At 45.2% G+C, this 57,671-nt stretch carries 35 protein-coding genes (1 of these 35 running past the window's edge); 5 read left to right on the top strand and 30 right to left on the bottom strand.

Going from position 1 to position 57,671, the window contains the following annotated elements:
- The 5 genes from A8708_RS02435 to A8708_RS02415 form a co-directional block, all read right to left on the bottom strand.
- Nucleotides 1-1,721 carry the 5' portion of an AraC family transcriptional regulator gene (locus tag A8708_RS02435; RefSeq protein ID WP_068661925.1) on the bottom strand. It extends 553 nt beyond the left edge of the window, so the window shows 1,721 of its 2,274 coding nt (coding positions 1-1,721); the start codon lies at nt 1,719-1,721; the stop codon falls past the left edge of the window.
- A gap of 117 nt (nt 1,722-1,838) precedes the next feature.
- Complete coding sequence (locus A8708_RS02430; RefSeq protein WP_068661924.1) at nt 1,839-3,350, bottom strand: ABC transporter substrate-binding protein; 1,512 nt, start codon at nt 3,348-3,350, stop codon at nt 1,839-1,841.
- 343 nt (nt 3,351-3,693) lie between these two features.
- Entirely contained in the window at nt 3,694-4,776 is a 1,083-nt protein-coding gene (locus A8708_RS02425; RefSeq protein WP_068661923.1) for an alpha/beta hydrolase family protein, read from the bottom strand.
- Between the two features lie 20 nt (nt 4,777-4,796).
- Nucleotides 4,797-8,885, bottom strand: coding sequence for a right-handed parallel beta-helix repeat-containing protein (locus A8708_RS02420; protein ID WP_068661922.1), 4,089 nt, complete (start codon nt 8,883-8,885; stop codon nt 4,797-4,799).
- A 216-nt stretch (nt 8,886-9,101) separates the two neighbouring features.
- On the bottom strand, nt 9,102-9,935 hold the full coding sequence (locus A8708_RS02415; protein ID WP_068661921.1) for an AraC family transcriptional regulator: 834 nt from the start codon (nt 9,933-9,935) through the stop codon (nt 9,102-9,104).
- Between the two features lie 171 nt (nt 9,936-10,106).
- Here A8708_RS02415 and A8708_RS02410 point away from each other — a divergent pair, with 171 nt between their 5' ends.
- Nucleotides 10,107-11,543 (top strand): family 4 glycosyl hydrolase, encoded by a 1,437-nt coding sequence (locus A8708_RS02410; RefSeq protein ID WP_068661920.1) that lies wholly within the window; start codon nt 10,107-10,109, stop codon nt 11,541-11,543.
- A gap of 56 nt (nt 11,544-11,599) precedes the next feature.
- Here A8708_RS02410 and A8708_RS02405 read toward each other — a convergent pair whose 3' ends face one another.
- The 17 genes from A8708_RS02405 to A8708_RS02325 all read right to left on the bottom strand — a co-directional run bounded on the left by A8708_RS02405 (nt 11,600) and on the right by A8708_RS02325 (nt 44,738).
- Nucleotides 11,600-12,736: a glycoside hydrolase family 88 protein gene (locus tag A8708_RS02405; protein ID WP_068661919.1), complete on the bottom strand. Its 1,137-nt coding sequence runs from the start codon at nt 12,734-12,736 to the stop codon at nt 11,600-11,602.
- A gap of 32 nt (nt 12,737-12,768) precedes the next feature.
- Nucleotides 12,769-13,647: a carbohydrate ABC transporter permease gene (locus tag A8708_RS02400; protein WP_068661918.1), complete on the bottom strand. Its 879-nt coding sequence runs from the start codon at nt 13,645-13,647 to the stop codon at nt 12,769-12,771.
- Nucleotides 13,648-13,701: 54 nt separating this feature from the next.
- Complete coding sequence (locus A8708_RS02395) at nt 13,702-14,667, bottom strand: ABC transporter permease (protein WP_068661917.1); 966 nt, start codon at nt 14,665-14,667, stop codon at nt 13,702-13,704.
- A gap of 77 nt (nt 14,668-14,744) precedes the next feature.
- Nucleotides 14,745-16,382 (bottom strand): type 2 periplasmic-binding domain-containing protein, encoded by a 1,638-nt coding sequence (locus tag A8708_RS02390; protein ID WP_068661916.1) that lies wholly within the window; start codon nt 16,380-16,382, stop codon nt 14,745-14,747.
- A gap of 201 nt (nt 16,383-16,583) precedes the next feature.
- Nucleotides 16,584-18,947 (bottom strand): helix-turn-helix domain-containing protein, encoded by a 2,364-nt coding sequence (locus A8708_RS02385; RefSeq protein WP_068661915.1) that lies wholly within the window; start codon nt 18,945-18,947, stop codon nt 16,584-16,586.
- Nucleotides 18,948-19,178: 231 nt separating this feature from the next.
- On the bottom strand, nt 19,179-25,967 hold the full coding sequence (locus A8708_RS02380) for a polysaccharide lyase family 8 super-sandwich domain-containing protein (protein ID WP_068661914.1): 6,789 nt from the start codon (nt 25,965-25,967) through the stop codon (nt 19,179-19,181).
- Between the two features lie 758 nt (nt 25,968-26,725).
- Complete coding sequence (locus A8708_RS02375; protein WP_068661913.1) at nt 26,726-27,928, bottom strand: multidrug effflux MFS transporter; 1,203 nt, start codon at nt 27,926-27,928, stop codon at nt 26,726-26,728.
- 248 nt (nt 27,929-28,176) lie between these two features.
- Nucleotides 28,177-28,389, bottom strand: a complete 213-nt coding sequence (locus tag A8708_RS02370; protein ID WP_068661912.1) for an alpha/beta-type small acid-soluble spore protein — start codon at nt 28,387-28,389, stop codon at nt 28,177-28,179.
- A 98-nt stretch (nt 28,390-28,487) separates the two neighbouring features.
- Nucleotides 28,488-29,597: a glycoside hydrolase family 88 protein gene (locus tag A8708_RS02365; RefSeq protein WP_068661911.1), complete on the bottom strand. Its 1,110-nt coding sequence runs from the start codon at nt 29,595-29,597 to the stop codon at nt 28,488-28,490.
- A gap of 24 nt (nt 29,598-29,621) precedes the next feature.
- On the bottom strand, nt 29,622-31,229 hold the full coding sequence (locus tag A8708_RS02360) for a response regulator (protein WP_068661910.1): 1,608 nt from the start codon (nt 31,227-31,229) through the stop codon (nt 29,622-29,624).
- Nucleotides 31,230-31,237: 8 nt separating this feature from the next.
- Complete coding sequence (locus A8708_RS02355) at nt 31,238-32,965, bottom strand: sensor histidine kinase (protein ID WP_068661909.1); 1,728 nt, start codon at nt 32,963-32,965, stop codon at nt 31,238-31,240.
- Nucleotides 32,966-33,085: 120 nt separating this feature from the next.
- The gene (locus tag A8708_RS02350; RefSeq protein WP_068661908.1) at nt 33,086-33,964 is read right to left on the bottom strand and encodes a carbohydrate ABC transporter permease; all 879 of its coding nucleotides are present in this window, start codon (nt 33,962-33,964) and stop codon (nt 33,086-33,088) included.
- 13 nt (nt 33,965-33,977) lie between these two features.
- A complete protein-coding gene (locus A8708_RS02345; RefSeq protein WP_068661907.1) occupies nt 33,978-34,934 on the bottom strand; it encodes an ABC transporter permease in 957 nt (318 codons plus the stop codon).
- 110 nt (nt 34,935-35,044) lie between these two features.
- Nucleotides 35,045-36,754 carry an extracellular solute-binding protein gene (locus tag A8708_RS02340; RefSeq protein ID WP_068661906.1) on the bottom strand — a complete coding sequence of 570 codons (1,710 nt, stop codon included), beginning with the start codon at nt 36,752-36,754 and terminating at the stop codon, nt 35,045-35,047.
- Nucleotides 36,755-36,856: 102 nt separating this feature from the next.
- Entirely contained in the window at nt 36,857-41,458 is a 4,602-nt protein-coding gene (locus tag A8708_RS02335; protein ID WP_204787455.1) for a polysaccharide lyase family 8 super-sandwich domain-containing protein, read from the bottom strand.
- Nucleotides 41,459-41,777: 319 nt separating this feature from the next.
- On the bottom strand, nt 41,778-42,482 hold the full coding sequence (locus A8708_RS02330) for an SGNH/GDSL hydrolase family protein (RefSeq protein WP_068661904.1): 705 nt from the start codon (nt 42,480-42,482) through the stop codon (nt 41,778-41,780).
- Nucleotides 42,483-42,485: 3 nt separating this feature from the next.
- Complete coding sequence (locus A8708_RS02325) at nt 42,486-44,738, bottom strand: GH92 family glycosyl hydrolase (RefSeq protein ID WP_239696497.1); 2,253 nt, start codon at nt 44,736-44,738, stop codon at nt 42,486-42,488.
- Nucleotides 44,739-44,863: 125 nt separating this feature from the next.
- On the opposite strand from A8708_RS02325, the gene A8708_RS02320 reads away from it, so the two are divergent.
- On the top strand, nt 44,864-45,733 hold the full coding sequence (locus A8708_RS02320; RefSeq protein ID WP_068661903.1) for an AraC family transcriptional regulator: 870 nt from the start codon (nt 44,864-44,866) through the stop codon (nt 45,731-45,733).
- A gap of 82 nt (nt 45,734-45,815) precedes the next feature.
- Here the strand turns inward: A8708_RS02320 and A8708_RS02315 are convergent, their stop codons facing one another.
- Nucleotides 45,816-46,604 (bottom strand): SDR family oxidoreductase, encoded by a 789-nt coding sequence (locus A8708_RS02315; protein WP_068661935.1) that lies wholly within the window; start codon nt 46,602-46,604, stop codon nt 45,816-45,818.
- Nucleotides 46,605-46,826: 222 nt separating this feature from the next.
- On the opposite strand from A8708_RS02315, the gene A8708_RS02310 reads away from it, so the two are divergent.
- Together A8708_RS02310 and A8708_RS37030 are read left to right on the top strand one after the other, a co-directional pair.
- Nucleotides 46,827-47,447: an RCC1 domain-containing protein gene (locus A8708_RS02310; protein WP_068661902.1), complete on the top strand. Its 621-nt coding sequence runs from the start codon at nt 46,827-46,829 to the stop codon at nt 47,445-47,447.
- Complete coding sequence (locus tag A8708_RS37030; RefSeq protein WP_082927222.1) at nt 47,386-47,679, top strand: hypothetical protein; 294 nt, start codon at nt 47,386-47,388, stop codon at nt 47,677-47,679. Before A8708_RS02310 ends, A8708_RS37030 begins: the two co-directional genes overlap by 62 nt.
- An 88-nt stretch (nt 47,680-47,767) precedes the next feature.
- Here the strand turns inward: A8708_RS37030 and A8708_RS02305 are convergent, their stop codons facing one another.
- Together A8708_RS02305 and A8708_RS02300 are read right to left on the bottom strand one after the other, a co-directional pair.
- Complete coding sequence (locus A8708_RS02305) at nt 47,768-48,517, bottom strand: LamG domain-containing protein (protein WP_068661901.1); 750 nt, start codon at nt 48,515-48,517, stop codon at nt 47,768-47,770.
- 195 nt (nt 48,518-48,712) lie between these two features.
- Nucleotides 48,713-49,486 carry a phytanoyl-CoA dioxygenase family protein gene (locus A8708_RS02300; RefSeq protein WP_068661900.1) on the bottom strand — a complete coding sequence of 258 codons (774 nt, stop codon included), beginning with the start codon at nt 49,484-49,486 and terminating at the stop codon, nt 48,713-48,715.
- 151 nt (nt 49,487-49,637) lie between these two features.
- On the opposite strand from A8708_RS02300, the gene A8708_RS02295 reads away from it, so the two are divergent.
- On the top strand, nt 49,638-50,420 hold the full coding sequence (locus tag A8708_RS02295; RefSeq protein ID WP_068661899.1) for a helix-turn-helix domain-containing protein: 783 nt from the start codon (nt 49,638-49,640) through the stop codon (nt 50,418-50,420).
- 333 nt (nt 50,421-50,753) lie between these two features.
- Here A8708_RS02295 and A8708_RS02290 read toward each other — a convergent pair whose 3' ends face one another.
- The 5 genes from A8708_RS02290 to A8708_RS36325 form a co-directional block, all read right to left on the bottom strand.
- Nucleotides 50,754-51,626, bottom strand: a complete 873-nt coding sequence (locus A8708_RS02290; protein WP_338044170.1) for a carbohydrate ABC transporter permease — start codon at nt 51,624-51,626, stop codon at nt 50,754-50,756.
- Between the two features lie 8 nt (nt 51,627-51,634).
- Nucleotides 51,635-52,543: an ABC transporter permease gene (locus tag A8708_RS02285; RefSeq protein ID WP_239696493.1), complete on the bottom strand. Its 909-nt coding sequence runs from the start codon at nt 52,541-52,543 to the stop codon at nt 51,635-51,637.
- 72 nt (nt 52,544-52,615) lie between these two features.
- A complete protein-coding gene (locus A8708_RS02280) occupies nt 52,616-54,145 on the bottom strand; it encodes an extracellular solute-binding protein (protein WP_068661898.1) in 1,530 nt (509 codons plus the stop codon).
- Nucleotides 54,146-54,341: 196 nt separating this feature from the next.
- Nucleotides 54,342-56,432: a glycosyl hydrolase gene (locus A8708_RS02275; protein ID WP_239696498.1), complete on the bottom strand. Its 2,091-nt coding sequence runs from the start codon at nt 56,430-56,432 to the stop codon at nt 54,342-54,344.
- Nucleotides 56,315-57,475: a hypothetical protein gene (locus A8708_RS36325; protein ID WP_082927220.1), complete on the bottom strand. Its 1,161-nt coding sequence runs from the start codon at nt 57,473-57,475 to the stop codon at nt 56,315-56,317. The genes A8708_RS02275 and A8708_RS36325 overlap by 118 nt, the downstream gene beginning before the upstream one ends.
- Between the last annotated feature and the right edge of the window lie 196 nt (nt 57,476-57,671).

The following is a 57,671-nucleotide window of genomic DNA, read 5'->3' as shown; positions in this document are numbered from 1 at the left end:
TGCAACGAAGCAATGGAATAACCACGTGTACTTTCCATCATCCGCCTGCAACTCCCTCGAACTGCGTCATCATTCCCCTCAAGTAGAGCTTCTATGATCTCTCCTACAACCTGCTCAGGAAATACGAAATCCTTCTTCTTAATCTCCTTTATTCCTGATACGTATAGCAGTGAACGCGGTCCATAGAATATTTTGTACGCCAACGCTTCCCGGCATAAACTGATGCTTCCGGGGAGTTCCTCCATTTCCTCCAAACCTTCCCCCAGTGCCGCTGATAGTGACAGGCCAAGAAATTTCTCGATATTATCTTGAATATTCTTCACCAGCTCTTCTAACTTAACAGCGGTCTCCTCACTGCCCTGTGCGTCAAGATTGAGCAACATGCCGATGTACCCGTCCCCAAGATCAACCGCTTCATTCCCGAAATGAGCGCTGGCCAATTCCCCAATCACATTCATCATGCCGTAGGTTAGTAATGCTCGATCCTCTAGTGAGTACTGCTCAGCGAATTGATCAACATGGTCGATTTTGAAAAGGACTGTCATAAAGCCCTTCTCCAATTGAAAGCTGATACCATAACGAGCTAGTCTCTTTTGCACCATCCCTTCATCCATCTTCTTGGTCATTAACATTCGTAAAAACTGTTGCTTCTTTTCAAATCCGCTTGTTTTCTCAATATCATATTTGTTCTCTATCTCACGAATCTTACTGTTAAACAGTCCATACACGAATTTGGAAATGTACCTAACTGCCAGCACCGAAAGCAGGGTAACCACGAGAAAAATAATCAATGTCCATAACATGACTTGCTTCAGTTTCCCTGAGACAGCCTCATATGGCGTGAATTTAATATATTTCCAATCCAAAATGGGCGAAGACACATAAGTAATTAAATACTTTACCTCATCGATTGTTTTAATTAAATAACCTGAAGGGGAACTCTGATTGCTAATCTCACGCAAATCATTATCGCTATCCTGGATATGTTCCAAATAGGCATATCGTTCATTCCCTAATACAATCATACCGGACGAATCTACCACTAGCGTATTGTTGCTCATTCGAGGATCCATCGATTCAATTGTATTCTTGAGCCATATTTGTGACACATTGAGAACGAGCGCATTATCGATCCCCGTCGAATTGCCGTCATAGAAGACGAAGGAATAAATTTCATCTTTTTCAGGTCGTTCCGTAAGCAATTGTGTGTAGCCGATAGGTGCAGGAATTTTGCGAGCGATCGGATGCAAATTGGCCATTCCGCCATCTTTCAGCCTGTGGATAATATCTTGGTCGGGAAAAGTCGATATAGGGAACGCTTTTCCATCGAAATACATCAAGTTTGCCCGTTTATTATAAATATAAATGGAATTTACGAAAGGCAAGTTAATGTTGACTACCCCTACTTGGCTTAACAGAGCGGCGGTTTCAAGCTCACTTAAATCCACTTGATTTAACAATTTAAGTACGGAAGGGTTGGCATACAGCTGCATCAACGTCATCTTAGCTGCCTCGAACATAAAGTTCGTACTATAACTAATTTGTGCGAGTTCCTCAGCCGTGTACGTCTGAACCTGTTTAATGGAGTGCCGCTCGTAATTCAGATACATGGAAGAGGACAATACAATGTTCGCTGCCATCACGATGGCGACGAAGGAAATGAAGATCTTGAAGTAGCTGAGCATGGCGCCTCTTTTGTTGCGGCTGATGAACGTAAACATCGTACGCCCCCCTTGTGAAATGAAAAGGAAAATCCAAATGATCTCGTAGATGATCATACATCATCTCAAGATCATTTGGATGGCTAATCTATCGCTGCCCTATTAGGGCAAGCCGATTTACTTCTTTGTAGCTATAAATGCATCAACCTGCTTCTGTTTCTCTGCTAACACCTTATCCAGGCCAGCCGTTTTTAGTTTAGCCAGGAATTCATTGTATTTCTTCTCTGTATCTGCGCCATAAAGGCCTGTATTGAATGCAGCTTTGTATTCATTTACGATGGCTGCACTGTTTGCACTTTCGGCTTTGACATTGTCCGCGTTAAAGCTGAATCCGTATAGCGTCGATAGCTTGGCTGATTCGTTCAATTTCTTGGTTTGCTCCCAGACATCGTCCGGTTGTGTGCCGCTAATAAAACTATTGAATTGATTACCGAACATCCACCCGTAAGCAGGACCGTACTTGGCACCCGGGAGCGACTCAATTCGGTTGTTGCCGATCTTCTTGTAATCGACACCTTCAATGCCCCATACGAGTAAATTGTACAAATCTTTGTCAGTATTGAGCAGCTCGATTACCATCAATGCACGCTCGGGATGCTTGGAGGTTGTTGAGACAGCTGTCATAGTTGCGATGGCATTGGCTGATGTTAGTAGTGGCTCCCCGAGTGGAATCACATATTGCTCGGCCTTATACGTTGCCTTGACCGTTTCCTCGATGCCCGGCATTAATGTAGCGATGGAGGAAGCCATATATTTGGCTGAATCAAAGGTAGGCCTTGTCAGCGCGTCTTTCGCGATCAGACCCTTCTTTTGGAAATCGCTCAGTGTCATGATGAAATCCTTGAATTCAGGCGTATCGTATTCGTTGAACACTTTGGGATTTTTATCAGTGGACTTAGCAACGCCAGGTACATCCACACCACCGATGTTCTCCCATTCATATGACGGGAAGAAATAACTGAACACCTGATTCTTCATTTGCGCATTAAACAGTTGATCCGTTTTTTCCGCTGGCTCGCCCGCTTTCACTTTATCCAGAAGAGGAATGAGATCCGACATTTTCTTAACGCTCGTTGGGTTAAAACCGTACTTGTCCGCGATTGCCTTGTTCACATTAAATCCAGACTGACGAGCAAAAATTTGCTGGTTGATGCTGGCGTAGATTTTGCCGTTCACTTTAGCCGCGTCCCAAATGCTCGGTTTCAACTGCTTATATGTTTCTGGTGCATACTTTGGCAATAGCTCCGTAAGATCTACAAATGAACCTTTGGCTGATTGCTCAAAATAATTCAAATAGGAGGGCGAGGTAAAGGCAAGATCGAACTCTTCCCGCGCATTCACCATCACGGACATTTTCTGCGTATAATCGCCGACTGGCACTTTAATAAATTCAACCGTTGTGTTGATTTTCTCCTTCAGAACCTTATTAAGTCCATCATAAACGTCCTGATCCCCTGGTTTCGATGCACCGAAGAAATAATACTTGAGATTAACAGGCTCAAGTGCCTTCTGTTGATTCGGTGAAGACGATGAGTTAACTTGCTTCACTTCTTTATTCTGACAACCTGCTAATAGGACTGCCGACGTCAGGGAGAGAATTGCTGATACTTGAAAAAACTTTTTAATCATGGTTATGGACCCCATTTCCCCTGTTGGATGTTCCAGTTTCAGTATAGCGCTTACAATCTTGAATATCTACAAAGCGCTGCATCCTCGACTAGACAATTCGAAGTATATACGAGAAGACTGCCCATCATATACTGCAATATCGTCCGAATGGGCTTTAAATACGGAAGTTTTCGTAGATTATCCGATTTTGGATGGCGTCAGACAATCGTAGATGGAGTTGTGTTAACTGGAAAATGTACTGGTAATCACAAGTTGCCAAAAATAGCAGATCACCTCTAGTACTCGGCAGTCGATAGACAAGAAAAGGCCCGTGAACAGTCGTTCACGGACCTACACTTAGTCATTATAAGTGTTTACAAAGAAAATCTAGCGGCTCATCATGCGGATTAAACTCGTGGGCACCATCAAACACCACGGCCTTGAAGCGATCGCCGATCGCCAGCCGATCATAGTGCACTCCTGCAAGGCGGCTCTCTGCCACAAAGCCTTGGACACCGAACAATTCATCACGTGATCCACCTTCGATATACAGGGGTCTCGGACAAATCAATCCGCACACCTCCGCATCGAGGAACATGTTGCCGGAATTGTGCCAAGTCCAGTCAGAACGCCCCTGAGTGAAGCGGTCATTCACGAAGCAGGAGGACACCGCTACGCCGATTCGCGAATCCAGTGCTGTGGCAAACAGCGTATAGAATCCGCCGTAGGAAAGTCCAACCATGCCAACCCGCTTCGCATCGATGTCCTGTCGCTCGAGCAGATGATCCAGGCAGCGCTGAATCTTGAACAATTCAAGCGCTGTGATCGAGCTCCCGAGCTGCTTCAGCTGAACATCGATCTGCTTGCGGTCGAATACGGGACCGAATCGACCGGTCTCCCAAAGCAGCAGCTGAGGGGCGAAGACCGCAACTCCCCGCTGAACAATTCTGCGGGTCATCTCGTTGTAATTGTCCGAAGCGAAGAATCCCGCCGTCATTTCGGGTGTCCCTTGTCCCCCATGCTGCGAAATAACCAACGGAAAGGGTCCCTTTCCTTGAGGAAGCAACAGGATACCGTATGCGTGCAATCCCTCCCGCACGGGAATCGTGACCCGGTAAATTGTACTCAGCTCATCCTCCCCAACTAGCTCGTAAATCGCCTCATCTGGGGGCTCATTCACAATATCCCCAGCATTGCGTGCCAGCAAGGGCAGCCCCAACATTGTAGCGAATTCTTGCCGATAGTGCTCAATACTGCTCATATAACACTTACCATCCGTATAATCCGGAGTAAAATAGTTCCGTCTTTGCAACTCTGATTGCTGTTGCAACCTTGTAATCCAAGCAATCAGCTCTTCATACTGCTTCAAACGATAATGATTCCCCTTATCCTCAGGCTCGATGTAGAGACTTCCGGCGGTTTTGTGCTGATTATGCGTATCTCCCACTTCATCCTCGCTTCCTGTATTCAGCTCCCGATCGGCTCAATCACTAGATTATTATAATAGTAAGCACCTGTTCGGGTACTCCATAATACATACTCCACTCTGGAGATGTTGGCAGCCAGTACATTCTGCATAGACTGTAATCCTGATGTCCAAGTACGTCCTGCGCCTGCCATTTCCTGCACCTTAACGCTTGCCGTATGAGCATCGAAATCAAGCTCCAACGTCACTTGGTACCACATGTTCTCTTGCAAATACGCCGTACTTACGAGTGTGTAATCCTGATTCAGCTTCACGCGCAGTGTGGAGTCAAGAATGACGGTCGCGATCACTTTGCCGCTCTTATCGCGGAAATTCACGAAACTTTGCGGATTTGTCACACCGCTCTCTTTCATAACCTGATAGGACGCCTTCACTTTCCCCGCAATTCCAGCTGTGCTGTAAATTTTGGTCGTCGTGGTTGAAGCTGTATCCGTCGTAGAAGTCTTATAGAGATACATGCTCTTATCCGCATCCGTGGGATAGTTCTGGATCGTAGAATACCCTAGATTCGTCGGTGAGACAACGTAACCAGAAGCTCCACTAATATTCCCCGTGCTGTAGGTATCAAAGCTCTCATATATACCACCTGCGACCGGGGCAGAAACAACCATTTGTTTCCCTACAGAATCTGTCACGACCACATTCTCATTCATATCTGTCAGAGAAATACCGGATAGCAGAATCTCTGAGGATGGTGTCACCGTCTTCGCTTTGAAGGTTGCTGCGAACAAATCGATCGCATTGTATCCATTTATTGTCGTCCCTGTACCGGAAAAAGTAAGCTGAACCGTTCCATATACCGCTCCCGTCACACTGACCGCTATGTCATCACGGAGGGAGGAAACGGCTTTAAATTCAAATATATTGGGATCGTAAGTGATTTCTGCTACGGTCAGGTTAAGTGTGCTGTTAGGCACAACCGCACCGGTAAGCGTTGTGTTCAAGTTCGTAATCGCCTTAGCTACTCCTGTTAGAGAAGCTGATGGCTCTTCTGCGATCGGCCACACATCCTCACCTGGCAGACCCAAATTCGTCTCGCTGAGCGTCATACTGCCAGATCGGGCATATAAGCCGAAGTAGCCATCTTCCGTTATCCGATCTGGACTCGTGTCCACGTACGTGAAAACGTTCACTCCGTCCACATTCAAAATGATTCTGACCCCATTCGATTCCGTAACCGCGCCAGCTTGCACGAAATGAGTCTCATGGAATGGTATCGACGTGTTCGGATACGAGGCTGCTCCGAGACTACCAAACCCAGAGATCTCTCCAAAGAATACCGTTCGAACGCCTCCAGAGAAACGATGCAATTCAATGATGTTCGGTTTAAAACAAATCATATACAGGCTGTTGTCGGTCGCTGCAAAATCCTTTTCGACTTTCTGACTGCGAAGCACGATGGAAGGCCACCCGCCAGTCGCGTTAATCTTCATATTCATCGACAGCAATTCGTCACCGAATGTCCGATCTTCATAGATGGCATATCCGCTTCCTGGTGTATCAATGTCTAGTATGCCTTCGCTTGGGGTAATCGTACCGCTGGTCAATTTGGAATACCAATTCCGTGGATCCCGAATTGCACCGTTGAGGGAATACGCTGGAACTTCTAGGCTGTTCTCATCACTGAAATCCACAACAATCATTTCAACTACTTTGTTGACAGAGACACCGTTAAGTGAACTCGTGAATGTTAACTCTGCTGTGCCAGGCGCAAGTGTATGCAACAGTCCGTAAACAACCGTAGCCACAGAGGTATTGCTGCTTGAGATCGACATGTCTGTTCCGCCAAGTATTTGTCCTTCCCTCGTAATCCCGCGAGCCACTAATTGTCTTGTGCTGCCAGGAGCGAAAGTCATACTCGCCGGTACGATATGTTTCACATTTTCGAGCGCATAATACACCTCGATGTCATCCAGTTCGTCATCTACATAGACGTCAATTACTTTCCGAACCAAACTACCCATATAATAGACATACATAACGATGGCAGTATGACCCGAGTCCACCGCAGTAACCATTCCACTTCCATTAACGGTGGCAATTGATGGATCTTCACTGACATAATAGGTCTGTGCAGAAGCTAGATTAATACTCGCGCCATGCCCTGTCTCTGCTTGGAGTGGAAGCGTTACTGTATCCTCTGATGCCAAGTTTAATGCGTCTGGTACATTTAGAATCTCAATAGTTCCCTGCGCTATATCCTGATAGGCCGATTGAAGGCCGGCATTCGCAATGATAGCTTGCGCTTCTATTGGCCAATTGCCATCTGGATGAATATGATCATTCGTTTTGACATTACTATCACTGGAACTCTTGTTCCAAAAAGCACTCGTCGTACTGTAATTGTTATCTAGCACAATGTCATGCGTATTAATATTCGTAAACGCCCAGTTCGTATCATAAATATCGTCCCAGATTGGCGTAGTTCGGAGATCGACAACATTGTTCTCTATTTTCCAATAATCAGAGGATTGATCCATGTAGATCGTCGAATAACGGTTCATCTGATTCTTAATATAGTTTCCTGAGATGATATTCGGATTCAACGTAGTGCCGCCTGTCACGCCAAAAGCATAGATCGCACCGCCATCAAATATCCCATCACCCATGAGATGGTGGATAAAGTTATCTTGCACCTTGGCATTCACCGTTGTTGTCACTGGGGCGTACACGCTTCCGAAGAAGGAGATTCCCGAATATGGAACATTGAATATTTCATTATGGGAGATATCAATGTCCATTGGGAACGCTACCGTAACCGCGGTTGAACTTTTATACTCAACGCCAATCTCATGAATGTAGTTGTTCAGAATATCATTGTTCTTTAGGATTTCCCGCTCATCTGTAGGATTGTAAATGGCGGCTGTTTTCTTAGATGTCTGTCCTGCATTGATGGCCGAACCCGAAATGTCGTAAAAGCGGTTGCCTTGAATCAGGTAATTCTGAACGCCAGCAAGCAGATTCACGCCTGTTCCACCCATGCGTGAGAAATCGTTGCGTTCGAATGCCATATTCTGAGCATATTGCACAGTAATAGCCGCTTTCGGCAGCTCTAGCGTTCCGACCTTGTAATTATTCTGCTCGTCAATCCATCCTCCCTCATCGGTAGGCTGCATCCAAGTCGAATAAGCGAATCCAATTCCCTCAAAACGGATATGATGGACTGGAGATGAGACGCTTCCACCGGCAATCGTGATCAAATTCTCCAATACGGGCGCCGTTACAACTGCACTTCCCATGTTCTCGCCCGGTCTAGGTTTGTAGTAAATTGTCTCGGATTGATCATCCAAGTACCATTCCCCTGCTTCATTAAGAAATTCATACGCGTTCTCCAAATACCACTGCTCCAAATGAGAGCGGTTCATCACCGAGCTCCACAAAGCGGAGTTTAACGTGATCGCAGCCTTCCCGGATTGCGCCGTAATGGACTGAACCCTCACGCGGGGAGAGGTCCATGCCCCCTTGAATACCGCTTCGACTTCGCTTGGTCGCTGCAAATCTGCAAGCCAAAGATCATCACTCACATATCCCGTTGAAGTCTTGACCGAATTCGTTAATCCCCCCTCCATTCTTGCCCGTGTAGCTCGGATTCCGTTGATATACAACTGCCGTGTTTCTAACCCCACCGCAGAAGCTGCATAAATATCATTGTCTTCATCGTACAACGTCCATCCTGTAATGTCCCTGCCACCTTCAATGACAGGCTTCTCATTCCCGTATGCGGCATAAATGACAGAATGGCCACCCGAACCTGAATCACTCTCATTCAACAACCATGTCGTCGTTTGCGAGTAACGTCCTCCGCGCAGATAGACCATGATATCCCCAGTCATCTCATCATTAACATCGCGTACAACCTGCTGGGCTTTCTGCAAAGTAGCGAACGGTAGTGCCTCTGTGCCTGGATTCGCGTCATTGCCTTCATTCGAGACATAGTACGCCGCTTGAACGCCGCTCTCCATGATCTCAGGCTCTTCCCCGTAAGCCGCATTTGGTGGGAATACCCCTATAAATAAAGCCATCCATGCCGCCATCACACCTGCGATTACCTGTTTTCCCCGCATTTTCATTACAAAACCTCCTTTATTTTTGTAATCGTTTTCAAACTTCCGTTCCTTCTGCTCTCCCCTCCTTCACTGAATCCAGAACGGATCATGCAATAACATGCCCCCTCAGTATAGCGTTCTGTCTAATGCGAAAAATAGTATAACTTCAGCCTATTCGACTTCAATTTCGGCTGAACAAAGGGCAAAAAAAACAGTAACCACGCCACAAATGGTTACTGTTTATACGAATTTGCTTGGCGGCACTTTGTAGTGTTTCTTGAATGCCTTGGAGAAAGAATACGCATCAGGGTAGCCTAAAAGGGAAGCGACCTGCTGCATCGAATAACGCTGTGTGTAGACCAAGTCTCTCGCTCGGTTCATCCTTAATTGAAACATATACTGTCCCGGCGTAACGCCCAATGCTTGTTTAAAATACCGAATGAAATATTTCTCCGACATTCCAGCCACCTCGGCTAATTCCGGAATACGGATGGGTCGATGCAAGTTCTCTTGAATATAACGAATCGTCGATTGCAAAAACACTAAATTGCCGGCATGCTCATGACCAACTGAATCCGTCAGGAATTCTCCCCTGTACGTTCCCGCTCCATAACATTCCAGGATGCGGGCGATGACAATCATCAATGAGCCCTTCAACCGCATGCCGGACATACCAATCCCCTGCAGGTTCTCTTCGAAAATTTGTCGCAACCCATCTGCCTCTACTTCAACAAGATTTGCTGAAATGATACCGCTCAAAGGAAAAGACGCCAGAATACGCTGCTGCTCCCCCAGACCAAAATCAAAATGAAGATAAATAAAGCGGCATGCTTGATTGCCGTTCATTGCCGTATAAGGAATTCCCGGGTAAAACAACACCAGATCGCCAGCCGTTGCTGTATGAATCTTCTTTCCTGCCTGAATCTCAACCTGCCCCTCTTGGATCAGCCAAAGATCATAATTATGATGAGACTTACTTTCCACCCAACCCGCATGATGAAGAATTGTATTATAGGAAGTAATGCGTAATGAGACATGCTCCGACAGATCGTTAAATAGCTCCGTACCTTTCACCGTTAGAACAACTCCTTACTTTTTGTCGAACAATCAATAATCCGTCATTCCGCTTACTTATTCAACAAGGTTATAATCATACTATTTGACATCTATACGGAACTTTCCTGCATTTCCTCTCACACCTATTTTCTTATAATTAAGACATACCCTGAAATGGAGGAATTGATCATGACATCTACACAAATTCAGAAACCTAAGGTTGTCGTAATTGGAGCAGGAAGTTTGTTTTTCGGACGCCAGTCTATCTGGCAAATGGTGCATTCCGAATACTTGAATAGAGGTACGCTTGCTCTAGTGGATACAAATGAAGAGCGATTGAACAAGATGGTCACGCTAGCAAAAATGGTGGCTGCTGAGAATCAAGTGGAACTTGTGATTGAAGGTTCTACCGACCGTAGAGATGTACTGCCAGGCGCGGACTTCGTCGTACTTAGCTTTGCTGAAGATACGGTCAAGTATAGAGGCATAGACTGCGCTATTTCGGAAAAATACGGGATTCGCATGTGCTCAGGCGATACAATTGGGCCAGGTGGTATCTTCAGGGCTATGCGGGAACTCCCTGTCATTATGGATTGTGCACGCGACATCGAAGCATTATGTCCTGATGCGTGGGTCATCAATTATATTAACCCATCTGCAGTTCATGGGATTGCCTTGAGCCGTTACGCACCGAAGTTGAAGAGCTTTGCCCTATGTGATGGTCATCACATGCCAGGGAAGAAAATCAACTATGCTTGGCGCGCAGGCATCGTGGCAGATCCCAACGAATATACGGCGGATATGGACAGCCGTTTCGATCTGCGTATCGCAGGCGTTAATCATTTTACCTGGATGCTTAAGGCTGACTATGATGGTGTTGATGTCATGCCTCGTATTGCGGCATCTATGAAGCAATCCGCTGAAACAGAAACCGCTGGCGGGGACACAGGTGCGAAAGCGAAAGACAACGATGCTATCAGTTATCAACTGTACGATATTTACGGTTATGTGCCGACTTGCACACCGCATACCAAAGAGTATTTGCGTTTCTGGCAAGGACTTGGGTCTACACCGGATGCCATTCCACCTTTATCCATATGGGAGACAGAAGCACGTTATCTTCGGCACGATGCCATGTGGCAACAAGTCGACGACTTCATCGAGGGCAGACTCCCTATTCAGTCATATATGGACACCTTCGGACCCGATCATGCGACGGATATTATCGAGAATATGGTCGGAGGTTTGGGCAAACCGTACTACATCAACACTACAAATCAAGGTGCCGTACCCAATATGAATGACGATGCCTTCCTAGAGTTGTTATGTGAAGTATCGATGGACGGCATCAAACCTTTACCTGTTGGGGATATGCCTCGGGGACTTCGAGGCTTGCAGGAACTTGTCCTAGATGCGCATGAACTGACAGCAGAAGCCGTTGTTGAGGGCAGTCGTGAGAAACTGAGACGGGCAATGTTAACAGATCCGTTAGTCAATTCCATTGCGGACGCGGATCTTATTATCGAGGAGTTGCTGGAATTGGAGCGGGATGTTATACCGAGTAGTTGGTATGCGACATCGGAGCAAGATGCATCGAAAGCGCTGGTATCCAATCCAGCAAGATAGCTATGCAAATACCAAAAGTCCGCTGCATCCCAATCAGGAGACAGCGGACTTTCACTTTAATTCGATTCCCTTTCATACCAATACCCCGGGACCCCACGGACAAGTCGCATCAATGCCTCCATGTAGAAGTAGTCCCCCCAAATAACGAAGTCATCCGGCGACATGCCTCCTCGTACGTGGTAGGATCCATGACGCAGTAAACCTTCTGCATCCGGATCATCGCTGGTCAAGTAGTTCTCCGTCAGCGACGTCATGCAGCGAAACACCGCTTTTACGAATCGCTCTCGATCAGGATCTCCTTCCGGCAAGCAGTCGATGAGCTCCAACATACCGCAGCAAGCAATCGCCGTAGCCGAGCTGTCCCTTGGCGTTCCTGTTTCGATTGGCACATCAAAGTCCCAATATGTTACCTGATCAGCAGGAAGTCGCGAAATGAAATAAGCAGCCATTCGACGCGATACTTCCAGGTATACCGGATTCTGCGTATATTTATACGAAAGAATAAAACCATAAATACCCCAAGCTTGTCCACGCGTCCACGTAGAGCCATCATTGTAACCCTGGTGCGTTCCACCCCCTATGGGCTCACCGTTTTCCTGATCAAAATAAAACGTATGGTACGAAGAATCATCTCCACGCACAAGATATCTACGGCTCTTCTCCGCATGTGCAAGCGCAACTTCCAAGTACTGTTTATTGCCAGTCTTTTCGTACGCCCAATATAAGAGGGGAATGTTCAGCAAACAATCAATAATGATTCTGCCGCCATTTTGGGGATCGCCGGCAGGTCCCCAAGCCTGAATGTATCCGCCAGCAGGACGCCACCTTTTCACAAGTACATCTGCTGCTTCAAGTCCCAGCGTCTTCGCTTCTTCGTTACCTTCCAGCATCCACCACGCCACCGCTGATGGCAAATAGAGAAAGCCGATATCATGGTGATCTAACACCTTGAATGTATCCAATCGTCTGCGGAAGCTATGTACAGTACGAACAGCTGCTTCCCGAAACACTCTGTCCCCCGAAGCTTCATAGCTCAGCCAGAGCATTCCCGACCAGAATCCTTCTGTCCAATCCTGATGATCACTTCGCTTATAGTCACCGCCGTCAAGTCCCGTCCAAGGGAAAAGATTCTCGAATTTATCTATATTTCGCCGTGTTTTCTCCACAGCATGCGTTAATGCTTCTACCCACATCTTCGAGCGCCCCTTTTCAATAGTTTAAACAACTACCCTTTTACAGCCCCAACCATAACGCCCTTGATGAAGAAACGTTGCAGAAACGGATACACACAAAGAATAGGTAAGGTCGCTACGACAATGGTAGCGTACTTGATTGTCTCACCGATCTGAAACATATCGCCACTCGTACCAGAGGACATGCTGTCCGTTGAATTGGAAATGAGAATTTCTCGCAAAATGATTTGCAGCGGAAATAATTCACGATCCTTAAGAAAGATGGAAGCATAGAACCACCCGTTCCATTTGTCAACTGCATAATACAAAGCGATCACAGCGAGCGTAGGGAGCGACAGTGGGATTATAATACGAAATAGCAGTACAAAATGATTGGCCCCATCGATTTTCGCCGACTCCTCCAAAGCATCTGGGATGGACGCGAATGCCGTTCGCATGATGATGAGATTGAATGTACTCACAGCAAAAGGGATGATCACGGACCAGAGGGTGTCCAACAGTCCCACGCCTTTGACAATAAGATACATCGGGACCAATCCGCCACTGAAGAACATCGTAAATAAAATGCCGAACATGATCCATTTGCTCCAGAATACATTCTTGCGGGAAAGCACGAAAGCGCCAAGCGCTGTCAGGAGTAGATTAAAGGCAACACCGACTACGACGATAAACAACGTATTTCCATAACCTACGATAATCGCTGAATTGGAGAAAACCAGTTTATACGCCTCCAAATTAAAGCCAAGCGGTCGCCATAATATACCTTCGTGGGACACAATTTGATCAGCGTCACTGAAAGAGGCAAAAAGCACATGAAGCAGCGGGTAAATCGTGGCCGCCATTAGCAAGGTCAACACCGTATAAATGACGGCATTAAAGATCCGTTCTTCCCACTTTGATTGGATAGACATCCGGGCACTACCTTTCTTCGTAAAATCTAACCAAGCAATAACCTGCCAGGCAAGTTACCACAAACTATTGTCAGTTACCTTCTTACTGAACCGGTTCGCCGCAATTAACAGCAACAAATTTAACACCGAATTGAACAAACCGACAGCCGAGCTGTAGCTCCAGTTAAATTCGAGCAAACCTTTCCGATACACAAAGGAAGAGATGACGTCTGAAGTCTCGTACACGACTGGATTGTACAATAGAATAATTTTCTCAAAACCAACATTCAGCAAATTACCAGACCGTAGAATAAACATAATGACAATGACCGGCAATATACCTGGCAGGGTAATGTTCCGTATCTGCTGCATGCGAGACGCACCATCGATGCGCGCTGCCTCATACTGTTCCTGATCAATACTCGTGAGGGCAGCCATATAAATAATGGACTCCCAGCCTATACGTTGCCAAATATCCGAGATCACATAGAGGGAACGGAATAGTTCTGGCTTTTGCAGCATCGCTTGACCATCCGTACCCATTACCGAAACGAAAAATGTATTAATAAAGCCGCCACTGTTCGTAAAGTCCTTAATCATCCCACAGATGACGATCATTGAGATGAAATAAGGCATGTAAGTAATGGACTGTGCTGTCTTTTTGAAGGTTTTATTTTTCACTTCATTTAGGAGCAGGGCTAGCAGAATCGGCATCGGAAATTCAAACAAAAGCGAGTACAAGCTAATGAGGATCGTATTTTTAAAAATACGCCAAAAGTAGAAGCTGTTAAAAAAGCTCTCAAAATGGGCAAAGCCAACCCAAGGACTGTCCAAAATGCCTTTCATAGGCGAGTAATTTTTGAAAGCGATCATTGCTCCGTACATCGGCGCATAGTGAAACAAGACATAATAAGCAAGCACGGGTAAAATCATCAGATACAGGTATTTATTCGTGATAAAATCCTTCGCAACGGTTCTACGTAAGGAACCGGCACGGGATGGAGCAACGGGGGCAGCGGTAGTCTGCAGGTTCCGGTTCATGCACAGATCTCCTTTATTTATAAGTGAGGAGAGGCTTTGATTTTGATGAAAGTCATCGCCTCTCCTTATACTTTGGATTAACGCTTGTTGTAGCGATCAAGTGCCGCTTTCTGAATCCCGATAGCACGTTCGATCTTCAGAGATTTAATCTTATCCACATACTTATCGAATGAATCAATCGGCTCAGAACCCAATATAATTTTCAACGACATTTCATCTACTAAGGTCTTGACGTCGTTCATAATTGTTGCGAATTCCGAACTCTCGTCCGGTGTAGGCGTAATTGGCGGCAACAAATATTTGTCTGCATCTGTTTTCGACCATACAGTAATCCCGTCTTTTTGTTCTGGCATCGTCAAATATTGCTCGATATACCGCTTATCTTGAACGAAAGGGCCATTATAGCCGCTGCGTGCATACATCGCAAGCGCTTGCGCAGGAGCAAGCTTATCCGGATTCTTCATGACCAAATCCGTATACGTTGGATAGCCGTTTTCCATTTTAAAGCTAATGCCTTCGATACCGAAGTTAAAGAAATTGTGCCCTTCTTCGCCATATGCGTAATCAAGCAACCGCACGGCCGTTTCTACATTCTTGGAATTGGCTGTAATTGCAACGCCGCCAGTGGACACGAAGGAAAAATCCTTTTGTCCGAACTTTGGCTTGTCACCGCTCTTCAGAACTGGATATGGCGCTGGAGCGAACTGAGCTTTCGGTTCTTTCTCCTTGACGATTGGCTGCCATTTACCGATACCTGCACCAGAATTCCATACGGTTGCACCGCTTTTGCCTGAAGTCATGTTGGAGTCCATCGTCTTGCTATCTACAGTAGCTATGTTTTTGTCAATTAACCCTTCCGCATACCACTTCTGCATCGTAGCTAGGAATTGCTTATAGCCAGGCTCCATGGGGCCGTATTTGATTTTCCCATCCTCTTGATAGAAGTTCTTAATGACACCAAAAGCGCCAGTGAATGCGCCGCCATCCAAGCCAAACAATGCCGTAGGCATTCCTAGGAAAGTAAGCGGAGCTGCAACACCTTTCTTCTCTTTAAACGCTTTGAGCACATTGTACCAATCATCCATCGTTTGCGGCATCGGGAGTCCCAGCTCATCCAGCCAATCCTTACGAATAATGGGCCCTTGATATGTCTTCAACAAATCGTCTCCACGAATGAACGGGAAAGCGTAATAGCTACCGCTGTCCGTCTTAATTTGCTTATCAACCTCGGGATGCTCTTTCAAATATTTCTTTAAATTCGGCGCATACTTATCCATTGCATCATTTAGTTTAAGAATATAGCCGTCGTTGATCGCCTTCTCTGGACCACCTGGAAAGCCTGAACTCCACACATACTCGATCATATCTGGAAGTTCGCCAGAAGCCAGCAACACGTTCAATGCTTCTTTCGCCTGATTCGCAGGCGGTTGGATGAATTTCAAATTAACGCCTGTCCGTTTCTGCCACTCTTGGAAGAAGGGTACCTCTTGGAATGTCGGCTTCACGCTACCGATGTTTCCATTGAGTTCCGCCCAGTAGGTGAGCGTTTTATCCGATTTCATCGGATAGCTGAATGTACCTGTCGTTGTCGCAGGTGTAGAGCTTGCCCCATCCTTTGGTTGTTCCGTAGCCACCTCTTTGGAACAGCCCGCGATTACAGAACCTGATAGCGCAAGCAAAGTTGCCATTGTTACGATTTTTTTTGTAACTTTCATAACTGCTTACCTCCCTTTTCATTTGACAGCGTTTATGTAACGCCTCAGTCCTTACAGCCTTCATATTGCCGCTTCTAAACACGAAAAGATATAATCAAAAACTCCAATTTCATTGTTAAAACAAGCTCAATCATGTACAAAATCGCCAATTTCATATCATTCTAATATGTAAAACGGGCAACCACTTTGTGGCCGCCCGTTTTACCCCCGGAGCTCACGAAATTTGCCGGGCGTAATGCCTTCGAACTTTTTAAACACCCGGATAAACGTCGCCGCTTCATTAAATCCTACCTGCTTACCAATTTCCACAATCGCTTGATCCGTGAAGCCCAGAAGCGCTTTGGCCTGCTCAATGCGAACGCGATTAATATAATCAAGCAGCCCCTCTCCTGTTTGTTCCTTGTATAACTTGGACAGGTAGCTCGCTTTTAATTGAAACTGTTCTCCCAGCATGCCTACATTTAAATCCATATCCTGATAATGTGTTTCTACGTAGACATTTACTTTAAATATCAATTCCCTCAGCGATTCCGAACGCCCCTTAATAATGCTTACGTCCAGTTTGGCTGCCGTGTATTCACACACATCTTCCAATAACAGATTAAGCTGTTCAACCATTTCCTTAACCGTATCACTGTTTGCCATCGAGTCCATCCAATTCGGATGCTGGGCTAGGAAGCTTTCATCCACTTCCCCAAGCTCATGAATCGTTTTCATCATCGTGGAGATTAAATTAAACATTAGGGTACGAACCAGCGTCACGGAGGTCACCGATTTGCCGTAATTGCGCTCAATAACTTCGTCAAGCACTTCTCTTGCGCGCTCCAAATCACCTATTTTAATAAAATTCATCAATCGCTGCTCAATCTGCAATGGGTAGTAATAGCCCGTTATAGGTTCCTTATGTAGCTGATCATAAGCTATAATTTTCTGCTTGCCCAGAATGAGCTTATATTCCATAGCATCCAGCGCTTCTTGATAGGCTTGCGAAATACCAGCAATCGTTGCTTGTACTCTTGAAATTGATAACGTAAGTTGCATCCGATAGCGATCCAATAGAAACTGTTGGGCCTCTTCAGAGATCGAGACAAGTTGTTGCATCCGACCTTCCTCATTGTCCTCCGCAAAATTCACAATACAAGCCAACATGTCGCCAACTTCCGCTACGTATCCACGATGTCCTCGCATACCAACCAATTCTTCCACAACATTCGTCAAAATGAACTGTGCCAACCTGCTTTTCTCATGTGTCCCAATAGATGAAATGCTGATATTAACGTCTTCAGGCGATTCCATGAAAAATAATATGACAGCAAAATGATCGGAAAGCAGCTCAATTTGATGTGAAATCAGCGCCTCTTGGAGCGGAATAGGTCCATCCAGTCGACCTTTGAGCAGTCGCGCGAGCATGTTGGAACGCAGCATATTATGCTGTTGCTGCAACTGGACCCGTATCGCCTCTTTTTCACTGAGGGTATCGGAGAGGGCTCGGTGAATGAAGCTGAGTTCATTTCCTTCTTGTTTTGTTCCATTGCCCCTTGCCGCTTCTGCACCGGCTAACACTTTCACTAATCGCTGGATAGGCGAATAATTCCTGCGCATGAAGAAGAGTGTTAAGATCGCAGCCCCGACGAGACTAATCGCGACGCTAATGTACATCACGTTGCGGACATATACAGCTTTTTGCCAATACAATTTGCTTGGAATAACTGATATAAAAGTAAGTTTAGAGACTTCGGAATGAAGATAATAGATCTCCGATTGCTCGTCGCTCGTTTTGTTATAAATAACTCCACTTTCCCTCGCACCTAGTTGATTCAGAATTGAGGCAGGCAGGCTTGTACTTGTATTGGACAGCAAGACGTCGTGCGCTTCATCCAGCAGGTACACGTCCCCGCCACTAAACGATTGCACTTTGGCAATCGCTTTATTGAATCGTTCCACATCCGCCATTACAACTACTGAACCCGTAGGTCTACTAATCGCCCCAGCAGGTAAGCGAGTAATAAGCGCCAACGCTTGCTTCGAATACATATTGTCTTTGCGAGGCAGCATCGTGAAGGTCGTGCTTCTATTCTGTTTCACCAACTTCAACCAATCAGCATAACTGATTACACCTGTCTCATGAATGGTTTCGAAGCCCGCTTGATAATCCCGGGTACTCCCAGGAAGCAGAACAGTATTCTCCCCCTCCCAGGTGACATAAAATTGATCCACAGAGGCGTAGGAAGTCTGATACATTTGAAATTCTTTCGCAACTTGATACGCCGTATATTGTTCGTCACTACTAGACAATCGTGTATAGATCAAGCTCTGAACTCTTGAATTCCAGGTAAGCTCCATACTGAGCCGCTGCATCATCTCAATCTGTGAATCTATGGTTTCTCTCACTTGCTGGAGCATGGTATCGTTAGCTCGATGAATTTCACCGCGCAACGTGTCACTTGATTCCCTATATAAGATTAAGCTCATCAGAATCGGAATGATAAAGACAGCACTGTACGAAATGAGCCATGTAAAAATGACACTTTTGCGTTTCTTCCATAGATTAACTTTGATCGGCATGCAGTCTCTCCTTTGGGGTGTCATCTCGTAGGTAAGTTATCCGTTCCTACCCCATACTTTCTATTCTCACATAAGGCATAATAACCGTACTGCGAGGGTTTCTGGCAATAGTACTTCTTCCATTATGACGGTTTTCCTCTAAAAAAGGGAATGTCTATTTTGTCCAATTATGTTGTTAAAATATTTACGTTTGCATGCAAATGAGGGAGCCATCGGCTCCCTCTTCTAGCATTAGTTCATAAAATTTACGTAAATCAAAAATCTGTTCAGAACAACTGCAGCTTCTGCCCTTGTCAAATTGGCTGTTGGCGCCAAGTTGTTAATGGATCTGCCGTTCATTAGACCAACTTGCATAACTGCCGCAAGCGACTCTTTCGCCCATTGACTGATTTGTGAGTGGTCTATATACGTCTCCAGCGTATTGAGAATCGCATTTGCTTGAACATGCTTGCCTGCGAGCTTCATCGCTGATGCGATCATGACAGCCATCTGCTCTCTCGTGATCGGCAGATTCGGCATGAATGTATCCGGGGAAATGCCTTTGATTAGTTTCGCCTGCACAGCCGCTTCAACATCAGCAAAGTACCAATCGGCCGACGCTACGTCGTTGAACGTCGGTTGACTAACTGGCTTCGCTTGGTAGCCAAGCGCACGGATGAGCATTGCAGCGAACTCCGCTCGCGTGACCGATGCTTCAGGTGCGAATCGACCATCTGATTGTCCTTGCAAGATTAGCTTGGAGGCTAACTTGTCAACATCGGCTTTGCTCCAGTGACCGATGATATCATTGAAGGTTATGTTGCCTTGGATCACTGTGTATATGCTCGTGCCGTTTCGCTGCATACGTACTTCCGTTTGACCGTTAGGAAGTGTATTGAAGACAGCTGGTACATAACTCAACCTGCCTGTCTCTGGATCATATCGTACAGCAGTTGCCGTATTTGCGTTCAATTTTGCTGAAATGAACAGGGTACGCTCTACGAAGAGATTCCCGAATTGTGTTACAGGAACAATTGTACCATCTTGCTCCAATGTCACCTTATAATCCACAATCGGACCTACTACTGAAACATTGTGCAGACCTGAAGCATTCTTCACGTGATCTCCCCATGTAGTCTCCGCATTTTCTATCGTGACGGCCAAGGTGCTTGTCGACGATTGTGGCAGGTGCGCCAAGGCTCCGCCAGGAATAAACAATGCCATTGGCAAGGTGATCTCACCTTGCTGTGATCGTATAACTACCACACCAGAAGGCGTAACTTCTGATGCTCCTTGAAGAACAGCAACCGGAAGATTCACAACGAGTGAATTACTGTTATTCGGCAGAGCGATGACTACAGCGGACGTTGCCTCAGACCATGCTTGCTTGAGGGCATCGACATCTACGGTAACCGACGTAATTTCCTTACCTTGGCTGTCTTTACTTGTTTGTATAGAATCATCCGATACTTTCAGTTGAATGATACTATCTTTCGATCCAATACTCGGCGGCGTCACCGGTGTCGTTGGATACGATGGTTCGCCAGTGCCAGAGCCCGATCCAGAACCAGATCCTTCGCCTGTTGACTGGTTCAATGAGACGAATCGCAGCGTCGTCACTTTCCCTGCAGATGCACCTGTCGACTCATTGGCCGCCCAACGAACGTTAAGTTCGTGAGGCCCATTCAGATTAAGGAGCTTGAAACCTTCTAACTCATATGGAGCATAGTCACTGCCATCTAAGCTGTATTCCAATCCTGTAACCATTCCTGTAACGGTATTCGCAGCATCATTTGCTGTAACCTCAGGCGCCTTCAGCACCACATACACAGTGACGGCTGCTTGCAACTCGGCGTGAGCCGTTGTTGCTGTAATGATCGCTTTGCCAGGCTGCTTCGCTGTTACCAAACCGCTAGTATCGACAGATGCAACCTGCTCGTTGGAAGAGATCCAGCGAACAGTCGTATCATAAGCATTCAAAGGTGTCACTTCCGCACTCAGCAGCGATACCACTGTCTGCTCTGCCTCTTCTGCTGGCTCATCTAAATATACGGCATTACCTTCCGTACTCAGTTCCAATCCTATTGGTTGAATTGGTTGAGCATAAGTGTACAACTTCACATTGTCGATCCACATGGGTGCATCCACCGCACCATAAGACGTATAGATCCGAATATTATCAATTGAGGTCGACGATTCGTAGAAGCTGAGTCCCGCCTTCTGTAGTACGCCGTTCAAATAGACATTGACCTTCTGATTAGCAACGTCAACTTCCAATCGGATATGATACCACGTCCCTGTTGGAACAGATCCAAGCGTATCTACTTTCCCATCCTTGTATAAGTATCGCAGCGTGCCACTGGTTAACAAACGGACAACCGTCTTCTCCCCTTGTCGCAGTTCATAGAATGGTGTTTTGCCGCTATTCTTTTCTTTCAAATCCCATTCTGCCACGAAGGTCCCGGTTTGCTCCGCAAACGTTTGCTTAATTGAAGCACTAAACTTGTTGTCGTTATCGTTCAAGAGAATGCTTTTGTTATTGGGATTAGGATCTTCAACTATCTGTACAGGTGCCGTTGTACTCTCAGCAATCTGCCAGGACCCACTTCCCGCATTAAACGTACTATATACCAGCGTCTGCTCACCAAAACGATACACAATGATATTATCAGCGTACAGGATTGCGTCCTTCTGCCGCTCATCCGTTTCGATGCGGATGCCGCTAATCGTTGTAACAGGACTTGCAAAGCTCGCACCAACTGCCGCTAACTTGCCGTCCACATAAACATCATACTTGTTATGCGGAATATCAATCGTCAGTCGAACCTTCGTCCAAGTAGCAGCCGAAACGGGTTGAATATAATGCTCTGCACCCTGTTCATCAAGCCAATAAAGCGCCCCCGTACGTGTCAATAAGCGGATGGCGGGCGTTTCGCCGCTGAGCAGCTTAAATTCTTCGCCTTTGGGACCATACGGTTCCGCAAACGTCCACTCCACTTCGGCTAACTCGGATACCGATGGAAACAATCGGGTAGCGGAGGCAGAGGCTAGATCGCTCATATCGAGCAGCCGTAGAATGTTGCTCGATTCCTCCGGCAACCGCTCAAGTGTCACAATCGTTTGCTGCGCACTACTCACACTCCATCCACTTGGACCCCCACCGATTGCTTCCAGTCCATTGCCTTCGTTATCGAAGGCGGCGTACAGATTCGCCGAATGGTCTAGCTCATTACTTACACCTCTCGGATTGATGATAGCTGGAATCGGCGGATGATCCGATGGTCTTGGCTTTGCAGGATCCGTATCGAACACCGCATGGAAGGTACGACCTACCGAACCGTTCACACGGACAACCACGCGGATCGTTGGATATAGTTGCGTAACCATGATCTGCGGATCCGCCTCCAGAATACCTGCAGCTGAGCGATCAAGCTCAAGCTCAATGGCGCCTGAATTCTCCATCGTAGGATCAGCAACTGCGATCTCTAGACGATTATTCGCCTCCTTAATCATAACAGCAGCTTGTCTGGAGCTCGTGACCAAATCCGCCTTCACCTTCTGATCCTTCCAGAAATTCACGGCTGTGAGACCAAGTCCTTGATGTCGAACCGCCTGCGCTTGGTCATTATTTAACAGCACCTCATAAGAGGGATGCTCTGCGAATTGCCTCACTTGGTCAGCCGTTTTATTTGGCAAAATGGCATAGCTGTAGGTTTGCCCCTGCGGGCTTTTCCCATGGTCAAACCACAAGCTCAAGTAGTTGCGAGATACCGGTGCGGATTGCGCCACACTCTGATTAACATCGCTCCAGCGACCCGTTCTCTGTTCACGAAGTCCATAAATGCTCGGTCGATCTGGAAAATAATACCCAATATCGGATTGAGCGCCGTTTCCGCTGAACTGCATCCACTGCACACCCGCCATTCGCTCGGCCCAGCCTAGTCCAGAGGACTTAGATTGCCCGTCAACAATCAGCGTATTATCGCCATTCGCATTCAGCTTGCGTTGCTCCACAATCGTCTCAATTGTCCTGTTATCGCTGCTCGAGATGCCGGATCCTAAAGCAACAATCTCATCTCCGAACATGAACCACGACTTGTTCGCTTGCAGTGTAGTACCAATCTGTTTCAACTGCATGCCTGAGCTGCCGTATGAGCCCATCTCAACACCGCCTGCCCATGCATTGGCAGGTTTGCCTTCACCGTCACCGTTTTGGTAGTTATCGAACACACGGGGTCTTGTATCTACCGTTGTGCCAGGCAATCGGTATCGGTTCGCTGTTGCCCAGTAATCTTCCATATACTGTGACTGATCAGCGTTATACAGGTAGGTCATACCATCACCGGTGTACCAACCTTCGCCATTTTCACCGTTGGTCAGCTCATATGTCTGAATTCGTTTCGAACTTTTACTAATGCCGAACGTATAGTCATCTTGGATTTGCAGACTTCTAGCCATACCAGCGAACTCATAATACCCTGAGGCTTCTCTATCCGGTGCTATCGCAGCATCACTTATCCATTGTTTGACAGAACCGATCAGATTCATGGAGGATAAGTAATTGTAATAGTTAAACTGAGTCTGGTCTTGCGTAATCCATGCTTTCAGCATGCCCTTCAGTTTCTGCGCATCTTCCCCTGGCGCATTCAACGCAAGCCTTGCCAGCCCCGACATGATGCCTGCTGCCGTTTTCTGCGCATTATCTGATCCACGAACAATGGATCTACCATTGACCATGTCCATCGTCATTCCTTTGTAAATCAAAGGGGCTACCCCATCATAGATCCATTTATAAAAATTATTCATATTCGGATCGGTAATCGGCCAAGGACTACCGTTCAATAAGTACAGTAGTTGACTGACTCCTTCCAACATGACGGAGCCGTAACTGCCCGTATAGGCGACGGATGCATGCATCACGAAAGATCCATCATCGTAAAATCCATCTCCCGATGTTACATAAGCAAACAATGGCGACATTTCAGACGCTACAGCTCGTATACGTGACTCCGATTTCAACAGTAAGGCGTCCACGAGCTTATACAACAAAATATCAGAACGATTCGCCCCCGTATAATAAGAGCTCGTATCGAACAAGTTCGATTGAATGTCTGGTGTATAATGATCAATCGCTGTGATATAGCGTGCGATTTGTTCCGGTGTCAACGTATCGAACATCATCACCATGATATCCGTCATTTTAGCTGGAATGCCAATCTCAAAGTTCCACCAGTTACCAAAAGCCGTACCTGTTTCGTTATATTGCTTGACATACACCCATTCCAATGCGGAAATAATATCACTCTGCAATTGCACATTATGGTACAATGCCCCGCCTTTCGTGGAGTAGGCATACGCCATCTCCCGAATACGTGAAATATTGTTGTGAATGGCATCGGAGTTCCCGCTGCTTACTACAGAATCTTGCCACAGTACCTGACGGTCTGCCGTCTTCTGCAAGGTCGACCAACGGCTCTGTCCGTTTGTTGTAAATGTCGCTACCTTCGCCTGCACATCAGTGTCTGCCGTATCTAAGCTATCTCCACCGTCAAGACCCGCTTTGCGTTTCAATCGTAATCGCTCAAATTCATCAGCAGCCGCTGCTTTATCAATTACTTTAATCATGGTGCTTGCCGTTTTACCTCCATCCACACTAGTCGCTTTAAGCGATGTCTCCCCTGACTTGCGACCAGTGACTACACCTGTCGAATCGACAGTAGCAATTGACGCATCGCCAATCGACCAAATAACCTGCTGATTGCTTGCTTGTGCCGGCAGGAAAGACGGAACTAACGTAATCGTATCTCCTATTAGAACCGTTGCTTGGCTTGGCAAAGAAATGGAAACCACACCAGGCGACTGTACGGTCACATTCGTTGACGCTTGATGGCTGCCGTCTTCACTTCGAACGCTAATTACAGTTTGCCCCGGCGATTGTGCAGTGACTAAACCTTGTGAATCAACTGTGGCGATAGCTGAGTTGTCACTTGTCCATGTGACCTTTTGGTTTGTAGCATTTTCTGGTGCAATGATAGGTGTTAGCTGTAGACTCCCTCCTGCTGCTAGACTCCTTTCGGCTGGCAAAGTAATGCCAGTAACCGGCACATTATTGGAAACGGTTATGTTGGAGGAAGCTACCTTCCCTCCCTCTAATGTCGTTGCCGTAATTCGAGCGGTTCCAACACTTACACCTGTGACCACACCATACGTATCAACGGTCACCGTTGCGGGGTTATCCGAGCTCCAAACCACACGCTGATCTGCCGCATCTTCGGGCATAATGTGAGCGGTAAGTACTTGCTGCTTACCAACACCAATCGTGGCAGCATCAGGCAACAGGGAAACGCTTTCAACTGGTGCATACGTATAAATCCGCACATCGTCTAGATACGAACTTCCTGGCACCGCCGTTCCTGTCTGCGTAAATTTCAGCGTGTTAATTGTATCCCAAGTGGTCCCTAATGTAACACCAGTTACAACTTGGACATCATTCAACAGGACATCCGCCTTTTTGCCGGTCTGATCGATAATCGCTTTGACGCGATACCACGTATTCGGTTCATACGTCCCTAAAGACGTATTTAAGATGGACATTTTGCCTGTTTCCGTTAGTGTGAGAAAGTTCTTCCATACACCGCTTGTGCTCTTCACATCCAGCAATCGGATATGTCCGATGTCCTGCGCCCTTACTGATGCTTCCAATACCACCTTACCCGCGATATTTAAACCAAATTTCCCCGTGTACAGCTGTGTACCAGCCGTTCCTGACACCAGCTTCAAGCTGAGATCACTTCTACCGTAAACAGCTTCCCCAACGGTATAGTCCGTACCAGCTTTGGCATTATACAACCCCCAATTCCCTCCTATTTCTGCCGTTGGCCCTGAGGTTGAAGGCACCGTAGGGTACGTATTAAAACTCGCCCCCACATAAGTGGTTACTGCAGCCTGTGCCGTGATCGGGCCTGCCATACTGAATGGTATGAGCAAATTACTTGCCATGGCGGCAACGAGGATGCAAGCACTCCTTCTTTTGTTAAACATGGACAACTCCCCCTCTTGAATGGATACCTACACGCTCATTATAGAAGCCATTACGCTGCTGTCATATTACCATTTCATCCAAAGGCCTTAACAAATTATTAATACCATGCACAAAATGTCCACTTTGATTAACAAAATGGTTCACTTCCACGCTTACGTCAAATTTCATAGGGGAAACTTCTTGAGTTCACTTAATCACTACTACTACCATTCCTATTCCTATTCCTATTCCTATTCCTATTCCTATTCCTATTCCTACTTCTACCACTACTTCTACCAATACTTGTGAAGGTATACGCGATTTGTGGCAGAGACACAGGACTTGTGAAGGTATACACGATCTTCACGATCACATGCATTCAATAAGCTTAAATTAACTGGAAAACCTACATTTATTCCCTTGAATTTCACGCCAAAAAACCAATTAACTGGAAAATATACAGTTAAAATCACCTTTTCTAGGGATAATTAGAGAAACTACTCAAATTAACATCAGGTTTTACATCTATTTTGCTATTTAGGCGGAAATACCGAATTTTAACTGTATAAAATCCATCTAATCATCAGGAGCACGCCAAATCTCACATAAATCCATCAACAAACTTGTGCTACTGAACCCGCAAAAACTCTACTTTAACTTCTATCTCTACTTTAACTTCTGTTCCTACTCTCACTCTCACTTCTACTCACCCTAGCCCAAAAAAAGCAAAAAAATGCTCGGGACTATCCCGAGCATTTCCTAAACAAATAGGGTTTCCTCAAGCTTGCGCTTTTGCTCCCTTTTTAACTAAAAGGAAATAAGACAACATTGCTGCAGCGCTCGTAGTCAATATGATGACACCCAGCGGAACAGCTGTGTGTTCACCGGCAATACCGACTAGGGGCGAAACGACCGCTCCCAGCAAAAAAGGAACGACGCCCATCAAAGCAGCTGCGCTGCCAGCCATATGCCCCTGGCTCTCCATCGCAAGAGGAAAAGCCGCTGTGGATGTAATCCCGATGGACGCTACGAAGAAAACGAGCGGGATCACGAGTGCATAGAGCGGACCGTGAAATATAGCCACCAATAAGACTGCGATGCTCGCAGCACCTGCGAGCCATAAGCCAAGCAGAAGAAAGAACTGCTCCGACACGCGATGAGCCATCCGTCCAACCAATTGCGAACCGATAATCAAGGTGATACCGTTCGAACCGAATAAGAGTGCAAATACCGTCGGGGATACCCCATAAATATTTTGATAAATAAAAGGTGTACCCGAAACGTAAGCGAAAACTCCCGCAATCATGACCCCTTGTGCGAGCATATAGCCCGTAAATGAACGGTCACGCAAAAGCGATCCATAGTTGCGCAGTTGCTGCACAAAATTGCTAGGACTGCGGCGCTCGACAGGCAAAGTTTCCTTCAGTCTCCATTTGGTCATGGCAAGAAGGAACATCCCCAACAAAGCCAACGCAACAAAGACACCAATCCAGCTCGTGAGTGATAGAACCCCGCTCCCTGCAACTGGTGCTACTAGCGGGCCTAGATTTCCGACTAGCAAGAGCAGCGAGAAAAATTTGGTTAGCTCATGGCCACTAAACATGTCGCGTGCAATTGCCCGGGAAATGACGATACCTGCTGATGCAACAAATCCCTGTATAAGCCGAGCGATAATCAGCAACCATATACTCGGTGCGATCGCACAAGCGATGGAAGCAACTACATAGAGTGCCATAGAAATAAGCAGCGGCTTGCGCCTACCATGTACGTCACTGAGCGACCCCATAACTACTTGGCCAAGAGCTAATCCGAGTAGACAGGCAGTGAGGCTGAGCTGCACTTGGGAGGCAGTTGTACCGAATTTCTCCACGATCTGAGGAAAGGCTGGTAAATACATATCAATGGTAAAAGGCCCGAGTGTTGAAAATAAACCGAGCAGCAGTGCTAGTCTGACGGCATGCTGATTGTTCTTGTTAGTCATTTTAGTAGTTTCTCCTATGCTCCTATTCCATATCCGGAATTTTTCTCTGTATTTGGTATCACCATAACATAACTGTATTGTTTATGACAACAGTTAAATATTACGTTGGTTGTTTTACCCCCTTATTCCTTAGTTGTACCTTCAGTTAGGCTGGGGTATCAGCGCCAGACAAAATAAAAAAGACTGCATTCACCCAAGGAGGAATAGGTGCGTGTAGTCTTTTGAGTTTACCTGCAAAAACGATCAGCTTAGCGTCTGAAACTGCCTGCGGATCCAGAAAGTTGTTGTTCAGCAATTTGTACTAAACGCTTGGTAATCGTACCACCAATGGAACCAGCATCGCGTGATGTAAGATTTCCATTGTACGCTTGGAGCTGAATCCCTAACTCTTGCGCCACCTCATACTTCAGTTGATCCATTGCTGCTTTTGCTTGTGGAACTGCCAATGTGTTGTTAGCCATACTTGTTATTCACTCCTTTTCTTGGTGTGATATTATCATGTGGAGTTTGCAAAATATTATACATGCTTTATTTTAATTCTTTATTTTTTGAAATCACTTCAGTTATAAGCATATTTAAGTTTCAATAGGGCTTCAACATAATAATAATCGCCATAAATGAGTGAAGTATCTACATATATATCTTTCATATAATATCCGGTGCCATGCAGCAGTAATCCCTCTGATTGTTCCTGCCCCACCGTGTAAGTAGTGTGTAAGGAGAACAGTATTTCTTCAGCGCCCTGCTTATAAATTAATCCGTCTTTGTCCCCCACAAGAGAAGCGATTTCTAAGAGTCCCGATGCAGCAATTGCGGCTGCCGAGGAGTCGCGAGGCGCATCATCCGAATCCTTAGGCAAGCGAAAATCCCAGTAGGGTACCTTATCCGCGGGCAAATGATCAAGAAAGAATTGCGCGACTCGCTTGGCAGCAGTTAGGTATTTCTCTTTACCTGTATATTTGTAGCTAAGTGCAAATCCATACACAGCCCAAGCGGCTCCTCTTGACCATGCAGAATCTGCCGCATATCCTTGACCGGCTAGTGCTCCAATACGAGCACCTGTCTCAGGGTCAAACGCAACAATATGATGGACGGATCCATCCTCTTGAATAAATTCGTTGAGCACCATATTCGCATGCAGCTCAGCAATATGACGATACCGCGGGTCAGCAATCTCTTCTGAAGCCCAGTACAATAGCGGTAAATTCATCATACAATCAATGATCGCCCAGCCACTGTGATCTTCGCCTCCCCAATTCGGCCATGCACGAATAAAGGAACCAACGGGATTAAATCTTCCAGCAAGTAAGCTTGCTGCCATAAGTGCATGCCGTTTGGCAGCTTCATCTTCCAAAAACCCATATTGTTTGATCGAGCTAAGCTCGAACATAAAACCAACGTCATGATGCAAATGATCAAATTCCCATAGGGTTTGACTGATTTGCTCTTCACACGCAACCGCCAATGTTTGCAGACGTTCATTCTTCGTTTCGCTATACACCAACCATAGTATCCCTGGCCAGAATCCTGCTACCCAATCATGAGCCGCAGTCATCACGAAGCGACCATTCTCGGTTCCATTCGGAAATGCTGTGCCTATGGTAGCACTTGTTTGTTCAATTTTATCTACAACTTGTTTCCAAGCCCTTTCTAGCCATGCTTTATCCATGTTAGACTCCCCTTCTGATCCCTATTATTGTTTTCTGAAAATATCCGGCGTCACACCATAATACTTTTTGAATCTGCGAATGAAATGCTGTGGGCTTTGGTACCCTACTTTCTCCGTGATCTCATAAATTTTAAAGGATGTTTGCTCAAGCAGTCTCTTTGCTTCTTCCATTCGCGCATGTAAAATGTATTCACTCAAATTTAAACCAGTAATCTCTTTATAAATTTTAGACAAGTACACGGCATGTAAATATACATGCTCACTAATCGATTGCAGCGTAACATCCTTTGATAAATTTTGATGAATATAGGCTTGAATTTTATTGACCAGCTGTTGGTGATTCTCATCATCGACAGTAGGTGCTTCCTCAATCAGGGCTTCGAGAATCAATATGCACCATGCTTTTAATTGCTTGGCAGAGTGAATGACACTATGTTCCTTGTGGACGGAGCTGATGCCAATAATATCTTCCAAGACCTTGCCCTTCTTATGGGCCAAAAATGTGAAACAACTTAGCATATGTAAGTAGGCTTCACGAAGATGAGCGCGCGAGTCGGCCTGTTTTTGTTCCAATTCATGAAAAATCGCGTGAAGCTTCTCATTCAATTTATCCAGATTATTGCTCTCCATCAGTTGGATTAGCATAGGTGCTTGATACAAGGAACGCAAAGGTTCCATTCCGCGGCTAGAAACTTCAAGCTTGTTCAAGTTCATAATACCCTGTCGTTCTGTTGCGCTAATAACCGTTGAAACAACCGAAGAATAGATGGCATGAACTTCATCTGGGAACTGTGCTGGCGTAGAGAGGTAAATGGCAACAGTTCCTTTTAAATAACGATGAACCTGCTCCAATAAGAGGTTAGCAATGGAGACCAATCCCTCCTCACTCCATTCCGCCCCCCCAGAATGAGTCGGCTTGATCATTAAAGTAACATTGTCCTGCGGTGCTTTCCTCGTCCACAGACTAAAGTGACTTTGCAGCAATTCCTCTGCCATATTCATGACAGCATATTCAAATAACTTCATATCAGATGGGTTGTACGATTCATAGAAATGGGGATCAAATTGAATCACCATGAGTCGAATACGATCACCATATGCAAAGGGAATCTGATACATCTCTAGCTTTTCTGTCAATTGTTTAGGTGAGATATCTGCTCCTTGCAGGAGCTCATGCAGAACATTTTCTTTGAGCAGGGGTAAATTCTGATGGAGGATCGCATTGGCTTGTTTGAAAGCTTGTGAATGTTGTAAATCATTCTGGCGCTTAGAGATGACGCGGCTTACTGCATCGATGAGCAATTCATCGCGTACTGGTTTAATTAAATACTCAACGGCATGGAGCTCAATCGCTTTCTTCGCGTACTCAAATTCAGCATACCCCGTCAACAGAATGGCCTCTATCTTACGATTAGCTGCATTCATACGTTCGATTAATTCCAGACCACTCATACCTGGCATGCGTATATCCGTGATTACAATATCAATAGGATGGGTCTCCAAGATGGCAAGTGCTCCTTGGCCTTCGTAAGCTTTATGAATGGTGGTTATCCCTAGTTCTTCCCATGGTAAAGTAAGCGCTAATGTATCCACTTGATGCTTATGATCATCCACAATTAGTAATGAAAACATATGTCTTCTCACTCCCCTGTTGCTTTCTCCCAGACCAACTCAATTCGCAAACCACCTAGAGCCGAGTTATCCAAACGCATGCCAGAACGTAACCCAAAGTAATATTTGAAGCGATGATGCACATTCCAAATCCCTTTTTGCGGAGAATCATTATGCTCATTTTCTGTCTTGGCTCTAAGCGCCATCAGAGCATCCGTCGATAGACCTGGACCATTATCTTCAATTATTAAGCGATACACAAGTCCGTCATCAACCCCGACGACGGTGATCAGACCATTCATCGAAATTTCCTCGAGGCCATGTATGATCGCATTCTCAATTATGGGTTGAATAATCAGTTTGGGGATCTTCTTCGCTTTCATCGGCTCTGGAACTGATATGATATACTGAAATTTATCTAACTGGTGATTCATAATATTCATATAGTTGACAGCGAGCTCTAACTCCGTTCCCAGTGTAGTCTCCAACGTTTCATTACGGGTCGTATATTTATAGTAATCGCCCAAATTATGAGCCATCGCAATAACAGACTGGTTCTTGTTCATTTTGGCCATATTTACGATATAAGCCAGGCAATTATAGAGGAAATGAGGATTAATTTGCGATTGCAGCTGCTTCATTACAGCCTCTCTAGAACGAATTTCTTCTGCATAGACACGCTTGATTAATTCGTCAATTTCCTTTGCCATATCGTTAAACGAATCGAACAATTGACGGAACTCATCCTTTCGCAAGCTTTGAATGCGGTAGGAGAAATTTTTATTTTTGATATGCTCCGAGCTGCGAATCAGAATACGAATAGGTACTTGGATATAGAAATATAAGAAATAGGCGGCTACCATGCCGAGTAATAGAAGCAAAAACAGAATAATGTAAAATAAATTCCGGCTGTCATTCACTGGTTTAAGAATTTTTTCAAGTGGTTCAAGATCCACCATACTCCAGCCCAGCTTTTCAGAAGGCAGAACATAGAGAATGTATTTCTTTCCATCCAGCTCTACGATCGTCGCACTTTTATTCATCCCCTTCGCATTCACGATAGGGTATTCCTTTAACAGCTGCTGAATGAGCGTCATATTCGCTGTACTGTTGTACACAATTTGTTCAGAACTGCCATAGAAAAATGCCTCACCATTGCCGTTCATTTTAAATTCGTCCAGCAAAGTCGTTATATTCTTCGTGAAGAAATCGACACGGATAATGAAATCGGACTTCATCAGATCCGTTGGCTCTGCTTGGTAAGGGGAAACGAAAAACCGCGAGAATGCATCCATTTTCACTCCGCTTATATCGACTTTCGTTAATTTCCAATTGGATGTATAGTCCTTTAATATATCCTGTGGATTTGTTCCCGTTTCAGGTACCGTCGACAAGGCAAGATCGATTTTTGGGAAATACAGCGTAATGATGTTCATGATTTGGTTCGTGATGCTAAATAAATTGAGCTTGCTTTCAATCGATTGAATGACACTTACGCGATCATAGCTAGCCGGGGGCAATTCACCGTAAGCTACCTTCTTAATCTCCGGATCTTTGGTAACGAGAGTGGCGTAGATCATATTCTGATCCAATAAACTTTCTATGCGGTTGAGGAAATAGGATAGCTTCTCCTCATTCCGTGTGTTGATCTGATTTTCAATAACGCTCACACTCTGTCGGTAAGAATAGGCATATAGCGTAAGAATAACGATTAAACTCATTACAATAAGAAGGATTACTCTCTTGATTAGATTCATAAGCTGCTCCTTCCTATCTTTCATTTGCTCTATTATACCAAGCAATTCCGCACGATTGTTATAATTATACAGTGAAAATAGCTCCTAGGATGATTACCCTAACAGCCATTTTACGTTGTCCTATTCTTTTACCGACCCGAGCGTCATGCCTTTCACAAAATATTTTTGTAGAAAAGGATAGACGAGCAAAATAGGGACTGTTCCGATAAAGATTAGCGCCGATTTTAAGGAGCGTTCCGATAATTTTTCCAGGTCCTCCGGATTGAGGCCGATTTTCGTAAAATCAAAGCTAGCGATTAAAGCCTGAAGGAAAGTAGCTAACGGAAACAGCTCTGCTTTGTTCATGTAGATCATGCCGTCAAACCATGCGTTCCAATGAAAAACCATGGTAAACAAAGATAATGTCGCAATCGATGGCAAAGAGATCGGCATGTAGATCGTGAACAAAATCCGGAAATGTCCGGCTCCGTCCATCATCGCTGCTTCTTGCAATTCTTTGGGGATGCCGCGAAAGAAGTTCATCATCAGAACCACATTGAAGACATTGACAGCGGATGGCAAAATTAGTGCCAGAAGCGAGTTTGTTAATCCTAATTTTTGAACGACCAGATACGTTGGAATGAGACCGCCATGGAACAACATGGTGAAGACAAAAAACCAAGCGTATAAGGTTCTTCCTTTGAAATACAGATCCTCTTTCGACATCGAGTAGGCTGCAAGCATTGTAAGAAACATCGTAAGCACTGTACCCAAAACGGTTCTAAGTACGCTGACTTTGAAGGCAATGAGGAAATTGTTGCTGTTTAATGCCTTCTCATACGCGTTCATTGTGAAGCCAATCGGCCAAAATTTAACTAAATTCGCCGTCGTCGCGTAATCCGAGCTGAATGAAACTGCCAAGATGTGAACCATAGGCAGAATGCACAGGATAGCCGCCAGCGATAGCACGATGTGATTGGCAAGTTGAAACATTTTACCCGAGAACGATAATTTAATCATGATTCATGTCCCCTCAAAAAATCCTGTAATTGGCATATTTCGATGCTAACCGATACGTCGTTGCAATAAGAATAAAGCCAATGACGGATTTGAAAAATCCGACTGCCGTCGCAAAACTGAACGATCCTTGCTGCAAACCGATGCGGTAAACGTACGTGTCAATGATATCGCCTTTGGGATACACAAGCGGATTATACGTGTTAAATACTTGATCAAATCCGGCATTGAGAATGTTGCCCAAGGCTAAAGTCACGATAACAATAGCTATAGGAATCACAGATGGAATGGTAATGTGAATGGTTTTCTGAAAATTATTGGCGCCGTCAATGTCAGCAGCTTCATACATATTCGGATTAATGCCGGCCATAGCTGCCAAATAGATGATGGTGCCGAATCCGAAATCCTTCCAGACATCGCTGAACACTAAGGTAAACCGGTACCAGTTCCCGCTTCCGAGAAAGAAGATCCGATCCAAGCCGACAGCCATAAGGAGTTGGTTAATCATCCCATTGGTTGATAGCAAATCGGTTAGAATACCACCGAGAATTACCCAGGAAATAAAGTGAGGCAAATATACGAGCGATTGAACCACGCGCTTGAAGATGACAATACGAACTTCATTCAGCAGTAGGGCGAAAATGAATGGAGCCAATGATCCGGCAATGATTTTCAAAACTGCGATCACGAGTGTATTCCAAATGACCTGCACAGCGGTTGGATCATGAAACATAAATTTAAAATGCTTCAAACCCACAAACGGGGAACCAAAAATGCCTAACCATGGTTTAAAATCTTGGAAACCAATTATAAATCCGACCATCGGGGTGTAGCTGAAGATCAGCAGCAACACGACAGATGGCAATAGGAACACATGAAGGGGCCACGTCTGTTTGAAATTTAGGAGGTTTTTCCGTTTTTTAAGTGTGGTTGCCCTCTCCTGCATGGGGTAGTTGATGGATTCTGTTTTCATCCGATTTATCTCCTATCGAACATTACGACTTCTATACGTTAATTAAAAAGAAAATGCGGAGAACCCAAGTAACGCCAGCACTCCGCATTTCTTATCCATTGGTGAAACAATTACTTTAAGCTAGCCGTATAATCATTCACTTCTTTAGTAATTTGTGCGCCACCTTGGTCGTTCCACTGCTTCACAAAGGTATCAAAGTACTCTGGTTTTTGTTTTCCGTAAATAATTTGTAAGAAAGCTTGCTCCTCTAAAGCAATGAGCTGTTCCCATTTCTCTTTCATCGTCGGCGTGTTTGCGCCAAAGAATCCGCTTTGCACGTCTTTGTTCAACTGCTGGAAGGCAACTGCGAAACCGTCAATCGTTAATTGACCATTCTCAGCAGCTAGCTTCTGCTCGAAAATATTATCCTTTTTCCCCGCTGCAACACGTTGGTAAATGTTAGGTCCGGACATGACGTTCGTTGGCGCTGTACCGGATCCTGGCGACATCAACTGATAGGCATTCAGACTAAGCGTACCTTCCGGGATGTTCTTCCAGTCTGGTTTGCCATCTTTCATAACATAGTCATAGCCTTCTCCCTTACCATTCGCAAACGGACATGCTGCATCCTCAACCGAACAGCCGTACATCGTATCCCAATATTTAAAGATCGCTTCCATATGCGTAAATCCTTCACGGAATACATAATTGCCATACGATGGCGGTGATGCCTGTCTGCCTACTTCACCTTTGATTCCCGCAGGAATTGGATATGGTTTAAAATCTAAGGCTAAATTTTTAGCTTTTGCCTCATTCACAGCCGTACCTACTGGCCAGCCGCCAGCCCAACCTGGCGCAAAGGCGATTCCAGCTTTACCAGAAGTAAAGTCTGCCATCGCTTTCGCTGCGTCTTGCGTACCAAAGTCAGGTGAGATATACCCTTTACTGAACCACTCATTTAATTTGCCTAAAGCATCCTTCACACTAGGCTTCGTTGAACCATATTGAAGTTTGCCATCCGTGCCTTTCAACCATTGGTAAGGCTGATCTTGACCGAAGATAAAGGAAGCATCCGTCATGAAGTTCATCGTTGGTTTATGGTAACCGGTGTTTGCTCCAAAGGCCATGCCGTACGTATCCTTTTTCCCATTCCCATCAGGATCGTTATTGGTGAATGCATCCAGAACAGCTTCATATTCCTGGACAGTCGTTGGCGCTTTGAGGTTAAGCTTCTTAAGCCAATCCTCTCGGACCCACATCACTGTGTTTCCAACAATACCATTAGACAACGTAGGCAAACCATACAGCTTTCCGTTTCGCTTGACTAAATTCCATACTTCTGGATTTTTCTTATAGGATTCTTTCACCCTTGGTGTTGCATATTTCTCAAACGCTTCGTCAATGGATTGAATTTTCTTAGAGGCAACTAGATCTTCAAACACGGTACCAGAGACAGAGAGAACGTCCGGTATGGCTTCGCCGCTCGTCAAAGATAGACGAATTTTGGTTTCCAGCGCACTCGCGTCTGTAACCACCCATTGGTATTTCGTCGCAATACCCAGCGTGTCTTTAAACCAGCGTGAGATCGGATTATTCTCAGGCGTGTCGCCATTGCGAAGCTTGTCAGACGGTTTTAAGGCAATCGCTGCGGTGATCGTAACCGGTGGATCGAACTTCGTTCGATCGTTCTCTTTGGCTACAGCTGTCGCAGCCTTGGTCGCAGCAGGACTTGTCGCTGGTGACGTTGCTGGGCTATCCTCCGCTTTGGTACAACCTGCTGCAATACTCATGCCAAGCACAACAGTTGCTAATGCAATTCTGGAAATTAGCTGACGTTTCATTTAATTTGTAAGCCCCCTTGTAAACTAACTATCTTACACTTTTAATTATGGCACCAGGTGAAAAGGAAAGAAATGATCGGGATTTAAGATCATGAACTTTCGTTAATCAATCGCTTCGCTATGAATGACGACTTTCCCGATCTGTGGATGCCAATAATTACCTGTATTCTGTTTATACACGATTTTCAGGAATTGCGTACCTGCAGGAACATTGCCGCTATACGTCACTTTCTTCCAATCGGTTGCTGATACGGCCTTCACAGGTGAAAGAATCGTGTAAGTCCCATTCCCCGACGAACTGTAGAGTTCGAAGTCAACAGAAGTCTCGAAGGGCCAGAACCACGTCTCCACTTGATAATTCTTCATGTCCATGTCTGGAGCCGCTTTATATACAACCCATTCATCGGTATTCCCATTTCGCTTTAATCTGGAAGTATCCCCTCCGAACTTGGCAACATTAGCGGTATCGAAGCTCAACTTACCGGAATTCTCGTACATTTTGCTAAAATTATACACATCATCTGTTACTGTTGCGCTTGATGGTGTTGCTATCTTACTCGTTAGTGTCACCTTACCGATTTGGGCATTCCACGTATTAGACGAGTGTTGTTTATAAATGATTTTGATATACTGGGTTCCTCTCGGAATCGTTCCGCTGTAAGTCACCTTATTCCAAGCACCAGCGCTTGAAGTTGCAGCAATTGTCGGCGAATAGGAGGAATAGTTCACATTATCCGGAGATATCGCGAATTGGAAGTCTGTGGACGCCTCGTAAGGCCAGAACCATGTATCCGCGCTGAAACTCCGCAGCTCCTTATCCGGTTCAGCTTTGTACACAATATACTCATCTGTATTCGTAAGTCTTACTAATCGCGAAGCGTCATCACCGAATGCCGATGGATTAGAACCACTAATACTCAAGTTCGGGCTTCGCTCGAATATCTTGGTATCGTCGTAGACGTTGTCGACGACCGTAATACTTGTCGGCGGAGGAACAATACTCGTCAACGTGACTTCACCCAGTTGTGGGTTCCAGTTATAGGCACCATTCATCATGTAAACGATTTTCAGATACTGTGTACCCGTTGGCAGCATGCCACTGTAATTTATTTCTTTATAGTTTTCTATTCCACCTGTTTTGGTTGGTGTAAACGCTGTATACGTCACATTATCCGTCGAGGTATAGAAAGCAAAGTCGGTTACGCCGTCTTGCGGCCGGAACCATGCCCTCGCTGTAAATCCAGTAATATCTTTATTCGGCTGTGCTTTATAAATGAGATATTCATTGGTTATTGTTTTTCGGATTAACCGAGAAGTATCGCCATCGAACTTTCCAGGCTCTCCCCTGTCAAATTTCAAATTAGCACTATGTGCAAACGTAAGTGAAAGATCATCCAACACATCGACAATCGTATCTGGAATGGGGTCAACGACGTGAGTTGGAGGTGCGGTTGGCGTCGGTAAAGGCGTCGAAACGGCAGTGTTCAGTTGTACTTTCAGTTTGTGCGAGATACCATCCCTCACTTGGGTATTGACCTCAAACTTAATTGTAGGGGTGAGTTGTAAAACGGTAATGCTTGGGTCCTTGGCAATCACTGACAATCCGGCTTTATGAATTTCGTAAGTCACCTTAGCTTGCAGATGTGTAGGATCAGAAACCGCGACATCAAGGATACTGCCCTGATCCTGCAACAGGATGGAGGAAGGATTCGATGCCGTGAGATAGCCAAATGTACTTGGTACCCAGAAATTCGCCCCCAGAATACCTTGTGTTTTCTCCTTCACAGCTTGCACATTCGTATTATTTACCAAGATTTCAATGTTCGGATTAAGGCTGTAACTCGCTGTTTCTTCTGCTGATAGATTCGGCAGTAAGACGTAAGCGTAATCTTTGTAGAACGGATTGGCTCCATGGTCCAGCCAAAGCGTCAAATAATTCTTACTTAATACCGTCGAAGCGCCGCCATTATTAATCTGTGACCAACTACCCTGAGAAACATCTCTTTTTCCCTTTAAAGCTGTCGGTTGCGGGAAGTAGTACCCGCCTGTTCCTTCCAAATACGCATAAGATACATTGCTCATTGCCTCTGTCCATCCTAATCCAGCGAACTTCGTTACCCCGTTCACAACAAGCTGTTCATCCCCTTTGACCCTTTTCGAAACATGCAGAGGATCTAACACAGGACCAGCCGCCTGCGGGGCGTAAACTTGAATTTCAGAAACATCATTGGACAAATCGCTATCATTGCCGTGGAAAATGAATTTGATGTATCTGGCCGTCGTATCCACGACATCATAGGCTTCTACCTCTGCGGAAAGCACGGTGTTGTGACCGCTGAACACAGGCGTCCATGTTGTCCCATCGACAGATGTTTGAATATCGAAGGCAGAAGTTTTATCCTTGCCATTCGGAAAGCTGATCCCTACATGCCCGATTTCCTGAGAGCTGCCTAAGTCATACTTCAGCCACTGTCCATCGCCAGTCGTTGACCAGACGGTTCGAATGTCATTATCCTTCACCTTCGCAGATTGACTAGATCCTGTGTTATCTGTCACACCGTTTACATACAGTGGAGTCACTGATGGCAGGATGAGAAGATTTCCTGCTGTACATGGCGCATAGATTTGAACTTCCGTAATGCTGTTCCAAGGTCCCGTCGAGTTCATATGACCGATAATTTTGACAAATCTAGCTTGCGTTTCTGGGAAATCGATGACTTGAAGCTGCGCGTCACTAACCAGACTGGAATTACCGCTATAAACTTGATTCCACACCACGCCATCCTCAGAAGTCAGTATTTCATAATTAGTTGTTCTTGCAGATTGAAGATAGAAGTTTATTCCTACATACCCGATGGCTTGTATCTTTCCAAGATCATATTGAATCCATTGTCCATCACCTGACGCCGACCATCTAGATCCAAGATTATTATCAAAGGTATTCTCAGGCACATTCCCATCATTCCCGCTATCCTTTACGGCGTAAACTTTATGACGTAATGGTTCACTGCCAATTGGTAAAGAAGGAGGTGAATCCAAATCAATCCCGTGTGTGACTCTTGCTGTTGTAAGCATGCGATTCTCGACCGTTGTTTCAATCGTACGGTTGTCTGTACTTGCAATGCCTGTCCCTAGCGCAACGACTTCATCATCAAACATAAACCAGGATTTCTTCGCTTTTAACGTGCTTCCATATCCCTTCAAATCCATACCAGCTGTGGCATACTGTCCTTGAAGCTCTGTACCTCCTGCCCAAGTTGTCGGACTCCGATACCCAGCGCCTTCCGCATCTTCCCTCGGCATTGTATCGACAGTCGTTCCAGGAAGCCGATATGGATTGACAGTTGCCCAATAATCGGTGAATTGGAACGGATCCTTGTTATATAGATAGGTCATACCAACACCTGTGTACCAGCCCTTAGGATTTTCATTATATTTTTCATCATACTCGTATGTCCCTATACGATGCGACGACATACTAACGCCAAAACCAAATCCAGGCCGAAGATGTACGACTTGATCCATGCCAGCATAGACTTTGGAAAGTACCTTCTCTTCTCTTGGTAGTACAAAGCTGTCATTCATAATTGCCTTGGCCAGGACAAGCGTACTTAAATTAATATCCTTATAGAAATTAAACTGGCTATCAGCGATAATCCACGCTTTCACCATCGCTTTCATTCGCTGTGCATCGGCCGCTGGAGCGTGCTGCGCTATGCGAATAATAGAGGACATGACACTATGTCCAGTGGTATGATCTTGGTAGTCGCTGCGAGAAATGGCTCTCCCTCTAGTCATATCCATCATGGCACCGTTATAGATAAGCGGTTCGTAAGAATCGTAAATCCAATTGTAAACATTCTCTGCGCCACTATTTGTTGGCTGCCAAGGCGAACCATTCAGCAGCAGAAGCAGATACGACAATTCTTGCAATAAACTTACAGCATAGCTACCGTTATAAGGGTAAATCTCATGCTGTATAAACGATCCATCCCGGTAAAAGCCATCCCCCGTTGTCACATAATCATACACTGGATTCAAAGCATCTCTGGCTAAAGTCAGCTTCGCAGCTGACTTTAGAATCACGCCCCGTAAGGCAACGATCTGACATTTCCATACCAAGTTCGCTCCTGTTGCCGCAACTGCTCCCTTATTGGCTTTGCTCGGATCTGGAGAAAATGCCTCAATCGCATTCATGTAATTTGTTATTTTTCCTGGTGTAGCAATGAGATCATCATACATAAGAACGACAATATCATTAATAATTAGAGGAGTTCCGATCTCCAAGTCCCACCAATTTTCAATCGGTACGGTTGATTCATTGTAACGGTTCGCATACATCCAATCCATCGCATAAATAATTTTCGCCTTTAGATCGAGATCACCATAAACACCGGTATCAACCGTCTTGTAAGCCAATGCCATTCTCTTAATGCGTTCGTAATTCGCAGTAATCGTAGCAGTATCCCCCGTTGCGGCTAAATCGCTCCATAAGTACGCTGATGTTGTACTCATCGTAGCTGCACTCGTTTGACTTATAGAGCTCAGCTTAGATGCTATGTCTGGGTCAGATGTATCTAATGCTGCTCCTCCTGTCAAATAGTTCATCCACCTGATTCGCATCGTGTCATAATCATCGTCAGCCGCCTGTACCCGCGTTGTGCCTAACAGTCCTACCAACGCTAGAATTACTGCCAATATCACGATCGAGATTACCTGTACTCCACTTCGCCTTACCATCATTATTCCACCACCATCTTTCAATTGTATTGAAACCGCTTCGTTTCCCCATCATTATTTCACCATAGGCTCCTCAATGGATATGATCACTTATAAAGATCATGAACTTTCATTAATTGAAAATGAGAAAGAGGCTGTTTCAAGAGTCTATGTAGACTTATTGAAACGCCTCTTGTTCCATTTGGGACCCATAAATAATTAATCGACTTCCCGCGATTTTACTAGATTCTCTCCATGCGATTCGGCAGCGTGACAGCCACCACAGTTTATGCATCTTGCATACTTAGATTTCTATTCCTTTGCGTGCTAATTCTTCACGCAAAGCATCTGCCATGATGTCATAGCCAAGCACATGTGGATGAAGCCCATCATCTGCTAGCCCATCACGCAACGCATTGCCTTCTGACGCAATCATCCGCGTATGGTAATCGACATAAATAGCCTCTTGTTTGGTGGCAACCTGCTGTAGTTGCTCGTTTACTTGGCAAATACTCGAGTTGCGTATTGTATTGTTTCCCGAATGCGGCATATTCGTTGGGAGAATGGAGCAGATCACAGGTATAATTCCGTTAGCTTTCGCTTTTAGAACCATTTCCTGAATGTCCTCAACAAGCGCAGGTATGATTTGTTCCGCTGTTTTCCTATGCTCGCTGATTGCGCCATCCAATGCCCAGAAATTGTTCACGCCAATTTTAATAACCACAACCTTCGGTTTCAATTGAATGACATCACCCTCAAACCGTCGTAACACATGGCTGCTAATATCCCCACCGATCCCTCGGTTTACGATAAAACGACCACCGCGACCAAAATAGGCATTTAGCTCCCACATATGCGTGATCGAATCACCTATAAATACAAAATCAACCGGAACTTTGTGCGCAAGTAATACTTCGTTTCCTAAATCAAACTCACCTCTGCGGCTATCCGCTGCTGAAAATTCAGCAAAAAATCCTGGTTTCACGATGGACTCACGTTGTGTTGTCATGTTTCATTTCCCTTCTGATTGAATTCGGAGTGACATCGAGTATGGCAAATACTGATCCTCAACCCTAGCATTTGTCGGGGTATCTGACATTTCAAATTGTATCAATGCCCCTTCGATCAGTTGATCATGCGAAAAAAATAAGGACTGATACTTTTCATTGTTGACATGTACACGTTCTACATATCGGTGACTTTGCGCGATGTGGTCGGCCTCAATCACGATCTGCTTGCCGTTCTCCAAATGAACTGTCATCCGCTGAAACATCGGACTTCCGATCACGTATTCCGGCACACCAGGACTTAACGGAAACATACCCATACTAGCGAAAATGTACCAAGCGCATAAACTGCCGTTGTCTTCATCACCAGGCAAGCCATCGGGTGCAGCGCTGAACAGCTCTTCTGCCGTCTTTCTAACCCAGAATTGCGTTCCAGCCGGAGAACCAACCGCCGCAAATAGATACGGGATATGAAAGCTCGGTTGATTGCTAATTGCAAATTGTCCGAAATCAATGGAAGCCATTTCCGACATCTCATGAATTTCCAAGCCATAACTGCCTACTTTAAACAAAGGTTGCGTTGTCATTAACGCCTCCATTCGAGCCAAGAAAACATCCATTCCTCCCATCAACTCTGCTACGCCAACGATATCATGTTGAACAGCCCAACTGCACTGCCAAGCGCCGCCTTCACAATAGGCACCTCCCCACTCGATCGGATCGAAGGGTTCTTCCCACCTGCCATCTGCCCTCTTCCCTCTCATAAAACCTACGGAAGGGTCTAATAACTTGGCATAATTCTTCGCTCTCTCCATGAGCAGCGTGTAATCCTCGTTCTTGCCGAGACCTTTCGCAAGCTGGGCAATGCAGAAATCACCATATACATAATCCAATGTATTACTGACACTTTCGTGAAATTGATCGGCAGGTAAGTACCCGTACTGTTGGTAGGCACTCACGCCTTTCCTGCCAAAATGCGGGTCGTCCGCAGCTTGGCAGGCATGCTTCAGCAAGCCTTCATACGCCGCTTGAGCGTCATACCCTTCAACGCCTTTTACAAAAGCATCTGCAAAGACCGCATCAATCAACGTTCCCGGCATTGCACTGCGTTCACCAGGTGAAGACCACTTCGGCATCCAGCCGCCTTCCTTATAGGCGTTAACATAAGATGCTAGGATCTCACCTAACCGAGATGGACAAAGCAGACTGAACAACGGATATGAGGTACGATATGTATCCCAAAATCCATTGTCGCAGTACATCGGACCGGGAACAATTTGACCATTATAGGGACTGTAATGCACCATTTCATCTGAATTTCTCCACTCATACCACATCCTAGGAAACAAGCAGACTCGGTACAAGCAGGTATAAAATGTACTTAATTTGTCCTCATCGGGATCTTCCACCTGTATGCGATTCAGCATATCTTCCCAGGCTTGCGCTGCTTCCGCCCGCACCAAGTCGAAAGATTTGGAACCAATTTCCTGTGAAAGGTTGCTTATCGCTTGCTCTATACTTATAAAGGAAGTCCCGATTTGGAGGTTAACTTCCCCCGATTGCGGTAAGCGCAGACCAACATGTGCACCTAGACGGTTTCCAATGCCGTGTAATTGAGTGGATACGTTACCTAGTTCATCGAAGGTCCCACTCGCCTGTACGTCTAATTCACAATCAAAATCAATCACCACATACATGGCGAAATTCTCGGGAACACCACCTGAATTCGCTCGGGTATACCCCGTTAATCTTCTACGTTCAGGATCTATCGTGATGGATGATTCGCCATCAAATGGCATCACCATAACTCTTGCCCCTTGTTGATCATCAAATGTCATACGCATACTTGCACATCGTTCTGTTGGGCTCAGTTCTAATAACGTGTTATAGCGCTGCAGCTTTACTCGGAAATAATCGGGTTTAATCGACATCTCCTCGCTACGGAATGAGGAAGAGCGTTTAGCAGCGGATATGACAAGCGGTCCCGTTTGCGGCATAATGGTAAGGTGTCCGTAATCTTCAATCCAAGGGCTTGGTTGATGAGTGAGACGTATCCCTTCAAAATGACGATGGGATGGATGGAAGAACCAGCCTTTTCCCGCTTCATCGGTTTGCGGGCTCCACGCCGCCATGCCGAATGGTCGTGCAACGAGAGGAAGCGTATTCCCATTGGAGAATCGAAATGTAGAAGCTGTCCCCTGCAAAGGATTCACATATTGCAAAACATTCATATTCGTTACAACCTTCCCTTCAGACATTCTTTTTCTTACATTGTAAGCAGTATGTCTTATTACTTCTTATCAAAATTATGCAAAGTATCTCATTTTTTAAGATTTTAGTTTATGATAGCAGTGACTGATTCTCTTCTAAGGCGCGTGATTCCATGATTCCATTCAACCTACCTGGGGACCAAGAGCTGCATGATGCATTCCCGTATACGTTCAAAATTCACAAATTAACTGCCGACGTTCCTCCGCATACACACAATTTCCTTGAATATACCTACGCTTTCTACGGTAGCGGCACTGAAATCATTAACGGCATGGAGCGTCCTATTGGGCCTGGCACATTCACCCTCTTGCTTCCGCATCAAGTCCATCAAATTAAAATCGACCGCGGTCAAGAGCTGCATTTATATATTGGAGCCATCGGCTTGCAAGCCATTTATGGTTCCGATAGCGGTGCTGCTTCCTTTGGCGATATTCTGCTTCGTGCAGGAACAGAAGGAGATCCTTCTTACCAATTGGAACCTGAACTCTGCCAACAGTTGCTCCCGATATTTGAGAAGATGCATCAGGAAATTCTTATAAATAGACCCTTGAGTCAGCTTATGTTTATGACCAAATTAACCGAGGCCTTGATCTTGTTGGAACGCGGCTGTTTCACCATAAAAGATATGGACACCTATAGACCCCCTAATAAAAAGGGGAAAATGTGGGAAATCATTCTCTATGTGTATCAACATTTTCGCGATGATATTAAACTCGAATCGTTGGCTGAGCGCTTCTATTTAAGCGTCCCCCATATCAGTTCTTCATTCAAATCAATCATCGGTGATAATTTTCATAATTTCCTAGAGAAAATACGAATATCGCACGCATGCAGTTTGCTTATATCCAGCAATGTACCCGTAACCTCCGTTTGCTTCGAGGTGGGATTTACCTCCTATGCCACATTCTCCCGCGTGTTTAGAGAGCGGCTTAGCATGACTCCATCAGATTATCGGAAACTCAATCATGGTGCGAAGTTATGAAATAAGAAATAGAGGCTGTTTCAAAAGTCTACATCGACTTTTGAAACAGCCTCTATTGGCTTACTTATTACATGATTTGATATCATCTTAACAGAGATTCAGCACCATCAATGAACAATTCCGTGCCTGTAATATGATGAGAAGCTTCTGAGGCAAGGAAAGCTACCAGATTGGCAACTTGTTCAGGCTCTCCAGGCGCATGTTCCAAAGGTTGATTCCCCTCCGGGTATTTGATCGGAATATTAATATTCTCAAGCTCTGGCGTCGGCTGCGTGTTTTCACTAATATGCGTCTTTATAGAGCCTGGGCAAATAGTATTGACGCGTATTTTGTACTGCGCCAATTCTAACGCGGCCATTTTGGCAAAAGCTACTTGACCTGCCTTAGATGAACTATAGGCCGTCATGCCGAACCCTGAAAAAGTGCGACTTCCATTAATGGAACTCGTGATAACAATGCTGCCGCCATTTTCTTTCATATGAGGGATCGCATGTTTGACGCATAGGAACGTCCCTTTTAGATTGACGGCCAGCGTACGATCCCAGTCCTCTGATTTCATGTCTTCAATTGGCGCCAACACCCCATTAATGCCAGCATTGGCAAAGACAAAGTCGATTCGCCCCCACGTATGTGCCGTATGGTCGAAGGCTTGTTGAACTTGTTTCGGATCCGAGATGTCGATATCGACCGTTATAGCCTGACCGCCAGCCGCTTCAATCTCGTGTTTCGTCTGTTCTAACCGATCGCCCTTCAGATCCACAAGGCATACCTTCACGCCTTGCTGCGCTAACAGCATGGCGGCAGCCCGTCCAATACCGGAACCTGCTCCGGTAATCACGGCAACCTTGTCCTTTAAATCGGGTAAAACCATCATAGATTTCTTCGCAGTTTGCACGGTTATCATTCACTCCCAACCTGTATGGTAGACTGTATGTATTTCCTCTTGGTTTAACTTCCTACTAAAATTACTATACCCATGCTCCGCATGATCCAAACTTATTTGACCGTTACATCGAAACTTTTCCTATATTTTACAGTATACATATTCAACTTGAATTATTATCCATATATACCAAAGAAAAGAGGTTGAATCATGAAATCGCACTTCCATACTTTGCATCTCAAGAAGTTTTTGTTCGTTGTTACGGCCGTAGGACTCTTGCATACCACTCCTATCGTATCTTCCGCAGAAGCTGCTGCTGAATCTTCTTCAATCTCACCGAAACCGGTCAAATTGTCTGCTGGTTTGGATACGTACAGCTTGCTTGACAATGAAGGCCATATTTGGATCATGGGAAAACGTGTACCTACGAAGGTAAAGGGTTTAGAAAGAATAACTGATTTTGCTTTCAATGGGCGGGGGATAGCTGCTCGAGAAGATGGGACCGTGTGGGAATGGTCCTATCAGTATGACTCACCTGAGGATACAACTTGGTACTTTCCCGTTTCCCCGCCAGTTCAAATTCCACAACTAAAAAATATTGTCAAAGTAGCTGAAAATGCACAACAATTAAACGCAGCATTGGATAAAGAGGGGACTGTTTGGGTGTGGAACTCTAAACAGAGCCTAGAGAAAAGTGAATCGAAAGCTCCTGTGCCCATTCCTGGACTGAAAAAAGTTAAGGATATTACTATTTTTAAAAATCAAGTGATTGCTTTACAAGAAGACGGAACCGTGTTTAGTTCCTCAGGAGTGGGGATATCTAACGATTAATGGAATCGATGATTATAAACGTCTTACCACACCTGTACAAGTTAAGGACTTGCATCACATTATTGCGATTAGCTCAGGTTTAGGCTTTAATACAGCTACTCGGCAAGACGGAACACTATGGGCATGGGGAGCAAATAACTTCGGACAGGTAAGCGACAACATGAATGTCCCTCAATATAGCCCGGTCAACGTTGCATTTCCTAAACCAGCTTGGATGTTAAACCTTCCATAAAACTGACTTCGAAATAATAATGAATGAAAGCCGGCCCCCTCTTGGGAACCGGCTTTCATTCATTATTTACGCGAACCTGTTTCAATATTTACTTACCCGTTAACGCAAGAATTTCCTCATTTGTCAACGCCTTATTCAGTACTGCCAACCCACCAATGAGTCCCGCATAGAAATTGCCCATCTCGCCAGAGCGATGCACCGCACCTACGGTAAAATCCGCTCCCATGACTCCGCCATCATATAGGCCTTTCTCGTATAGATAAGGATTGTAGGTTTCCCTCTCATCCAACACACCGTCGATATACACTTTGGCATAGGTACCGTCGTATGTAAAAGCAAGTGCGTACCATTGTTCTTTCACTAATGGTGTTGAACCAATCGCAGTTGTCATACACCAAGGATGCCCTGGCGTCGGTCCGCCTTCCGCGGAGACATGACCGCCGACTTGATCCCCGCTATCCCAAATCCTCAAATTCAGAAACATCGCATATTGACGCTTCTTCTCTGTTTCGTTCCACATGCCAGCAATGGCTTCGCATTGCCCATTTGGTCTATCTTCACGTTTTAACCACGCTAGAATTGTCACTTGTGCCTCCGGGCCATGGAAATCGAGTGCTAGACAATTCTCACGTGGCAAGTTAAACCATTGACCAAATGTTAATTTAGCTGCATAGGCGCCAAATACACCATCATCCACTCGGCTTATCGGTCCAGCCTGTTCTTCTAATGTATAGCGATAAGGTCCCATGGCAACCCGGGATTGTCCAGCTTCTTCTTGGAAGTCCCAGAAGGACACAAGTGAGTCGTGAGCTAGTATTGCTTCCTTGTTACTTGACATATGCGGTTCAACCTCCTATTGCGATTTGCATATTGGCATCTTTCATATCTCATTAAGAATAGCCCTATTCAGGAGTGAAAGCGATTAACGATTCTATGTGTTTTTGGACGATTCTACGATTAATATGCATGACATGCATGGCTTAGCTGCAATGGAAAGAGATCTACCTTTAGTAGGCAGATCTCCTCATGTATTTTACAAGAAATAATAGCTAGAAGTGTCTTTCCCCATTAAACTGTAACGTTGGTAATGCTGATAATGAGCTTTATATAAGTCACCGTTTTTACTTGGGGAGTATGTCAAATATAACTGTTTACGGCTTACTTGTGATGTGTTAGCTCCACTTTGGTGAGGTGTGAAGGAATGAAATATAATAACATCCCCTGGGTTTGTTTCTACAATTTCACCCTTCTTAGGATCGATTTCAGCAATCTCTTCCGCATTCATGTTTCTTAATTCACCAGGTGTTGAACGCAAATGTCCATGGTATCCAGGGAATAACTCCAAGCCACCATTTGCAGTTGTCGCACCATCAATCGCAACCATCACCGAGATCAATCCTTCAATTGGGAACCCTTGCCACCACGCAGCATCTTGATGCATCGAGTAACCATTAGACCCAGGGAGCTTGTAGATTAATTTATCTTTGAAAAGTAACGGCTCATCCAAATAAATGTCACGCAATGGGGCCAGAAGTCGCTCGTCTTTCACTAAATCGGCAAACACTGCTGAAATATCATGCACAGGGTCTAGGCGCTCAATGGCAATTGACCCGTCAACGTAACTTTTATGACCAGCACGGACATTGAGTTTATCTGTGTAATCACCTAAAGTTAGCAATTGATCGCACTCTGTTTGAATGACTTTCGCTTCCGACTCTGTAAATACGTTTCGTAAAACCAAGTATCCCTGCTCGTTATACGTCTTCAATTGCTCGTGTGTCAAGATATTCAAGGATTTCTTTTTCATGCAAACCCCAACCTCTCATTTGTTTTTTTGCCGACATTCCGTAATGGTCGGCTTGTTTATATCCTTATATTACAGCGAATACTTCCCTTATTCCATGCACGAAGTTATACTTATACATATACTTTTTTGCATGGAAAGGTGGATTGGACATTTGATTCCCAACATCCAATTAACCCGTTATTATTATGGGGAACAACGTGAGCAGTTTTCATTAGCCGAAGATATGTATCAAGGTTGGGTCATGCTGGCAGCCCAAGATGGCAGCTTTTCCTTCACCATCGATGGCGGAGACGATACCAAAGAGCAGCTGACTCAATTTGGCGAATTGATCTTTTGTCCACCGAGTCACACATTGAAACGCCATGTACAGCAGACGCTGTCCTTTCATTTCTGTGAATTCACCTGTTCAGGTGATTGGACACTCCCCCAAGTTGTACGATTGAAAGATGTCAGTCGACTTCGATCCACGTTTCAATATCTGCGTGAGTGGCAAGAAACAGAGGATCTTCACCAACAGTACAGGGGAGATGCGCAGCACCTGATTGAGGATCTTATTTTCCAATCCCATCGTGAACAATACAAAGCCCAGCATAATAATGCTGGAACCGTTGACCCTTTAATGAACAAGGCAGCTGCCTATATTGAGTCACGGACATGTGAACACGAACTGTCCTTACAAGAGCTTGCCGCAACACTCGGCATTAGCAGCTCTCAGCTTACACGGCGTTTCCAATCGGCCTATGGCTTATCCCCTGTGCGCTTTGCAACCAAAGTGCGACTAGCCCGTGCTCGCATATTACTCGTTGAAACCCAAGACACGCTCGAAAACATTGCTGAACAATGTGGGTTTCAAAACGCTTTTTATTTCAGTCGCGTATTTTCAAATCAGATGGGCATTAGTCCCTCTGGGTATCGCAAGAATTACCGCGTATAACATCCAAAAAGCAGCAGTCTTGGAAGGCTTGACACCGTCCTAGACTGCCGCTTTTAAATTGCGTCTTATTGGGGGATTAACTGGATTTTCTACATCTATTTCCGAATAAATCTAGCGTTTAGGGAGTTTAACTGGATTTCCTACATCTAATTCTACTCAACAGGTTCCGTTTGACTGAATTGGCCTGAAATAACGGGAGGAAATCCAGTTATTGTGCAAATCGTGATGATTTCTCTTGAATTAGCTGTAGAAAATCCAGTTATTTGCTTAGCCCGACCCGTGAGCTAGGCGCAGATGAGTGTGCCACACAATAAATTGTACCCGCGCCTCTCCTTAGCCTTTGACCGAACCCAACGTCGCGCCTTGAACAAAATGCTTCTGAATAAAAGGATAGATCAACAATATTGGCAATGTACCAACAAGAATAACTGCATATTTCAGAGACTCCAAGACGATTGGTTTATCTCCCATAGCTGTGGTTACCGTTGTATCCGAGACCTGACCGATCAGAACAATATTCCGAATGGTAACTTGGAGCGGGTACAAGCTCGCATCTCTTATATAGATAAGTGCAGAGAAAAAGTTACTCCAAACTTGCACCGCATAAAATAAGCCAATCGTCATCATGACAGGTTTGGACAGCGGAAGTACGATCCTCCACAGGTTGCCCAAGTCAGATAGTCCATCTATTTTGCCAGATTCCTCTAGTTCACTTGGAATACCTTGAAAAAACGTGCGCATGATGATCAGGAAATAGGATGATACAAGGGATGGCAAGATAATGGCCCATCTCGTATCTAATAAGCCATAGCTGCGTACAACGAGATAATTGGGAATTAAGCCGCCACTGAACAGCATGGTGAATACGATGAGCAACATAAGCGTTCTGCCAAAGACGAGAACTTTCCTCGATAAGGCATAGGCTCCCAATGTGGTAAATATAAGCGAAAGGGTGGTTCCCACCGTTACATAAATCAGTGTATTTTTGTACCCGAGCAGTATACGATTATCCTTTAGAACGGACTTGTAAGCATCCAAATGAATCCCTTTGGGCCAAAAACTGATCCGATTAGAAGTTACATATTCTGCTGAACTTATGGAAACTGCTGCCATATGGATGAAGGGAAATAACATACAGCAAGCGAAGATTCCCAACAGCAGGACGTTTGCAATATCAAACAGACTTATCCGTTTTCTCAACCTCATCTTCTCCCTTACCATAGGCTGGTTTCCCCATATTTACGACTGAGCTTATTACTCAAATAAACTAGGAGGAATCCAATAACTCCCATAAATAAATCAATAGCCGTACCATAACTGAATCCGCCTTGCAAGATACCCACGCGGTATACGTAAGTGGCTATAACGTCCGCCGTATCATAGGTAGCAGCATTGGACAAAAGAAACACTTTCTCAAAACCGATTTCCAGTACATAGCCTATCTGCACAATGAACATGATAACGACTGTCGTGGCCATCCCGGGCAGCGTTACATGCCAGATTTGTCTAAACCTGCCCGCTCCATCCATCTTAGCCGCCTCATAAAGCTGAGGATCAATGGTCGTGATGGCAGCTAGGAAAATAATCGAGTTCCAACCCGTGTGTTGCCAAATTTCCGAGCCGACATAAATCGTTCGAAACCATTCGGATTTCTGCAAGAAATTAATCGCTGGGAATCCCATCTTTTGGAGCAACTCGTTAACCAAGCCATTGCTTGGGGACAAAAACATAACAATAATACTTGAAACGACCACAAGGGATAAAAAATAGGGCAAATAACTGACCGTTTGTATGACTCTTTTGTATATCTTATTCCTTAGCTCATTGATTAATATAGCTAGAATGATTGGTGCCGGGAAACCAAATAGGAGCTTATATCCCCCGAGAAGTATCGTGTTTTTGATAATAACAGGGGCATCTGGATTGGCAAAGAATAACTTATAATATTTAAGGCCAACCCATTCACTCCCTGCTAACCCCTTGAACAGATTGTAATCCACGAATGAGATGACAATCCCAAACATTGGCACATATCTGAACATGATATAGTACACCAACACGGGAGCAAGCATGAGTAAAAAGATGTGATCTCGCTTCATTTGCTTGAGAATGGATAGCTTCAATGGCGAGTCTCCTTTCTAAAGAAATAGGGCCGAAACGATCCTACTCATGTTCGGCCCTGTTCATTTCATCAACTATTTCGAGTTCTTTTTCAGACGATCGAGGCCAATTTGGTAAGTATCTATAACCTTTTGCGAACCAATCCTTTGCATTTCAGCAAGGAAGGCATCCCACTGCGTCATTGGGGTTTCACCCATAATAAATTTAGCTAAAGAGCTCTCATAATATTTGAGGAGTTGATCCTCTATCGTCGAAATCGCGCTCTTCTCTTCCCCACTGAGTGGAGGTAAACTGTTAATCACAGGATAATCATATTTGGCTGCTTCCGTATGAGAATATTGTTCATTGGCATTACTGAGCGACTTAGAAGCTTCGAAATCAACATAACCATAAGTTCCTGTTGTCATGATACCCAGTTCTTTACGCAGATCATTAGGCTCTTTAAACTTTGGAAGGAACTTTCTTTTGCCATCAACAACCGTATAGGTTTCCCCTTCTTTACCCCAACTAAGAATATCGATACCTTCCTTGGAATAAATAAAATCGAGATAACGCAGCGCAGCTTCCAGATTTTTGGTTTTGGAGGAAATGGCGAGACCATATATCTCATAGTCGCCTTTCGGGCTATAGGCCTTAGTTCCATAACCTAAAGGAGGAGGCATGAATTTCAAATGAGCGCCATTCTGAAGCTGCGTGTTCATGATTTCGATTTGACCGATGAATTGAATGCTTATAAACGATTTGTTGTTTAGAATGAATTGCGTCCACGCCTTATAATCCATTGATAGCCAGTCTGGTGGAATCAAAGCATCTTTATAAAATTTATTCAACATCTCGACCATCTTCTTGGCACCTGGATCCGTAACCCCAAGCTTGATCTTGCCAGTCGTTGGGTCTTCGAAGAAGAATGGATAAATACCGAACTGCGGAGCAAAGGAATTCAACGTACCGATCCCATGACGGAATACAAATGGATAGCTATCTGGGTATAGTTGCTTCAGCTTCTTCGCGGTCTCATACATCTCTTCCCAAGTTTTGGGCTCACTCAGCGAGTGTTTCGCGAAGATATCATCTCGGTATAGGAAGGTCATTCTGTTACCGGCACCAGCGCCATCATTCAGGACATGGTACATTTCGCCCCCTGGGGATGTCATTCTACGAGCGACATCAGGCCTGGATATCAGGAAGGCTTTCAGATTAGGCATTTTGTCGAGGTGTTTCGAGAGATCCAGAAAAGCACCCTGCGGACCATACTTCTGAGCTTCTACAGGAAACACAGACATGATATCTGGCATGTCGCCGGAAGCGACAGCAAGAGCCAAGGACTCAGGACCGGTATGCAGCTCCTGATTAATCGTAATGTTGGTTTTTTCCTTTATCCACTTCCATACTGCCCAGTCCTTCTTAGCCGGCCATGCCGTTGAAGCATCCGTTAGTAAGCGTAAAGTTGCCGCTTCAGGCGCTTTAGTCGTTGTACCGGTTGGCGTGCTTGTAGTAGGAGAACTCGTTGAAACGTCCGTACCTCCATTCCCGGTACAACCTGCAAGAAGCGCTGCTGCCAGTGTGAACACCACGGCTCCTTTGGTAACCTTCTTCTTTAACATAAGTTGAATACACCGTCCCTCTTTTATTTAATTCGTATCACTTATCATCAGGACAATTTCATAAACTGTTTCACATCTGGCCCCTTTGATAACGCTATCATATGGCACGCATTCAACGTCCGTAAATCAACACAACTGCTGAAATATCAACTACTTTTAGATTTTCTAATAATAATACCACCTTTCGTAAAAACGCTTATGTTTGATCTGTCGCCATTTGATATATATGAATTTGTCCCAATAAGCCATAAGGATGCAGGATATAATCCTGCGTATACTCTTTACCTGATGAATGATATGACCACCAGTCCGTCCAAGCCTGGTTCGTACGGAGCTCATGAAGCGGCCCCAGCAAATTACGAGGACTACCCACCACTTCGATATCAATTCGGTTCATTCCTGTAATCAAGTCATCGGTAAGATCCACTGTTCCAGCAGCCCGCCAAGGAATCACCTTCCCCTGCTTCCCGTTTACCTTAAGGTTTAATGTGACTGCTTCATATGGGCCCATTTCCAGTAACGTTCTCTTGCTGCCAGTTTCGTCGATATTAAGATCAAAATGATAAACCATGCTTCCGCAATAATGTGGATAACCCTGCAGGCACCAATCCCCGAATCGAAGCTTATCCTGTTCTTTGATCAGACATTGGTTGTAATCAATTGCAAAATCGCCGAGAAGAAAAACATTCTCTATTTCCATATCATGCGTATACGCACAATGGATCTCCAATACATTTTCCCCTTCAATCAGATTTGGCAACTTAAGGGTCGACATACACCTGTCCAAGTACCAGCCGCTTGGCACCTCTGCAACAAGTTGACCATTTAATCTGAATTGGAAGCGTTCCGCCTGCTCGCAAGCCAAGAATGTATTTGTTGTTGGAACATCCTTCACATTGAAAACCCAGCGAAAAGCAGCAGGCGTGCCATCATTTTCGTGCGGCTCATGAATCCACAGATATCTTTGATAATTGCTATTCATATAAACTTGTCTCATGTTCAGTTTCTCACGAAGTTCCCGTTGCGCTTGCCACACATCCATGACATGTGACCACGTTTCGTCTCGAAGCTGGTATTGACAACGATCCAGAACCAAGGCGTTATGCGCCGTCCGCGAAAATGAAGCCATCGGTCCCAGCGCCGTCAGAGGCTTTAGCTCACCTTGAGGCTGCTGACTCCCTAGTGGAAGCTCATCATTGTGAGAAATGACGAACAACTTCGAATCCGTTGGCCCAAATTTTTCTTGCATTACGACGTAGCCGTTCTGTGCCTTCGCCGGTTTCTCTCCCCTTTGACCAGATAGCAGATCCCACTCTTCAACCCGTCCATTCCCTTGGATGCGAACCTCCACGACATGTGCAGCTTCCCTGTCATTGTTGACGACAAATACAATCGTACAATCCTTAAGTTCACGGCGCATGTACAGAAGTCGGTCTGCTTCACGTCCATTGCGGTCCAATAGACTAACCGTTCGCGGGACGACGGCTTCTAATTCTACGGCTAGGTGATGCCTGGACGGAAGCTGCTTAAACCGCGGGTGCCCAGTCAAGAGTTGCAGTTCCTCCGACACTACTCCGTCCAACATAGCTGGTACGTCTCCAAATGAAAAAAGAAGTCCCCCGGCATTCAAGTAGTTGAGAAGCAGCTTATATGTGGTTCTCAGTAAATTGGATAGTGATGGAAGTACCACAACCCGATAGGCGGCTTCCCCAACCCAAAGTTGGTCTCCCTCAACACTTCCAATCTCTTCAAGGATCAGTTCATCCCCTAGATCAAAGTCATAGTGCTCACCAAGAAGCTGACGAATAAAATCGTTAAATGCCAGGCTATAATGGCTGAGTTCTTCTGAATTGCCACCTTGATTACGCCACTGCGCCGCTTGTACATCCTTACCGAGCTTAGCCCATACGGATGCGGCAGGATGAATGACTAACACATCTCGAACGACATGTCCTTCGCTCAGCACTGAGCCTAGTCTGGCAAAATAATCCTCCATCACATGATTATGTTCCCACCAGTTCACGTTGTAATTAAAGGAAGGCGGGTAATCCCTTTTGCGGCATCCACGCAGCGTGTAAAGCGCCAAATGGTGGGTTAACACGTTAACACCTAGTACGAATTGCCAATCCCCGATCCATTTGCGGCCTTCAAACGAGAAAGCCCACCCCGTTACTCCGTAAGTTTCCGTAATGACCTTCTTCTTGCCATACTGATGAGCAACACTGGACACCTCCTTGATCGACAGGCTTTCATTGGTCTGTTCACACAATGTATCGATACCGGGAATATCCATATAACGGTAATGAGGCTAACAGCACCTCCATACCGAGCTGCTTCTACCACATCTTCTTCACAGCAGTAATGGCCAGTAAATGAAATCCCATTCGCCCTGCACCAGTCCCCAATTTGCTTTGTGTAGGCCTCGCAGAACATGTCGGTGACCGTCTTCCAGTAATCGAAACGTATCTTGGAGGAGGGCTCGCCTCGGTAAAAAAAGTAGGGAAGAGTGTCCCAAATCTCATACCCATTTTTAGCGGCAAAAGTTTGAGGCATGTACTCCGACCACGAGATCCAAGTCCATTCCGGCTCATTTAACTGTTCCCTGAAACCGAGTATAAAAGGCTCATCTGTAAAAATACCGGGTATTGTCCCCCCAAATTCATCACCGACAGCCTCTTTGTAACGTTCATACGTCGTTTCGATAAAGATGCGCGCCGATTCCGGGTTCATAGTGTCCGTATACGTATCACCGTGGCACCAATCGTTGGGAGAAGCAATAAGTCGTCTCATAACTAAGTAAACTTCTGCTCCGTCAAGTGTGCTGCCAGCCGTATGGACCTCCGATAGCCTCAGGCAGCTGGCCAGCTCATTTCCATTTATGATGGCTCGATACACAGCTTGAATGGATTCATCCATCACGTAACTTCGGCATATGGTAAGCGACAATGCCTTGGCGCGTACAGCATCACCACCAATACGAGGCACCATACCCCCGCCCATGCCAGACGAATATCGGTCTTCATCATATAACCATGCCGACACCCCTTCGGCTTTCGCCTTAGCGACGGTTTCCTTGATACGATCCATAAACTCATCACCCATGTAAGGAGTTTCAAGACCTTCCCGCACATGCATCATGAATCCGCCCATTCCTTGTTCCTTGAAACCTTCGACTTGGGTATCTAATTCGGATTGCTCCAACTTGCCATTCCACGACCAGAACGGGATAGCGCGATGCTCTATAGGTGGATTTGTAAATTTGTCGATGAGATCAGCATGACTTAATGTCCCCATTGCTATTGATTCTTCCGATTTTCCTAATTTCGCCATATTTGTTTCAACCTCCAATACACCCATCATAGAAGTTGTGAGATAGAGGGTAAATCGTCTGAATCCATCCTGCTAAAAGATATTTAAGATTTCTCATAAAAATCCCAGTATCCGCAAATAGAGTAGGCCCATGCATAGTTGCATGGGCCTCTCACAGAACCGAACGTGCGGGTCATCGCATTCGGCTCCTCCAGCG

Origin of the sequence: Paenibacillus oryzisoli (assembly GCF_001653565.1) — a bacterium.
In the GTDB taxonomy this organism is placed as follows: domain Bacteria; phylum Bacillota; class Bacilli; order Paenibacillales; family NBRC-103111; genus Paenibacillus_E; species Paenibacillus_E oryzisoli.
This window is presented reverse-complemented; position numbering and strand designations above follow the sequence as displayed.

What these genes read in the sequence shown, in the direction of transcription:
- A8708_RS02430 (WP_068661924.1), bottom strand. Translation starts at nt 3,350, where the DNA reads ATGATTAAAAAGTTTTTTCAAGTATCAGCAATTCTCTCCCTGACGTCG.
- A8708_RS02420 (WP_068661922.1), bottom strand. Translation starts at nt 8,885, where the DNA reads ATGAAAATGCGGGGAAAACAGGTAATCGCAGGTGTGATGGCGGCATGG.
- A8708_RS02410 (WP_068661920.1), top strand. Translation starts at nt 10,107, where the DNA reads ATGACATCTACACAAATTCAGAAACCTAAGGTTGTCGTAATTGGAGCA.
- A8708_RS02405 (WP_068661919.1), bottom strand. Translation starts at nt 12,736, where the DNA reads ATGTGGGTAGAAGCATTAACGCATGCTGTGGAGAAAACACGGCGAAAT.
- A8708_RS02400 (WP_068661918.1), bottom strand. Translation starts at nt 13,647, where the DNA reads ATGTCTATCCAATCAAAGTGGGAAGAACGGATCTTTAATGCCGTCATT.
- A8708_RS02395 (WP_068661917.1), bottom strand. Translation starts at nt 14,667, where the DNA reads ATGAACCGGAACCTGCAGACTACCGCTGCCCCCGTTGCTCCATCCCGT.
- A8708_RS02390 (WP_068661916.1), bottom strand. Translation starts at nt 16,382, where the DNA reads ATGAAAGTTACAAAAAAAATCGTAACAATGGCAACTTTGCTTGCGCTA.
- A8708_RS02385 (WP_068661915.1), bottom strand. Translation starts at nt 18,947, where the DNA reads ATGCCGATCAAAGTTAATCTATGGAAGAAACGCAAAAGTGTCATTTTT.
- A8708_RS02380 (WP_068661914.1), bottom strand. Translation starts at nt 25,967, where the DNA reads ATGTTTAACAAAAGAAGGAGTGCTTGCATCCTCGTTGCCGCCATGGCA.
- A8708_RS02375 (WP_068661913.1), bottom strand. Translation starts at nt 27,928, where the DNA reads ATGACTAACAAGAACAATCAGCATGCCGTCAGACTAGCACTGCTGCTC.
- A8708_RS02370 (WP_068661912.1), bottom strand. Translation starts at nt 28,389, where the DNA reads ATGGCTAACAACACATTGGCAGTTCCACAAGCAAAAGCAGCAATGGAT.
- A8708_RS02365 (WP_068661911.1), bottom strand. Translation starts at nt 29,597, where the DNA reads ATGGATAAAGCATGGCTAGAAAGGGCTTGGAAACAAGTTGTAGATAAA.
- A8708_RS02360 (WP_068661910.1), bottom strand. Translation starts at nt 31,229, where the DNA reads ATGTTTTCATTACTAATTGTGGATGATCATAAGCATCAAGTGGATACA.
- A8708_RS02355 (WP_068661909.1), bottom strand. Translation starts at nt 32,965, where the DNA reads ATGAATCTAATCAAGAGAGTAATCCTTCTTATTGTAATGAGTTTAATC.
- A8708_RS02350 (WP_068661908.1), bottom strand. Translation starts at nt 33,964, where the DNA reads ATGATTAAATTATCGTTCTCGGGTAAAATGTTTCAACTTGCCAATCAC.
- A8708_RS02345 (WP_068661907.1), bottom strand. Translation starts at nt 34,934, where the DNA reads ATGAAAACAGAATCCATCAACTACCCCATGCAGGAGAGGGCAACCACA.
- A8708_RS02340 (WP_068661906.1), bottom strand. Translation starts at nt 36,754, where the DNA reads ATGAAACGTCAGCTAATTTCCAGAATTGCATTAGCAACTGTTGTGCTT.
- A8708_RS02330 (WP_068661904.1), bottom strand. Translation starts at nt 42,482, where the DNA reads ATGACAACACAACGTGAGTCCATCGTGAAACCAGGATTTTTTGCTGAA.
- A8708_RS02325 (WP_239696497.1), bottom strand. Translation starts at nt 44,738, where the DNA reads ATGTCTGAAGGGAAGGTTGTAACGAATATGAATGTTTTGCAATATGTG.
- A8708_RS02320 (WP_068661903.1), top strand. Translation starts at nt 44,864, where the DNA reads ATGATTCCATTCAACCTACCTGGGGACCAAGAGCTGCATGATGCATTC.
- A8708_RS02315 (WP_068661935.1), bottom strand. Translation starts at nt 46,604, where the DNA reads ATGGTTTTACCCGATTTAAAGGACAAGGTTGCCGTGATTACCGGAGCA.
- A8708_RS02310 (WP_068661902.1), top strand. Translation starts at nt 46,827, where the DNA reads ATGAAATCGCACTTCCATACTTTGCATCTCAAGAAGTTTTTGTTCGTT.
- A8708_RS02305 (WP_068661901.1), bottom strand. Translation starts at nt 48,517, where the DNA reads ATGTCAAGTAACAAGGAAGCAATACTAGCTCACGACTCACTTGTGTCC.
- A8708_RS02300 (WP_068661900.1), bottom strand. Translation starts at nt 49,486, where the DNA reads ATGAAAAAGAAATCCTTGAATATCTTGACACACGAGCAATTGAAGACG.
- A8708_RS02290 (WP_338044170.1), bottom strand. Translation starts at nt 51,626, where the DNA reads ATGAGGTTGAGAAAACGGATAAGTCTGTTTGATATTGCAAACGTCCTG.
- A8708_RS02280 (WP_068661898.1), bottom strand. Translation starts at nt 54,145, where the DNA reads ATGTTAAAGAAGAAGGTTACCAAAGGAGCCGTGGTGTTCACACTGGCA.
- A8708_RS36325 (WP_082927220.1), bottom strand. Translation starts at nt 57,475, where the DNA reads ATGGCGAAATTAGGAAAATCGGAAGAATCAATAGCAATGGGGACATTA.